Raw genomic sequence first — 55,301 nt, 5'->3', positions numbered from 1 at the left:
GTCGTCAGGGAGCGCACCGCCGCCGGCGACCGACGGGTCCGCTTCTGGCGGCTGGACGACACGGGGCTGGACCTGGCGGGCTGTCACTGGCACTACTCGGTCCGCGACCACCGCCTGCTCGCGGACCGGCTGGCCTCCTTCCTCGCCGACCTGCCGATCCGCTGGTGACCACGTCGTAGCCCGTCGCGTCCGCAGCGCGTAACGTGACGAAGCATGAAGATCTCCACCCTGGACGGCCCGTCATGAGAATCCTCGTCAGCGCCGACATGGAGGGCGCCACCGGCGTCACCTGGCCGGACGACGTCATGCCCGGCGCGTCCCAGTGGGAGCGCTGCCGGGCGCTGTTCACCTCCGACGTCAACGCCGCCGTGCTCGGCTTCCTCGACGGCGGCGCCGACGAGGTGCTCATCAACGAGGCGCACTCGACCATGCGCAATCTGCTGCTGGAACAGCTGGACGAGCGGGCGCAGATGCTCACCGGGCGGCACAAGGCGCTGTCCATGGTGGAGGGCGTGCAGTACGGCGACGTGGACGGCGTCGCGTTCGTCGGCTACCACGCGGGCGCCGGCATGGAGGGCGTCCTGGCCCACACCTACCTGGCCAACTCCATCACCGGCGTGTGGCTGAACGACGTGCGGGCGAGCGAGGGCCTGCTCAACGCCCGCGTCGCCGCCGAGTTCGGGGTGCCGGTCGTGCTGGTCACCGGGGACGACGTGGCCTGCGAGGACGCGCTCGGGTACGCGCCGGAGGCGCTGAAGGTCGCCGTGAAGGACCACGTCTCCCGGTACGCCGCCGTGTGCCGCACACCCGCGCGCACCGCCGCCGACATCCGGGCGGCCGCCAAGGAGGCCGCGGCCCTGGCCGTGCGTCACGAGCCGGCGGCCGACGGGCCGTTCACCGTCGCCGTCGAGTTCGACGCGGAGCACCTGGCGATGGCCGCCACCGTCGTGCCGGGGGTGGACCGGATCGGGGAGCGGAAGGTGGCCTGCACCAGCGGGACCATGTACGAGGGCATCCGCGCCTTCAAGGCGGTCACCACGATCGTCGCGGCCGCGGTGGAGGAGCAGTATGGCTGAGCAGGTGGACGCGCAGGCGCTGGACGAGGTCGTGACGTACACGTCCGACCTGATCCGCATCGACACCACCAACCGGGGCGGCGGCGACTGCCGGGAGCGGCCCGCCGCCGAGTACGCCGCCGCGCGGCTCGCCGAGGCCGGGATCGAACCGACCCTCTTGGAACGCACCGAGGGACGCACCAACGTCGTCGCCCGCGTCGAGGGCAGCGACCCCTCGGCCGGCGCGCTGCTCCTCCACGGTCACCTGGACGTCGTGCCCGCGGCGGCCGCCGACTGGACCGTGCACCCGTTCTCCGGGGAGATCCGCGACGGGGTGGTCTGGGGGCGCGGCGCCGTCGACATGAAGAACATGGACGCCATGATCCTGGCCCTGGTGCGCTCCTGGGCCCGGCGGGGCGTGCGTCCCCGGCGGGACGTCGTCATCGCGTTCACCGCGGACGAGGAGGCCAGCGCCGCGGACGGCGCCGGGTTCCTCGCCCGCGAGCACGCCGCGCTCTTCGAGGGCTGCACCGAGGCCGTCGGCGAGTCGGGCGCGTTCACCTTCCACGACGGCGGCGGACGGCAGATCTACCCGATCGCGGCCGGGGAACGCGGCACCGCCTGGCTCAAGCTCACCGCGCGCGGACGCGCGGGGCACGGCTCCAAGGTCAACCGGGACAACGCCGTCACCCGCCTCGCCGGCGCGATTGCCCGGATCGGCGCGCACGAGTGGCCGCTGCGCCTGACCCCGACCGTGCGCGCCGCGCTCACCGAACTCGCCGCGCTCTACGGCATCGAGACCGACCTCGCCGACGTCGACGCCCTGCTGGACAAGCTCGGCCCGGCGGCCCGGCTCGTCGAGCCGACCCTGCGCAACAGCGCCAACCCGACCATGCTCGACGCCGGTTACAAGGTCAACGTGATCCCCGGGCAGGCCGTGGCCTACGTCGACGGCCGGTTCCTGCCCGGCGGTGAGGACGAGTTCCGCGCCACCCTCGACCGGCTCACCGGCCCGGACGTGGAGTGGGAGTTCCACCACCGCGAGGTGGCCCTGGAGGCGCCGGTGGACGCGCCGACCTTCGCGCGGATGCGGGCCGCCGTCGAGGCGTTCGCGCCGGAGGGCCACGTCGTGCCGTTCTCCATGTCCGGCGGCACGGACGCCAAGCAGTTCTCGCGCCTCGGCATCACCGGCTACGGTTTCACCCCGCTGCGGCTGCCGGACGGGTACGACTACGCTGCCATGTTCCACGGCGTCGACGAACGGGTACCGGTCGAGGCGCTGCACTTCGGCGTCCGCGTCCTCGACCGGTTCCTGCGGACCGCCTGACCGAGTGGGGGAGACGGTGCGGACGCTGGCGTACGGGGCGTGGCCCTCGCCCATCGACGCGGCCCTGGCCGCCGCGCACGACGGGCACCCGGAGTACGTGGGCTTCGTCGGTGACGAGGTGTGGTGGACCGAGCCGCGCCCCGCCGAGGACGGCCGGCGCACCCTGGTGCGGCGCCACCCCGACGGGCGGGAGGAGCCGCTGCTGCCCGCGCCGTGGAACGTGCGCAGCCGCGTCGTCGAGTACGGCGGACACCCCTGGGCGGCCCTGCCGGACGAGGACGGCCCGCTGGTGGTGTTCGTGAACTTCGCCGACCAGCGGCTCTACCGCTGCCGGCCGGGTGGCGAACCCGGCCCGCTCACGCCCGTGTCCCCGGTGGGCGGCGGCCTGCGCTGGGCGGAGCCGCTGCTGCGGCCGGAGCACGGCGAGGTGTGGTGCGTGCTGGAGGAGTTCACCGGCGACGGGCCCACCGACGTGCGCCGCGTCCTGGCCGCCGTACCACTGGACGGATCCGCCGCCCAGGACCGGGGCGCCGTGCGCGAACTCACCGACGACCGGCACCGGTTCCTGACCGGGCCGAAGCTCTCGCCCGACGGGCGGCGGGCGGCCTGGCTCGCCTGGGACCACCCCCGCATGCCCTGGGACGGCACCGAACTGGTCCTCGCCGACGTCGGCGAGGACGGCACCCTGCGCGGCGCCCGCACCGTGGCCGGCGGGCCCGGGGAGGCCATCGCCCAGGCCGACTGGACCCACGACAACCGTCTGCTGCACGCCAGCGACCGCACCGGCTGGTGGAACCTCTACCTCGACGGGCAGCCGGTGTGCCCGCGCGAGGAGGAGTTCGCCGACGCGCTGTGGAAGCTGGGGTGGAGATGGTTCACGCCCCTGGCGAGCGGTCTGGTCGCCGTCGTGCACGGCCGGGGAGCCACCGCCCTCGGCGTCCTCGACCCCGAGACGGGCGAGGTCGTCGACGCGGCCGGGCCGTGGACCGAGTTCGCGCCGACCCTCGCCGCCCACGGCGAGCGGGTCGTCGCCGTGGGCGCCAGCCCGCGCAGCGCCTACGAGGTCGTGGAACTGGACACGCGCACCGGCCACGCCCGCGTCATCGGCGCCGAGCACGACGACGCCGTGGACCCCGCCTTCTACCCCGAGCCGCAGATCCGCACGTTCACCGGCCCGGACGGACGTGACATCCACGCCCACATCTACCCGCCGCACCACCCCGCCTGCGTCGCGCCGGGCGACGAACTGCCGCCGTACGTCGTCTGGGCGCACGGCGGGCCCACCGGCCGGGCGCCGCTCGTGCTCGACCTGGAGATCGCCTACTTCACCTCGCGCGGCATCGGCGTCGCCGAGGTCAACTACGGCGGCTCCACCGGCTACGGGCGCGCCTACCGCGAACGGCTGCGCGAGCAGTGGGGCGTGGTCGACGTCGAGGACTGCGCCGCCGTCGCCCTGGCCCTCGCCGACGAGGGCACCGCCGACCGGGACCGGCTCGCCGTGCGCGGCGGCAGCGCGGGCGGCTGGACCGCGGCCGCCTCGCTCACCACGACCGACGTGTACGCCTGCGGCACCATCAAGTACCCCATCCTCGACCTCACCGGCTGGGGCACGGGGGAGACCCACGACTTCGAGTCGCTGTACCTGGAGAGCCTGATCGGTCCGCTCGCCGAGGTGCCCGCGCGGTACGCGGAGCGCTCGCCCGCCGCCCACGCCGACCGGCTGCGGGTGCCGTTCCTGCTGCTGCAGGGTCTGGACGACGTGATCTGCCCGCCCGTCCAGTGCGAGCGGTTCCTGGCCCGGCTGGCGGGCCGGAACGTGCCGCACGCCTACCTCGCCTTCGAGGGGGAGGGGCACGGGTTCCGCAGGGCGGAGACCATGGTGCGCGCCCTGGAGGCCGAATTGTCGCTGTACGCCCAGGTGTTCCGGCTGAACCCGCTCGGCGTCCCCACCCTGGAGCTCACCAAGTGAAACCGCTCGTCCGGCCGCCCCGGCTCACCCCCGGGGCCCGCGTGGCCGTCGTCGCCCCCAGCGGCCCGGTGCCCGAGGAGCGGCTGCAGGCCGGGCTCGACGTCCTGCGCGGCTGGGACCTCGACCCCGTGGTGGCGCCGCACGCGCTGGGCCGTCACGAGAGGTTGGGGTACCTGTCCGGCACGGACGAACAGCGGGCCGCCGATCTGCAGGGCGCCTGGTGCGACCCGTCGGTCTCCGCCGTGCTGTGCGCCCGGGGCGGCTACGGCGCGCAGCGCATGGCCGACCTGCTCGACTGGGACGCGATGCGGGCGGCGGGGCCGAAGGTGTTCGCCGGGTTCAGCGACATCACCGTCCTGCACCAGGCCTTCGCCACCCGACTGGGCCTGGTGACGCTGTACGGCCCGGGGGTGGCCGGTGTCGACTTCCTCAAGCACGCCCGCGCGCAGGAGCGGCTGCGGGCCACCCTCTTCGAGCCGGAGTCCGTGCGCACCCTCACGGCCGTGCCCCCGGGCGGACCCGCGCTGGTGCCGGGGCGGGCCCGGGGCGTCACGCTGGGCGGCTGCCTGAGCCTGCTCGCCAGCGACCTCGGCACGGCGCACGCCCACGCCGGCGCCCGGGGCGGACTGCTGCTCGTGGAGGACGTCGGCGAGAGCCCGTACCGCCTCGACCGGTACCTGACCCAACTGCTGCGCTGCGGCTGGCTGGACGGGGTCGCCGGGATCCTGCTCGGCTCCTGGGCCGCCTGCGGTCCGTACGAGGAGGTGCGCGCGGTCCTCGCCGACCGGCTGGGCGGCCTCGGGGTGCCGGTCGTGGAGGAGTTCGGGTTCGGGCACGGCGACGGCGCGCAGACCATGCCGTTCGGGGTCGCGGCCGAACTCGACGCCGACGCGGGCACGTTGACGCTCGACGCGCCGGCCCTGAGCTGAGCGGGGCGTCCGCTGAAACGCCGTCAAGAACCCTCGTTTCGGTGATTGACGGCTGCTGACACGTGTCACACCATGACTACCGACCAGTACCTACTGGTCGGTATCCAGGTCCACCGGGTCGTCCGGGCCTCTCCCGCCCGCCGCCCTCACCGTGGAGGTCCGTGTGTCCCGACGCGCGCCCAGATTCCGCGCACCCCTCGCCTTCGCACTGGCCGCCGCCCTGGCCGCCCCGCTCGCCCTCACCCCACCCGCGACGGCGGCCGGCTCCTACACCGTCACCCCGCTGGAGTTCACCGTCCGGGCGGGCGGGCGTGCCTGCACGGTCGACGCCGACCTGTACCGTCCGGCGGGCGTGGACCGGGACCACCCGGCGCCCGCCGTGCTCGGCACGAACGGCTTCGGCGGCAGCAAGGCGGACGGCTCGACGGACACCATCGGCAAGGCCTTCGCCCGGCGCGGCTACGTCTCGCTCGTCTACTCCGGGCTCGGCTTCGGCCGCAGCGGCTGTCTCATCTCCCTCGACGACCCGGACATCGACGGCGCGGCGGCCTCACAACTCGTCGACTTCCTCGGCGGAAAACGCGCCGCCGACGACGGCACCACCGCCGACTTCGTCACGCGCGACGCCCCCGGCGACCCCCGCGTGGGCATGATCGGCGGCTCCTACGGCGGGGCCGTGCAACTGGCGACGGCCGCCGTCGACCACCGCCTCGACGCGCTCGTGCCGATGATCACCTGGCACGACCTGGCGTATTCCCTCGACCCCAACAACGCCGTCGGCGCCGGCGGCGTCCCCGGCGCCTTCAAGTGGCAGTGGACCAACGGCTTCTACCTCATCGGCGAGGGCCAGCCGCTGCTCCGGCCCAGCCTCGACCCGTCCCGGATCAACTCCCTGGCCTGCCTGCACTTCGTCACCGAGGCCTGCCGGACCGTCCACACCCTCAACTCCGGCCGCTACCCGGCCGGCCGCACCGCCGAACTGCTCGCCTTCGCGCGGCGCGTGTCGCCGGTGTCGTACCTGCACCGCGTCAAGGCGCCCACCCTGCTGGTGCAGGGGCAGGCCGACACCCTGTTCAACCTCAACGAGGCGACGGCGACGTACCGCACGCTCAAGGCGCGGGGCACTCCGGTGAAGATGATCTGGCAGTCCTGGGGGCACAGCGGCGGCATCACCGGCCCCGGGGCCGCCGCCGAACTCGACCTGTCGAAGGGCAACCTGGACACCAGCTACGTCGGCCGGCGCGTCCTCGCCTGGTTCGACCGCCACCTGCGCAAGCAGACGAGCACCGACACCGGGCCGGCCTTCGCCTACTACCGCGACTGGATCACCGACCCGGACCGCGTCTACGCCACCGCCGACCGGCTGCCCGCCCTCGACCGCACCCTGTACCTCTCCGGCGACGGCCGGCTCGTCGACCACCGCGCGCAGGTGACCCCGGGGCGCCGGACCTACACCAACTGGGCCGTTCCCACGAGCCATTCGGAGAGCTCCCTGGCCGGGCTCCTCGGGGTGCCCGACTCACCGCCCCGCGACGCCAAGGGCACCCACCTCGCCTGGACCAGCGCCCCGCTGAAGCGGCCCCTCGACGTCGTCGGCGCGCCCCGGGCCACGCTCAGGGTCCTCTCCCCGAAGGCCGGGCGCACCCAGCACTCCGGCGACGCGGCCGACAAGCTGGTGCTGTTCGCCAAGGTCTACGACGTCGCACCCGACGGCACCCGCACCCTGGTGCGGCGCCTGGTCGCGCCCGTCCGGGTGCCGGACGTGACCAAGCCCTTCACGGTCACCCTGCCCGGCATCGTGCACCGCTACGAGACCGGGCACCGGCTGCGGTTCGTGATCGCGGCGAGCGACGACGCGTACTTCGGCAACCGGGGGATCAAACCGGTCACCGTCGTCAGCGGGCCGGGCCACCCCGGTGTGCTCCGGCTGCCCGTGGCCGGCTCCCGAGCGACGCGGTGAGGTTACCGTGGCGGGGTGCCCCACAACGCATCCCGCTATCTCACCGAAGGCCCCCGGGTGGGCCTGCGGCACTTCACCCACGAGGACGGCGCCGAGTTCACCGCCCGCGCCCGGGAGAGCAAGGACCTGCACCACCCCTGGCTCTTCCCGCCCCTCACCGTCCGGGCGTACACCGCGTACGCGGGCCGGCTGATCGAGGACCCCACGCGGGCCGGCTTCCTGGTCTGCGAGAAGCACGACGGGTCCATCGCCGGGTTCATCAACATCAACAACATCGTCGAGGGCGGCTTCCAGTCCGGGGCCCTCGGCTACGGCGCCTTCGCGCACGCCGCCGGACGCGGGCTGATGCGCGAAGCGCTGCACCTCGTCGTCCGGTACGCGTTCGGCCCGCTGCGGCTGCACCGGCTGGAGATCAACGTGCAGCCGCGCAACGCCGCGTCGATCGCGCTGGCCCGCGCCTGCGGATTCCGCCTGGAGGGCTTCTCGCCGGACATGCTCTTCGTCGACGGGGCCTGGCGCGACCACGAACGCTGGGCGATCACCGCCGAGATGGTCGAACGGCCGGGGCGCCGCTGAGCCGGGCCCCGGCCGGGGCTCACGCCTGGCGGTCCACGTACTCGTAGACCGAGCCGTCCGGATGCAGGGCGATGAGGTTGCGGCCCGCCGGTGAGGCGATGGGGCCCGCGACGACGTGGGCCCCCAGCTCGGTCAGCACCTTGTGGGTCTCCTCGACATCCGTCACGGCGATCGTCGCCGCCACCTTGCGCAGCAGCTCCAGCTCGGCCGGCGGACCACTCATCAGCAGGAAGCAGCCGACCGCCGCCACCTGGACGCCGCCCCGCTCGAAGCGCTGGGCTCTGCCGCCCGCCAGCCGCTCGTAGAAGGGGATCGCCGTCTCGAGGTCGTCGACGCAGACGCGCAGTGTGGCACCCAGAATCTCCATGCGCACGAGCCTAGTTACCGGCCGGGGGGCGAGGGTACCGGCCCGGCATGAAGTCGTTGGTCACCTGGAGCAACGACGGCGCCCCCGACGGGCCGGCCAACCTGTGGGAACCGGTGGACCCGCGGGGGACGGACTTCGGCGCGCACGGGCGGTTCGACGACGAGGCCGAGGGCGGCGGCCCGCAGCCGTGGCTGTCCCGCAACCGCGGGTGGCTGGGCGCGGCGCTCACCGCCGGGGCCGGGGCCCTGGCGGCCCGCAGGCTGACGGGATCGGGCCGCCGCTGACCGCGCTGGTGGCGGGCCTGGTCCGCGGTGAGCGGCGCTCGCGGCGGGATCGGGCTGCGGCTAGCCGCGCTTGCGGCGGGGGCGGGCTGCCGCTGACCGTGCTGGTGGCGAGACTGGTCCGCGGTCAGCCGCGTTTGCGGAGGGAGCGGGCTGCCGCTGACCGTGCTGGGGGCGGGCCTGGTCCGTGGTGAGCGGCGGTCGCGGCGGGATCGGGCTGCGGTCAGCCGCGTTTGCGGCGGGGGCGGGCTGCCGCTAGTCGCGCTCGGCGGTCGGCTGGGGCGCCTCGCTCGCGTCCAGGAAGCGCAGCAGCACCTCCGCCTCCGCCCGGAGCCGTGCGGCCCGGTCGGCGTGCGCCGGGATGGTCAGCAGGGCCGCCGCCTGCAGCCTCTCGTCGGCCTCGGCACGCACCAGGTGCGCGACCTCGTGCTCGCCCAGTTCGCGCCGGGCCGCCTCGGTGGCGCCGACCCCGGCCGGCGAGGCCTCCAGGGCCCCCGCACGCGGAGAGTCCTCGCCCAGCGGGACCGCCTCCGCGTTGTCCAGCGTGGCCAGCGTCGAGCGCAGGGCGCTCACCGCGGCCTTGTCACGGGACCGGATCGCCTCCGGCAGGGCGGCACGCAGACGCAGACGAAGAGACATGCCGGCGACTGTAGGCGACCCGGTCCCGCGGCACCTCCCGATTTCGGGCACCCGCGCAACGGCGCTCACGTGCTCACGGCAGCTGCGGCAGCACCTTCGTGCGGTAGAAGTCGAAGAAGCCGCGCATGTCCGGGCCGATCTGGTTGACGTAGACCCGGTCGAAGCCCGCGTCGGCGAACCGCTTCAGCTCCGCCACGTGCTCGTCCACGTCGTCGCCGCACACCCGGTTCTCGCGCACCATGTCCTCGGTGACCAGCTGCTGCGCCTGCTCGAAGTGCTTCGGCGACGGCAGTACCTGGGCCAGCTCGCCCGGCAGCTGCTCGTTCGCCCAGAGACGGTGCACCGTGCGCACGGCCTCCTCCTTGTCGGTGCCGTAGCAGACCTTGGTGCCGCCGCTGACCAGCTTGCCGCCGCCCCCGCCCTTGCGGTACTGCTCCACCATCGTCTCGTCGGGCATCATCGTGATGTAGCCGTCGCCGACGCGGGAGGCGAGCGCCGTCGCCGCCGGGCCGAAGCCGGAGATGTCGATCGGGATCGGCTCGTCCGGGACCGTGTACAGGCGGGCGTTCTCGACCGTGTAGTGCGGCCCGTGGTGGTTGACCTCCTCGCCCGTGAACAGGCGGCGCATCACCTGGATGGCCTCCTCCAGCATGTCCAGCCGGACGTGGGCCGGCGGCCAGTGGTCGCCCAGGATGTGCTCGTTGAGGGCCTCGCCGGAGCCGACGCCGAGCCGGAAGCGGTTGTTCGTCATCACCGCGCTGGTCGCCGCGGCCTGCGCCACCACCGCCGGGTGCGTGCGCACGGTCGGGCAGGTCACCGCCGTCTCGATCGGCAGGGACACCGCCTCGGACAGCGCGCCGATCACCGACCACACGAACGGGCTCTGGCCCTGTTCGTCGTTCCACGGGTGGTAGTGGTCGGAGATCCACAGCGCCTGGAAACCGGCCTGCTCGGCCATCCGCGCCTGCTCGATCAGTTCCGCTGGTCCGTACTGCTCGCAGGAGAGGAAGTATCCGTACTCGGGCATGGGGGAGTGCCTCCGCGACGTCGGTGATGCGTATCCCGCACCGGGTACCCGGGCGGGCGGCCGGAAACCGGTGGCGTCGGGCGGGCGGACGTTTGGGTGCCCTGGCCAGGGGGACGCGGAAGGCTCCCGAGGTACGCGAACAGCGCCGGAGGCGAGTCAACCGTGAGTCGACCCCGCATCGTGATCGTCGGTGCCGGTTTCGCCGGATACCGCACGGCCCGCACCCTGTCCCGCCTCACCCGGGGCCGGGCCCACATCACCCTGCTGAACCCGACCGACTACTTCCTCTATCTGCCCCTGCTGCCCCAGGTCGCCGCCGGCGTCCTGGAGCCGCGCCGGGTCACGGTCTCCCTCTCCGACACGCTGCCGAACGTACGGCTGGTCCTGGGCGAGGCCGACCGGATCGACCTGGACGAGCGCACCCTGCACTACACCGGACCCGAGGGCGAGGAGGGCGCCCTCGCCTACGACCGGCTGGTGCTCGCCGCGGGCAGCGTCAACAAGCTGCTGCCGATCCCCGGCGTCGCCGAGCACGCGCACGGTTTCCGCGGGCTGCCCGAGGCGCTGTACCTGCGCGACCACGTGACCCGGCAGGTGGAGCTCGCGGCCGCCGCCGACGACCCGAGGACGTGCGCCGCGCGCTGCACCTTCGTCGTGGTCGGGGCGGGCTACACCGGCACCGAGGTGGCGGCGCACGGGCAGATGTTCACCGACGCGCAGGTCCGCAGGCACCCGTTGCGGCGGGGCATGCGGCCGCGCTGGATGCTGCTGGACGTGGCGCCGCGGGTGCTGCCCGAGATGGACGAGAAGCTGTCCGCCACCGCCGACCGGGTGCTGCGGCAGCGGGGCGTGGACGTGCGGATGGGCACCTCCGTGAAAGAGGCCACGCACGACGGGGTCCTGCTGACCGACGGCGAGTTCGTCGAGACGCGGACCCTGGTGTGGTGCGTGGGCGTGCGGCCCGACCCGCTGGTCGAGTCCCTCGGGCTGCCGATGGAGAAGGGGCGGCTGCTCGTCGACCCGCACTTGCAGGTGCCCGGGCGGCCGGAGGTGTTCTCCTGCGGTGACGTGGCCGCCGTGCCGGATCTGGAGAAGCCGGGCGGTTACACGCCGATGACCGCGCAGCACGCCTGGCGGCAGGGCAAGATCGCGGCCGAGAACGTCGCCGCGTCGCTCGGCCTCGGCGGGGCGCGCAAGCCGTACCGCCACCGCGACCTGGGGTTCGTGGTCGACCTGGGTGGTGCGAAGGCCGCCGCCAATCCGCTGGGCGTGACCCTGTCCGGTGTGCCGGCGGGTGCGGTGACGCGGGGCTACCATCTGGCCGCCATGCCCGGCAACCGGGTCCGGGTCGCCGCCGACTGGCTGCTGGACGCCGTACTGCCGCGCCAGGCCGTGCAGCTGGGGCTCGTACGGTCCTGGTCCGTGCCGCTGGACACGTCGTCGCCGGAGGTGGCCCGGATGCCGGGCGGCCCCGGGCAGCGGCAGGAGGCGAGCGCGCGGTCGGGGCCGGGGGCGGCGACCGAGGCCGACACGCAGGACGGGGGCACCGGCGCGGGCCCCCACGGGGTTCCGGCCGGCGACGAACCCGCGGAGGGCCGGCCCGGATCCGGCCCGGCCGGTCCGCAGTCCGGGTCCGGGTCCGGGTCCGGCGCCGTGCCGCGCCGCGCCGAGTCCGAGACGGCGAAGGGCAGCCCGGAGGACGGAGCGACCGGGCACAGCGCCGGGTCCGGGTCCGCGGTCCTGCGCCGTACCGAGTCGGAGACGGCGAAGGGCCGCCCCAGTGAAGGCGCGACCGCCGACGGGCCCGGCGGTGACCCGGTGGCAACACGGCTGGGCGACGAGCCGGGCCAGGGGCAGCCGGGTGGGGAGCCCGCGAAGGACCAGCCGGGCGGGGAGCCCGCGAAGAACCAGCCGGGCGGTGAGCCTGCGAAGAACCAGCCGGGCGGTGAGCCCGCCAGGAATCAGCCCGGTGGGGAGCCCGCGAAGAACCAGCCCGGTGAGGAGGCCGCCGCGCCGCAGCCCGGGGCGTCGGCGCAGGCCGGATCCTCGCCGCAGCCCCCGGCCGAGCAGCCGCCGCCGGATCCCGGCGGCTCCCCCGGCCCCGTCAAGCGAACCGACGCCCCGGACGACTCCGCGAAAGGAGACTCATGAACACCGGTGAACTCACCGACCTCGGACAGCAGCTGCGCGTCGACAGTGTCCGCGCCGCCGCCGCGGCCGGCTCCGGGCACCCGACGTCGTCGATGTCCGCAGCGGACCTGATGGCCGTCCTGCTCGCCCATCACTTCCGCTACGACTTCGACCGTCCGGCCCACCCGGGCAACGACCGCTTCGTGCTGTCCAAGGGACACGCCTCGCCACTGATGTACGCAGCGTTCAAGGCGGCCGGCGCCATCGACGACGAGGAACTGCTCACCTTCCGCAAGCTGGGCAGCCGCCTCGAGGGCCACCCCACCCCGCAGCGCCTGCCGTGGGTCGAGACGGCCACCGGCTCGCTCGGGCAGGGCCTGCCCGTCGGCGTCGGCATCGCGCTGGCCGGCAAGCGCCTGGACCGCACCGACTACCGCACCTGGGTGCTGTGCGGCGACAGCGAACTCGCCGAGGGCTCCGTGTGGGAGGCCGCCGAGCACGCCGGGCACGAGCACCTGGACAACCTCACCGTGATCGTCGACGTCAACCGGCTCGGCCAGCGCGGCCCGACCCGGCACGGTCACGACCTGGACGCCTACGCCCGCCGCTTCCAGGCCTTCGACTGGCACACCATCGAGGTCGACGGTCACGACGTCGACGCCATCGACCGCGCCTACGGCGAGGCCGCCTCCACCAAGGGCCAGCCCACCGCGATCCTCGCCCGCACCCTCAAGGGCAAGGGCGTCGAGGCCGTCCAGGACCGCGAGGGCCTGCACGGCAAGCCGCTGCCCGAGGCCGAGGAGGCGATCGCCGAACTCGGCGGCCCGCGCGACCTGCGCGTCCGCGTGCAGGAGCCGGCCGCCACACGCATGCTGCACTCCGTCCACACCGGGGACATCGTGCTCCCGCGGTGGGACGAGGGCGAGGAGGTCGCCACCCGCAACGCCTTCGGCGAGGCGCTCGCCGCGCTCGGCACCGGCCGCGGCGACATCGTCGCCCTGGACGGCGAGGTCGGCGACTCCACCCGCGCCGAGGCCTTCGCCAAGGAGCACCCCGACCGCTACTTCGAGTGCTACATCGCCGAGCAGCAGATGGTCGCCTCGGCGGTCGGGCTCGCCTCCCGCGGCTGGGTGCCGTACGCCGCCACCTTCGCGGCCTTCCTGACCCGGGCCTACGACTTCATCCGGATGGCCTCCGTCAGCGGCTCCGGCGTCAACCTCGTCGGCTCGCACGCGGGGGTCGCCATCGGCCAGGACGGGCCCAGCCAGATGGGTCTGGAGGACCTGGCGATGATGCGGGCGGTGCACGGCTCGACCGTGCTGTACCCGTGCGACGCCAACCAGACCGCGCGGCTCGTCGGCGCCATGGCCGGCCTGGAGGGCATCCGCTACCTGCGCACCTCCCGTGGCGCGAGCCCGGTGATCTACGGCCCGGACGAGGAGTTCCCGGTCGGCGGCAGCAAGGTGCTGCGCTCCTCCGGCGAGGACCGGCTGACGCTGGTCGCCGCCGGCGTCACCGTCCACGAGGCGCTGGCCGCCGCCGACGCGCTGGAGGAACAGGGCATCCGGGCGCGGGTGATCGACCTGTACTCGGTCAAGCCCGTCGACCGCGCCACGCTGCGCCGGGCCGCGGAGGAGACGGGCTGCCTGGTGACCGTGGAGGACCATCACCCGGAGGGCGGCATCGGTGACGCGGTCCTCGACGCGTTCACCGACGGCCGGCCCGTGCCGCGCCTGGTGCGGCTCGCCGTGCGGACCATGCCCGGTTCGGCGTCCCCGGACGAGCAACTGCACGCCGCCGGCATCGACGCGGAGTCCATCGCGGCGGCCGGACGGCTGCTGGTGGAGGAGGCGGTCGTGCCGTGAGCGGCAAGGACGGCACGCGCAGGGTGCGGGCGGGACGCCGCACGGTGGAGGTGCACCGGCCGGACAAGGTGCTCTTCCCCGGCGGTGGCGACGCCAAGGAGTACACCAAGGGCGACCTGGTGGACTACCACCGGGCGGTCGCACCCTTCATGCTGCCCCACCTGCGCGGCCGGCCCCTGATGCTGGAACGGCACCCGGACGGCATCGACGGGCCCCGGTTCATGCAGAAGAACACGCCGGAGCACTACCCGGAGTGGATCAGGCGCGTCGACCTGGCCAAGGAGGGCGGCACCGTCCGCCACGCCGTGTGCGACGACACCGCCACCCTGCTGTACCTGGCCGACCAGGCGAGCATCACCCTGCACCGCTGGCTGTCCCGCGCCGACCGCCCGGACCACCCGGACCGGATGGTGTTCGACCTCGATCCGGCGGGCGACGACTTCGAGGCCGTGCGGGAGGCCGCCGGGCTGCTCGGGGAGCTGCTCGACGAACTGGGGCTGCCGTCAGCGCCGATGACCACCGGCTCGCGCGGACTGCACGTGATCGTGCCGCTGAACGGCCGGCACGACTTCGACGACGTGCGCGCCTTCGCCCGGGACGTCGCCGACACCCTCGCCGGCGCCCACCCCGACCGGCTCACCACCGCCGCCCGCAAGAAGGAGCGCGGCGAGCGGCTCTACCTCGACATCCAGCGCAACGCCTACGCGCAGACCGCCGTCGCGCCCTTCACGGTCCGGCCCCTGCCGGGCGCCCCGGTGGCCACCCCGATCACCTGGGAGGAGCTGGACGACCCGGAGCTGAACGCCCGCCGGTGGACCGTGGCCGACGCGGTCGAGCAGGCGCGCACCGATCCCTGGTCGGGCCTGCTGGACCGGGGCCGGGCGCTGGGTCCGGCCCGGCGGCGGCTGAACGCCCTGCGCGGCTGAACCGGCCCGCCGGCGGAAGCGGACGGGTGGCAGATGCATGCGTCCGTAGAGGTTTGGCGAACACGCTTGCGGCCACACGGAGGGGGAGGTGGCCATGTCGAACACAAAAAACACGCAGGACTCGCAGAGTTCACAGGAATCACAGGACTCACAGAATTCGCGTACGTCGAACGGCAACGAGTCGGCCCGGAAGCGGCCGAGCCCGATGGAGGTGCTGCGCCAGGCGCGCGGCCAGCTCGCCGAGCTCACGGGCATGGAGGCGGAGTCGGTGTCGTCCTTCGAGCAGACGGAGGACGGCTGGGCGCTGGAGGTCGAGGTGCTCGAACTCGAGCGCGTGCCCGACACGATGAGCCTGATGGCGAGCTACCAGGTGGAGCTCGACAGCGACGGGCAGCTCACGGGTTACCGGCGGGTCCGCCGCTATGAACGCGGTCGTTCCGACGCGCGCAGGTCCGGCGGCCGCTAGGCCGCCCCACCGGACCACCCGTACCCCTACACGAGGAGGAACATCCGGCATGACTGTCGTACCGGCACAGCAGACCGGCGGCGGAGGCGGCAGCAGCGGTCTCTATGACGTGCTCGAACTTGTTCTGGACAGGGGGCTCGTGATCGACGCGTTCGTCCGTGTCTCCCTGGTGGGTATCGAGATCCTCAAGATCGACGTGCGCGTCGTCGTCGCCAGCGTCGACACCTATCTGCGCTTCGCCGAGGCGTGCAACCGGCTCGACCTGGAGGCCGGGCCGCGCAAGGACCCCGGCCTGCCCGACCTGGTCGGGGAGATGACCGAGTCCGGTGCACGAGGCAAGTCCAAGGGGGCGCTGTCCGGCGCCGCCGAGACCATCTCCGACGCCTTCAAGCAGGCGCGGAGCGAAAGTGAGACCGAATCGCGACCGCGTGCCCGCAAGACGTCGGCCCGCCGGAAGGAGGAGCAGGAGTGAGCACCTACGTCTATGGGATCGCGGCGAGCTCGCACCCCGCGCTTCCGGAGGGCATGGGCGGCGTCGGCGACCCGCCCCGCCCGGTGCGCATCCTGCGCGAGGGTGACCTGGCGGCCATCGTCAGCGAGGCGCCCGAGGGGCTGCGGCCCAAGCGCAAGGACCTGCTCGCCCACCAGAACGTGCTCAGCGAGGCCGGTGCGGCCGGCTGCGTGCTGCCCATGCGGTTCGGCAGTGTCGCCCCGGACGACAACTCCATCACCGCGGTGCTGGCCGAGCGCGCCGAGCACTACAAGGAGCGGCTGCAGGCCCTGGACAACCGGGTCGAGTACAACATCAAGGCCAACCACATCGAAGAGGCCGTCCTGCACCAGGTGATGGCCGAGAGCCCCGACATCCGCAGCCTCGCGGAGGCCAACCGGCAGGCGGGCGGCGGCAGTTACGACGACAAGATCCGGCTCGGCGAGATGGTCGCGGCCGCGGTCAAGGCCAAGGAGGCCGAGGACGGCGCCGCTCTGCAGCGCGCCCTGGAAGGGGCCGCCGACGACGTCAGTGTCGGCCCCGAGTCCACCGGCTGGCTGGCCAACGTGTCGTACCTGGTGAACCGCGACTCGGCCGAGTCGTTCCTGGCCGCGGTCGAGCAGGCGCGCAAGGACATGCCGCACCTGGAGGTGCGGGTCAACGGCCCACTGCCCGCGTACAGCTTCGTCGAGCCCGGCCCGGCCGAGCCCGCGGGGACCGCGGCGGGCGGAACGGACACCGGAGCGGGGTGACGACGTGGGCCTGATCTCGGAGGTGCTGCTGCTGCCGTTCGCACCGGTACGCGGCAGCGCCTGGGCCATCAAGCAGGTGCTCCAGGAGGCCGAGCGCATCTACTACGACCCCGCGACGATCCGGGCCGAACTGGCCCGTCTGGAGGAGCAGCTGGAGGCCGGGGAGATCACGGAGGAGGAGTTCGACCGGCAGGAGGACGAACTCCTCGACCGGTTGGAGACCGCTTCGCGCGGGAGCGCGGGAACAGGCAACGGGACGACACGATGAACCGAATGGGACTGGGTCTCGCCATAGGGGCCGGATATCTCCTGGGCCGGACCAAGAAACTGAAGATGGCGGTGGCCGTCGGAGGTCTGGTCGCCGGGAAGAAGCTGAACCTGAGTCCGCGCATGGTCGCCGACCTGCTCCAGGAGCAGCTGAAGAACAACCCGCAGTTCAAGGAGATCGGCGACCAGCTGCGCGAGGACCTGCGCGGCGTCGGCAAGGCCGCCTCCGGCGCCATGGTCGAGCGCCAGATCGACGCGCTCGCCGACCGGCTGCACGGCCGCACCGCCCAGGTGCGCGACCAGCTGACGGGCGCGGTGCCCGGCCGGCGCAAGGACGAGGACGCCGAGGACGCCGAGGACTCCGACGACGCCGAGTACGCCGAGGACGAGGACGAGGAGCCCGAGGACTCCGGTTCCGGGCAGGACGGGGAGCCGGAGGCGGAGCAGGCCCCGGCCAGGAAGGCTCCGGCGAAGAAGGCCGCGAAGAAGGCCCCCGCCAAGAAGGCCCCCGCGAAGAAGGCGGCGGCACGGAAGACCTCGGCCGCGAAGAAGGCGGCCGCGGGGAACCGGGGCGGCGGCAGCCGCTCCCGGCAGCCGAAGGGAGGCGGTGAGGAATGACCGACACCCTCGGATCGGCGAAGTCCGCCGCGAACGGAGCGTCGAAGAACCCGCTCACCGATGTGGCCCACGGCGAGGCGATGGACCGGCTGAAGGCCGAGCTGCAGGAGTACCTCGCGGCCCAGGCGACCCGCATGCTCACCGGCGTCGGCCGCAAGCTCGGCGAGACCACCGGCAAGCTGAACGACATCGCCGAGGGCAACAGCCCCGGCTTCGCCAAGCTCGCCCTGGACGGCGGGCGCAAGCTCGCCGAGGGCAAGGGGCCGGTGCGCGCCGCGCTGGAGACCGGCGGCTCGCACCTCAAGGACAAGGTCACCGGCGCCTTCAAGAACCTGGGCGGCGGCAAGAAGGGCAAGGGCCGCTCCGGCAACAAGCCCACCGTCATCATCGAGCACATCGACGTGGGCGTGCCCCTGCGCACCGCCTACGACCAGTGGACGCAGTACCAGGACTTCAGCACCTTCGCCAAGGGCGTCAAGAGCGCGAGCCGCGACGACGACACCCACTCCGACTGGCAGGCGAAGATCTGGTGGTCCAACCGCAGCTGGAAGGCGAAGACCACCGAGCAGGTCCCCGACGACCGCATCGCCTGGACCTCGGAAGGCGCCAAGGGCACCACGAAGGGCGTCGTCTCCTTCCACCGGCTCGCCGACAACCTGACCCGGGTGCTGCTGGTCATCGAGTACTACCCGTCCGGCCTCTTCGAGAAGACCGGCAACATCTGGCGCGCCCAGGGGCGCCGGGCCCGGCTCGACCTGAAGAACTTCGCCCGCTTCATCACCATCAAGGGCGAGGCGGAGGACGGCTGGCGGGGCGAGATCCGTGACGGCGAGGTCGTCACCAGCCACGAGGACGCCCTCGCGGAGGAGGAGTCGGAGTCGGAGGAGGGCTCGCAGGACGAGGAGCCCCGCGACGAGGACACCGCGGACGACGAGCCGGAGGGCGAGGAGCCCGAGGACGAGGAGCCGCAGGGCGAGTACGAGGACGACGAGGAGGAGGACGGCGGGGAGCCCGAGGGCGAGTACGAGGACGAGGACGAAGCCGAGGACGAGGCCGGTTACGACGAGGCCGAGGACGAGGAAGCGCCCGAGGACGAGCCCGAGGCGGAGTACGACGAGGACGAGGAGGAAGAGGACGAGTACGAGGACCAGGACGTCGAGGCGGGGAGCCGGCGATGACGACGCCCAGCAGGATGCCCGAACCCTACGGCCAGGGGAGCGGCGCCAACCTCGCCGACATCCTGGAACGGGTGCTCGACAAGGGCATCGTGATCGCGGGCGACATTCGCATCAACCTGCTCGACATCGAACTCCTCACGATCAAGCTGCGACTGATCGTGGCCTCCGTCGACAAGGCGAAGGAGATGGGCATCGACTGGTGGGAGACCGACCCGGCTCTCAGCTCGCGGGCCCGCCGCGACGAACTGGCCCGTGAGAACGCCGAGTTGCGCGAGAGGCTGGCCCGGCTGGAGGAACTGGAGCCCGGCCGCGCGGAGAAGAAGGAGGCACCGTGACCGGACTGCGGTACGTCTACGCCGTCTGCCGCCCCTTCAGCACCCCGCTCCAGGCCCAGCTGACGGGGGTCGCGGGCGACCCGCCCAGAGCGCTGGCTCACCACGGCCTGGTGGCCGTGGTGAGCCACGTACCGGAAGGGGACTTCGCGGAGGAACCGCTCCGCGCCCATCTGGAGGACCTCGAGTGGCTGACCGCGACCGCGCGCGCCCACCAGGGCGTGATCGACGCGCTCACCACCGTCACGACCCCGCTGCCGCTGCGGCTCGGCACCGTCTTCCTGGACGACAGCGGCGTCCGGAGCATGATGGAGGCCCGCGAGGAGGACTTCCGGCGCACCCTGGACCGGCTGGAGGGCCGGGTCGAGTGGGGCGTCAAGGTGTACGCCGAGTCCGAACCGCAGGGAAACGCCGAGCCCGCCCGGAAGCCCGCCTCCGGCCGGGACTACCTGCGCCAGCGGCGTATGCAGACCAGGTCGCACGAGGAGATGTGGCAGCGGGCCGAGGCGTTCTCGACCCGGCTGCACGAGCGGCTCTCCGCATTCGCGGAGGACTCCCGGCTGCACCCGCCGCAGAATCCGGCGCTGTCCAAGGCGTCCGGACGGAACGTGCTGAACGCCGCCTACCTCGTGCCGCGCGCGCGTTCCGAGGAATTCGTGGAAATGGTCGACCGCACGAAGGACGAGGTGCCCGGGATGCGCGTCGAACTCACCGGCCCCTGGGCCGCCTATTCGTTCGCCGGGGAGGGCGCATGACCGACGGGGAGAAGCCGTGACCGTAGTGGAACGCCGTGAGGTGGCCCTCGTGGACCTGCTCGACCGGCTGCTGGCCGGCGGCGTCGTCATCACGGGGGACATCACACTGCGGATCGCCGACGTCGACCTCGTCCGGATCGACCTCAACGCGCTGATCAGCTCGGTGAACGCGCAGGTGCCCTCACCGTTCGAGGAGTTGCTGTGACCTCCCCCGAGCCCCGGCCGGACCCCGCGGTGCCCGATCGCCCCCGCCGCAGGGTCGAGCTCGAACCCGACACCGTCGAGCGTGACCTCATCAAACTCGTGCTGACGGTGGTCGAGCTGCTGCGCCAGCTGATGGAGCGCCAGGCACTGCGCAGGTTCGACGTGGGGGACCTGAGCGAGGACCAGGAAGAGCGGATCGGGCTCACGCTCATGCTGCTGGAGGAGCGGATGGCGGAGCTGCGCGACCGCTACGGACTGCGGCCCGAAGACCTCAATCTGGACCTCGGACCGCTCGGACCGCTGCTTCCCCGGGACTGACTCGGTCCCGGGGGAGCGGGGGCGGGGGCCCCCGTTCACCCTCGGGCGTCCTTCCGGCAGAGCACCTCCCCGTGCGGCACGCTGAACCAGCCGTCCTCCCGGGCACCCCACTCCCGCCATGCCGCGGCCACCCTCCGCAGCTCCTGCTCGCTCGCGTGACCGCCCGCCACGGCCCGGTCCACGTACGCCGACGCCAGCGTGCGGTCGGCCCACAGACCGCTCCACCAGGCACGTTCCTGCGAGGTGGCGAAAGTCCAGGTAGCGGAGCCGGCCGTGACGTCCGTGAACCCGGCCCGCAGCGCCCAGGCCCGCAGCCGGCGTCCCGCGTCCGGCTCACCGCCGTTGGCGCGGGCGACCCGGCCGTACAGGTCCAGCCAGGCGTCCAGCCCCTCGGACGCCGGATACCAGGCCATCGCCGCGTAGTCGGCGTCCCGCACGGCGACGAACCCCCCGGGCCTGGTGACCCGCCGCATCTCCCGCAGCGCGCGCACCGGGTCGCCGACGTGCTGGAGCACCTGGTGCGCGTGGACCACGCAGAAGGTGTCGTCCGGGTAGTCCAGGGCGTGCACGTCGGCGACGGCGAAGTCGATGTTGGCCAGCCCCCGTTTTGCCGCCGTGGCGCGCGCCCGCTCCAGGACCTCCGGTGCCCGGTCGACCCCGGTGACGTGCCCGTCGGGCACGAGTCCGGCCAGGTCGGCGGTGATGGTGCCCGGCCCGCAGCCGACGTCCAGGACCCTCATGTGCGGCTTGAGCGAAGGCAGCAGGTACGCGGCCGAGTTGGCGGCGGTCCGCCAGGTGTGCGAGCGCAGCACCGACTCGTGGTGCCCGTGCGTGTAGACGGCGGTCTCCCGTGGTTCCGGCATGGCGGACACCACCCCTTCCGTTCCGGTCGGCATGGGATCACCGTACGCAGCGCAGCCGAATGATGAGACAGGCGTCCCGTGATGTGGACTGACGGTGTGTCAGTCACCGGCGATGGGCCGGTACACCGTCAGCGCCTCGGGCAGCTTCTCCAGCGTCACGCGCCCCTCCACCTCGGTCACCTCGCCGTCGTAGGCGAGGAGCGTGCCGGGCGCCACGTGGTCCAGGCGAAGCCGCTCCACCTGTACGGCCGCGTGGGCGGGGGAGCGGGTCAGGGGTCCGGCGAGCGCGGCGGCGAGCAGCCGCAGGGCCGGGCGGCGGCCCCCGTGCACCACCCGCACGTCGAGCTGCCCGTCGGCCAGGTCCAACCGCCGCCCGGGCGCCAGTCCCATCCGGTGGTAGGTGCCGTTCCCGGCGAACAGCAGCCACAGGGGACGCGTCCGCCCCTGGAACTCGGCCTCCAGCGGATGCCGGTCGGCCCGCAGCACGCGCAGGACCGCGAGCACCCCGGCCGGCCAGCCGCCGATCCGGTGCGACCAGCGCTCCCTCTCCCGCACGAGCTCCGGGTACACGCCGACGCTGCACGTGTTGAGGAAGACCCCGTGCCGGTCCCCGCAGGAGTACCGCCCCACGTCCACGCGCACGGCGTCCCCCTGGCGCAGCGCGCGGGCGAGGTCGCGTACGTCCTCCACGCCCAGGTCGTGGGCGAAGTGGTTGAGGGTGCCGCCGGGCAGGACCGCGAGGGGGACGCCGAAGCGGAGCGCGGCCCGGGCCGCGGTGTTCACGGTGCCGTCGCCGCCGCACACCCCGAGGACCCGGGCACGGGCGGCCGCCTTCTCCAACTCGGCCGCCACGTCTTCGGGTCGGCACTCGACCACCTCGGCACGCGGCAGGGCGTCCCGCAGGGCCCGCGCCCGCTCGGCTGTTCCCGAGGCGGTGTTCGCCACGAGCACGAGCCCCTCGCCCTCCGGCAGCGCCGGGACCTGCGCGCGGGGACGGGCCGGCGGTACCGTCTGCCCGCGCGTCGGCACCAGGCTCCGCAGGGCGAACGCCACGCCCACGCCCAGGGCCGCGCCCGCCAGGACCTCGCTCGGGAAGTGGGCACCGCCGCGGACGCGTGCGAGGGCGACCGAGCCCGCCACCGGGGCGGTGACCGCGCCCCAGGCCGGAGACTCCAGGGCGACACCGGCCGCGAAGGCGGCGGCCCGTGCCGCGCGGCCGGAGGGGAGCGAGGTGGTGACCGGCCTCAGCCTGCGCAGCAGCGGGAACGGGGCGAGGGCCGGCCGGGGACGGCGGACCCGGCGCGGGCCGAGGCCCTTCACGGCGACGGAGGCCAGGACCGTCGAGGCCAGGCCCCGGGCCGCCGCACGACGGGCGCGGGGAGTACGGCTCGCCGCCAGCGCGGCCGCCGCCGCCCACCACACCGCACCGTGGTCCGCGCCGCCGCCCGTGCCCGGTGGCAGGGGGCGCGCACCCCGCCCGCGCCGGGCCGCGACGGCCCGGTAGAGGCGGGCGTCCAGGGCGAGGGCGAGCTCGCGCAGGGAACGCTGCCCGGGCTTCGTGGTGGTGAGGTCCAGGTCGGAGGTCGTCATGGCAAGCGGGTACCCGGCGGGAGCCGGCGCACCGCCGCCCGGGGTTAGGCTCGAGGCCGGTCATCGCTACAACGGAGGGGGAACCGGGGCATGAGCGGGCGAGTGGCGGCGGTCAGCAGCAACGGGCAGTACTCGTTCACCAAGCCGAACCGGGACAGCATCACGCTGCTCGCCGGTCTGGGGGTGGAGGGGGACGTGCACGCCGGTGTGACGGTCAGGCACCGCTCGCGCATCGCGCAGGACCCCACGCAGCCCAACCTGCGCCAGGTGCACCTCGTCCACGAGGAGCTCTTCGCCGAGGTCCGCGACGCGGGGTTCGAGGTGGCGCCCGGAGGGCTCGGCGAGAACGTCACGACGCGGGGCCTCGACCTGCTCGGCCTGCCGACCGGCACACTGCTGCACCTCGGCGACTGCGCGGTGGTGGAGGTGACGGGACTGCGCAATCCCTGCATGCAGATCGACCGGTTCCAGGAAGGGCTGTTGAAGCGGGTCGTCGGCCGGGACGAAGCGGGGAACGTCGTGCGCAAGGCCGGGATCATGAGCGTGGTGCGGGAGGGCGGCGTGGTACGCCCGGGCGACGTGATCAAGGTGGAACTCCCGGCCGAGCCGCACCGGCCGCTGCGGAAGGTCTGACCGCTCGTGAGGTGCCCGGCGCGGGTGCCGGGGGCCGCCCGGCCGGAAATGCGTTTGCCCCGCCCCGCCCCGGCCGCACAGAATCGCCGCCATGGGTCACCTCGAAGCCGCGCACCTGGAGTACTACCTGCCCGACGGAAGGGCACTGCTGGGTGACGTGTCGTTCCGGGTGGGGGAGGGCGCCGTCGTCGCGCTCGTGGGGCCCAACGGCGCCGGGAAGACGACCCTGCTGCGCCTGCTCGCCGGCGAGATCAAACCGCACGGCGGGTCCGTCACCGTCGGCGGCGGGCTCGGCGTCATGCGGCAGTTCGTCGGATCCGTACGCGACGAGACGACCGTGCGCGACCTGCTCGTCTCCGTGGCCACCCCCCGCATCCGCGAGGCGGCCCGGGCCGTCGACGCCGCCGAGCACGCCCTCATGACCGTCGACGACGAGGCCGCCCAGCTGACGTACGCCCAGGCCCTCGCCGACTGGGCCGAGGCCCGCGGCTACGAGGCCGAGACGCTGTGGGACATCTGCACCACGGCCGCGCTCGGCATCCCGTACGACAAGGCACAGTGGCGTCAGGTCCGCACCCTCTCCGGCGGCGAGCAGAAACGCCTCGTCCTGGAGGCCCTGCTGCGCGGCACCGACGAGGTCCTCCTCCTCGACGAGCCCGACAACTACCTCGACGTCCCCGGCAAACGCTGGCTGGAAGAACGCCTCGCCGAGACCCGCAAGACGGTCCTGTTCGTCTCCCACGACCGCGAGCTCCTGGCCCGCGCGGCCCAGCGCATCGTCTCCCTGGAACCCAGTCCCACCGGCGCCGACGCCTGGGTGCACGGCGGCGGCTTCGCCACCTTCCACGACGCCCGGCGCGAGCGCTTCGCCCGGTTCGAGGAGCTGCGCAGGCGCTGGGACGAGAAGCACGCCCAGCTGAAGAAGCTGGTGCTGAATCTCCGTCAGGCCGCCTCGGTGAGCCACGAGATGGCCTCCCGCTACCACGCCGCCCAGACCCGCCTGCGCAAGTTCGAGGAGGCCGGCCCGCCCCCCGAGCCGCCGCGCGAGCAGGACATCAGGATGCGGATCAAGGGCGGCCGCACCGGCGTCCGGGCCGTCACCTGCGAGCAGCTGGAGCTCACGGGCCTGATGAAGCCCTTCGACCTGGAGGTCTTCTACGGCGAGCGCGTCGCCGTCCTCGGCTCCAACGGCTCCGGCAAGTCGCACTTCCTGCGCCTGCTCGCCGGCGAGGACGTGGCCCACACGGGCCACTGGAAACTGGGCGCCCGGGTCGTGCCCGGCCACTTCGCGCAGACGCACGCGCACCCGGAGCTTGAGGGCCGCACGCTGCTGGACGTCCTGTGGAAGGAGCACGCACAGGACCGCGGCGCGGCCATGTCCCGGCTGCGCCGCTACGAACTGACCCACCAGGCCGAGCAGACGTTCGACCGGCTGTCCGGTGGACAGCAGGCCCGCTTCCAGATCCTGCTGCTGGAGCTGCAGGGCGTGACCGCGCTGCTGCTCGACGAGCCGACCGATAACCTGGACCTGGAGTCGGCCGAGGCGCTCCAGGAGGGCCTGGAGGCGTTCGAGGGGACGGTCCTCGCGGTCACCCACGACCGCTGGTTCGCCCGCTCCTTCGACCGCTACCTGGTCTTCGGCGCCGACGGCCGGGTCCGGGAGACCCCGGACCCGGTCTGGGACGAACGCCGGGTGGAACGGGCCCGCTAGCGCGGGCTCCTACCGCGTTCGGCTCCGCGTATCCCGGCTCCGTGGGAAGACGCCCTGGCGCCGGGGCCCGCCTCCGCGCCGGGCCCGTTCGTCCCGAGAGGCCTCGGCGCCCGCGAGGGGCTTGCCCGCGCGAAGCCCTGGCCCGTGCGGGGCCTGGCGCGCGGGCGTCCGGCCCCGTGTGTTCACTTCCAGCGCAGCAGCGCCCCCAGGCCGCCCGCCGGTACGTCCTGCTCGGACACCGACAGCGCGTTCGCGTCCGTGGCCACCGCCGAACGGATCAACGCGTCGTCCGCCCGGGCCGGCCACGAGTGCTGCTCGCCGAGGATCTTCAGGTCGGTCCGCCGCACGGCGACCTGGTCGGGGTCCTCGCCGATCCACACCTCGCGGTGCGCGTCGGGCCCGTCCAGCCTGACCAGCAGCTCGTCGATGCGGTGCTCGCGCGCCGCCTCGATCAGCGCCGGAACCCCCTCGACGGCCCCGGCCCGGCCCTCGTCGTCCGGGGTGCGGGCGGCGCGGAACCGTTCCAGCTCCGCCTCTGCCTGCCGCGCCACGTGCTCGGCGCGGGCCCGCTCCACGTCGCCGTCGAGGAGCCGGCTGCCCGTGCCGTGCGGCGCCTCGACCACGAGGTCGTGCAACCGCTTCGGCAGCCGCTCGTGCACGGACCGCCGCTCCCGGTCGTCCCCGACCAGGATCAGCAGGTCGGCCCGCGTCTCCTCCTGGCACACGGCGAGTGCGTCGGCGATCTCGGCGGCGTTGTGCTCCCAGGTGTTCTCCACCCGGAGCTGGAAGTGCCGCTCGGACCAGTCGGCGGAGCTCGTCCGGTGCACCGGCCACTGCCGCCCGGTGACGCCGCCGGCGTCCTCCCGGCCCAGCGCGTTGCGCAACTCGAAGTCCGCGCCCTTGCGGTCGACGTACGCGACGACGCACACGGGATCCTCGCCCGCCAGGTCCAGCAGCGGTGCGACACGGGGCAACGGCGCCCATTCGGCCCAGTCGCCGCCCCGCGGGGGACGGACCAGCGGCGGGTCGAGGACCACCTCGCCGGCACGGGCGAACAGGGCCCGGCCGTGTGGGTCGGAAGAGTGCCGCAGATCCTCGATCGCGCTCTGCACGGCCCGGCAGGTCGCCTCGTCCGCGCCCTGCTCGGCGAGCTGCCGCGCCATCGCCTGCGCCGTCAGCTGCCGCTCGTGCGGGGTGTCCTCCGTTTGCCGGGAGGTGTCGACGTACACGGAGGCCCAGGGGCCGGGGTGTTCGTACAGTGGGTGCAGGAAAGCGAGATCCATGGCTCCCTCCGGATGCCGCTCGGGGGTAGTGCTCAGTTGCTCCCGGGGCGGGTACCCGGACCGCATGAACGAACACGACGAGCGGGGCGACACGATGACCGGAGTGGACCCTGGCCGGCTGGACGACCAGCAGCTCATGAAGGAGCTGGAGACCATCCACCGCACGCGCCACGACACGCTGCTGTACGGCTCGAACGACGCGCTGCGGGCCCACAACGAGCGCATGGCGCAGCTGGAGGGCGAGTACCTGCGCCGCAATCCGAACCGCCCGGTGGCCGCGGGCCGCACGCGCGAAGGGGCCCGGGAGCGCGGGAGCGGGGAGTCGGCGACTCCCACGACACCCGGCACCTGAGCCCCTCACCGCTGCGGAACGCGCGAGCGCGACAGCACCGCCACGAAGCCCCCTCGCCTCGAAAGGAACCTTCCGAGGCGAGGGGGGGCGCGTCGTCCCGCCGGTGGCCGGCGCCGGCCGCCGTCAGGCGGCCTCGCGGGCGAAGACGTCGAGGAACGTCTCGCAGAACGCCTTCAGGTCGTCCGGCTTGCGGCTGGTGACCAGCTTGTTGGCCCCGTGGTCGCAGACCTTCACCTGCTCGTCGACCCAGGTGCCGCCCGCGTTGCGGATGTCGGTCTGCAGGCTCGGCCACGACGTCAGCACCCTGCCGCGCACGACGTCGGCCTCGACCAGCGTCCACGGCGCGTGGCAGATCGCCGCGACGGGGCGGCCCTGCTCGAAGAAGTCCCGGACGAACGCGACGGCCCCGCCGTCCATCCGCAGGAAGTCCGGGTTGGCCACACCGCCCGGCAGCACCAGCGCGCCGAACGAACCGGGCGAGGTCTCGCCCACGACCTCGTCGACCGGGAAGGTGTCCGCCTTGTCGAGGTGGTGGAACGCCTGGATCTCCCCCTCCTTCGTCGACACCAGCACGGGCTCGTGGCCGGCGTCCTTCGCCGCCTGCCACGGATCGGTCAGCTCGACCTGCTCGACGCCCTCGGGTGCGACCAGAAACGCGATACGCATGGTGTTCGACGTCCTTTCCTGTTGCTGTGTCCGTTGCTCCGGCTCGGTCCCCGTGTCCGGGCTAGTCGCCGCCGCGGGTGTCCGGCTCGGCGCGGCTGATGTCCGCGAGCGCCGACGCGGGGTCCTCGGCCTCGGCCACGTCGCCGAGGCTGACGACGCCGACCGGCAGTCCGTTCTCCACCACCGGGAGCCGGCGCACGGCGTGCTCGCGCATCAGCGCCACCGCCGTCTCCACCCGCTCGTCCGGCGTCACCGTGACCGGGCCCTTCGTGCACACGGCCCGCGCGCTCACGGTCATCGGGTCGGCGCCATCGGCGACGGCCCGCACCGCGATGTCACGGTCGGTGAGCACACCGATCACGTCCTGCCCGTCGGCCACCACCACGTCGCCGATGTTCTGCGTGCGCATCAGTTGCGCCGCCTCGACGAGCGAGGCGTCCGGGCGCACGGCGACCACACCCGGAGTCATCACGTCCTTCACCAACTCGGCCTTCACCGATGTCTCCGTCCCTCACCGGGCCGGCGCGGGCACCGCGACGCACCCGGCGGCGCGGCCCGCAGTGCCCCCGCACGGCCCTTACGCGTACTCCTCCGGACCGGTCTCCCGGACCCGGACCAGGGCCTGGGCCAGCTCCTGGACGTTGCCGTAGCGCTCCTGGCGCGGCAGCCGCTCCATGGCCTCGACGAGCGCGTCGGGCGCCCGGCGGCCGCGCAACTCGCGGGCCAGCTCGCGCGGACCCGCGGGGAACGCCCTGCGGCCCAGGATCCGGGCCAGGTCCAGCCGCACGGACTCCAGGGACGTCGGCCCGCGGCCCGGCGTGACCGGCCCGTACGCGACGTCGGGGTCGTCCTCGGCGGCCGGCTCCGGGTCGTGCCACTCCTCGGTGCGCGTGGGGTGCCCGGACCTGAGCAGACCCTGCAGTTCGTGCTTCATCTCGTCGTCCCGGTGGACGCTCAGCCGGTCGCTGCCTCGCTGCATGTCTCCCTCCAGACCTTCGGGGGTCCGCACCGCGTACCCGAACACCGGGAGCCGACACGGATCGGGCGCACCGGATCGCCGGGGTGCTGTGGTTTGCGCCACCGGCTGCGGGAGACCCGCACCCCACCCCCCACACTTCTCTGGGGAAGGACCCGCCATGGCGTTGCTCGCTGTGCTCATTCCGCTGCTGATGCTCGGGGTGGTGCTGGTGCTGGGCCGATACGAGGAACTGCTGCTGCCGCAGGGGGACACCGTCCGGCGCGAACCGGCCGGCGCTCCCCCCGCCACCACGGCCGCTACCTCTCCCGCCCCGGCAGGAACTCCTGCACCTTCGCCTTGAGGCCCTGCCTGACCACCGATCCCCGGTCCGCGTCGCCCTTCAGGATCGACGCGGCGGTCGCCTCCATCTGCTCCCAGGTGGCGTGCGGCGGGATCGGTGGCACAGCGGGATCGGTGAGGAACTCGACCACCGCGGGGCCGTCCGCCTCCAGCGCGGCACGCCAGGCCGCCTCGACGTCCTCGGGCTTCTCCACCCGGATGCCGGTCAGTCCCAGGGACCGCGCGAACGCCGCGTAGTCCACGTCCGGCAGCTCCTGCGAGGGCAGGAACGACGGCGCGCCCCCCATGGCCCGCAGCTCCCAGGTGACCTGGTTCAGATCACGGTTGTTCCACACCGCGACCACCAGCCGCGGGTCCTCCCACAGGTGGCGGTACTTCGCCGCGGTGATCAGCTCGGCCATGCCGTTCATCTGCATCGCACCGTCCCCGACCAGGGCGATCGCCGGCCGGTCCGGGTGCGCGAACTTGGCGCCGATCACGTACGGCACCGCGCAGCCCATCGTGGCCAGGGTGCCGGAGAGCGAGCCGCGCATGCCCGCCCGCATGGTCACGTGCCGCGCGTACCAGTTCGCCGTCGAGCCCGAGTCCGAGGTGACGATCGCGTTGTCCGGCAGCAGCGGGTCCAGGGCGTGGGCCACGTACTCCGGATTGACCGGATCGGCCTCCAGCGCGGCCCGCCGCTCCAGGACCTCGCGCCAGTGCCTCACGTTGTCGCACACCGTGTCGTACCACTCGCGGCCGCGGCCCCCCTCGATCAGCGGGATCAGCCGTTCCAGGGTGGCCTTCGCGTCGCCGACCAGGTTCACCTCGTAGGGGTAGCGCATGCCGATCATGTGCGGGTCGATGTCGATCTGCACGCCCCGCGCCTTGCCGAACTCCGGCAGGAACTGGGAGTACGGGAACGACGAGCCGATCGTCAGCAGGGTGTCGCAGTCCCGCATCAGCTCGTAGGACGGGCGGGTGCCCAGCAGGCCGATCGAGCCGGTGACGTACGGGAGTTCGTCGCTGAGGACGTCCTTGCCGAGCAGCGCCTTGGCGACGCCCGCGCCGAGCAGTTCGGCGATCCGCTCCACCTCGGCCCGCGCACCGGACGCGCCCTGCCCGACCAGGATGGCCACCTTGTCACCGGAGTTGAGGATCTCGGCCGCCCGCCGTACCGCGTCGTCGGACGGGACCGCCGTCCACGAACGCCGGTCCAGGCTGGAGGGGACCATCTTGAACTCGTGCGTCGGGGGCTCGTAGTCGAGCTCCTGCACGTCGCCGGGGAGGATGACCGCGGTCGGGCAGCGGCGCGCGTAGGCGGTGCGGATCGCCCGGTCCAGCACGTTGGGCAGCTGCTCGGGCACCGTCACTGTCTCCACGAAGTCGGAGGCGACGTCCTTGAACAGCGTGTGCAGATCGACCTCCTGCTGGTAGGAGCCGCCCATCGCGCTGCGGTGCGTCTGCCCGACGATCGCCAGCACCGGCACGTGGTCCAGCTTGGCGTCGTACAGGCCGTTCAGCAGGTGGATCGCCCCCGGCCCCGACGTAGCGGCGCACACCCCGAGACGACCGCTGAACTTGGCGTAGCCGACCGCCTGGAGCGCCGACATCTCCTCGTGCCGCGCCTGCACGAACCGCGGCTCGTTCTCGGCCCGCCCCCACGCGGCGAGCAGGCCGTTGATGCCGTCCCCCGGATAACCGAAGACCTGCTCCACCCCCCACTCGCGCAGCCTGCGCAGGACGTGGTCGGCGACCTTGGTGCTCATGTACGACCTCCTGGACGCGTGGAACGGAGCGGACCGTACGAGTCACCCGGTGCGACGGCGGAAAACGCCGAGCTCCGGCCCGTGTTCGGGCACGGGGGCCGGGCGGGCGCACCCCAGGGCTTCTGACAGGAGGCACGGTGATCGTGCCCGCCCGGCCCAGAGCACGCCCCAGGGGACGGTGACCAGCCCGGCGCGCTCCGTGACGGGATCGGCGAGGCCCGGCTGCCCAGGGCGGACCGGCCCGCCGGACGCGGCCGCAGCCGCGGCGGGAGCTTCGGGGACCCGCGCCAGGCCGCGGCCGTCGGCCTGGCCGAGGCCGTCGACCGGCACCCCCCGGGCGCGGTGCGCGAGCAGGTCGTGCGGGATGTCGTCCGGGAGCCGTGTTCACCCGGTCGGCGGGTGCCGTCCCGCTAATGGCGGTCGGCCGCGCGCGGTGGCCCGCCGGGGTCGCTGTGATGGCGGCAGGGCCTTCCCGCCGTCGCCCGAAGGAGCTCGCTCCATGCGCCGCACCCTCCACGCACTGTCCGTCGCCGCCCTGACCGCCTCGGCCCTGGCGGGCTTCGCACCGGCCGTGTCCGCCGAACCGGCCGCCGAGGTCGCTCCCGCCACGGTCCGGCCCGGAGGGACGCTCACCATCTCGGTCAGCTGCGATCCGACCGGGGGACCGCCGCCCGAGAGCATCGACGCGACCTCGCAGGCGTTCGAGGAGGGCACGGTGGCGCTGCGGAAGGTCACCGGCAACGACGACGAGCTGTCCGGCCCCGCCTACCGCGGCACGGCCCTCATCGCCTCCGTCGAGAACTTCGAGGGGGATCCGGACGCCCTCGGCGAGGACTCCGCGTGGACCGTCGACGGCACCTGCCCGGCGGCTCCCGGCGGGGAGGGCAAGCCGTGGAGCGCGACCTTCACGGTGGCCCACGGCGCGGAACCCCACCCGCCGTCCCACCAGCCCACCCACAAGCCCCCGCACCACCCCTGCCCCGAGCCGTCGCACCACCGCGAACCGCATCCCACCGCGTGCGCCGAAGCTCCCGTCCAGCGCGGCGTGCGGGCCGGTGACGGCGGGGCCTTCACCGACTCCGTCCCGGCCCTGGTGGCCGGCGGGCTGCTGATCGCGGGCGCGTGCGGCGCGGCGGTGCACCGGCTGCGCAACCGGGAGAGCGACCCCCACCACTGACCGCGCGGCACCCCACCGGTCCCGCGCACACAACCGCCCCGGGCGCACACCACCGCCTCGCGAGCCCCCCGCTTCCCCGGCCCGGCCCGCTCATGCTGTGACCGTCGCAACCCGGGCGGGGCCCTTGGGACGGCCGCACGGTGGGTACTCAGTGCCCGAGGGCACGGGCCGCACCGTACGGACCACCGGGCAGCGGACGGCGCAGGCGCCGAGGGCGACACGACACGGCGGCACGAGTCACTGCGGAGGTACGGATGCGGCGGACGGACCCGGAAGGCCACGGCCCGGTCCGGTTCGGGCCGCCGCTCCCCGAGGACGGCCTGCCCGTCCTGCCGGAGCTGTCGGCGGTGCTCGCGGCGGCCGCCTCCCGCGGCGGCCACGAGCCGGTCGGCGGCGGCCCCGCCCTCAAAGAGGCCGCCTGCGGCTACTGGGACCGGCGCGGACTGCGCTGCGACCCCGACCGCGTTGCCGCCGCCCCCGGCGCTCCCGCGCTGCTCCTCGCCCTGACCGCGGCGATCGGCGGCGACGTCCTCGTGCCGAGGCCCTGCGCCGCCTGGTGGGCGCCGTACGCACGCCTGCTGGGACGCCCCGCCTTCCACGTGCCCACCCCGCCCGAGAGCGGCGGCGTGCCTGACCCCTACGCGCTGCTGGAGACGGTGCGCCGGGTCCGCGCCGAGGGCGGCGACCCGCGTCTGCTGGTGCTGTCCGTCGCGGACGACCCCACGGCCACCGTCGCCCCTCCCGAACTGCTGCACGAGACCGTCGAGGCCGCCCAGGGAGAGGGCCTGCACCTGGTCAGCGACGAGACCTGGCGCGACACCCTGCACGATCCGCACGACACCGTGCTGCTCAGCCCCGCCGAGATGCTGCCCGACCGGGTCACCGTGGTCTCCGACCTGGCCGGCGCCCTGCTGCCGCCCGGCTGGCCGGCCGCCGTGGCGCGCTTCCCGGCCGGCGACGACGCCGACGGCCTCCACGCGCGCGTGCGCGACGTGCTCACGGCCCTCGACGGGCGGGTCGCCGCCCCGGTCGCCGCTGCCGCCGGGTACGCACTCGGAGAACCGGACCCCGTCGCCCGGCGCGTGGCCGCCGCCGTGCGCCTGCACGCACGCCTGGCCGCCGCCCTGCACTCCACCGTGGTCTCCGCCGGCGCCCTCGCCCGCCCCCCGCGCTCCGGCCGCCACCTGTACGCGGACCTCGGCCCGCTGCGCCCCGCCCTGGCCGTGCACGGCGTCGGTGACGCACAGGACCTGGAGGACTTCCTCACCGCCCGGCTCGGCTTGCCCGCGCCGGGCGGCCACCGCTTCGGCGACGGCCTGGAAGCCCCGCGCGTGCGGCTCTCCACCGGCGCACTGGTGTCCGGCTCCGACAGCGAACGCGCGGAATGCCTCACCTCCCCCACGCCGTTGGAACTGCCGCAGGTGCAACGCGCGTTGATCCGACTGAGGTCGGTCTTCGACGATCTCCGCGACGACGCTCAGCGAGGGGAGCCCCAGCGATGACGCAGCAGTCCGAGTCGACCGCCACCACGACCACCGGCCCGGTCACCCCGCAAGCCGACGCCCCGGCCCTGCCGTCACCCCTGGCCGCCCCGTACCCGCCGCTGGCCGAGCCCCGGCCGCTGGGCGAGCGCCGGGTGTGGCCGCGCACCTTCCACGACCGGCTCACCGCCCCGCTGCCCGGCCTGAAGGCCATGGCCCGCTTCGCCCGCGAAGGCGCCGTGAGACCCGGCCCCGAAGGGCTGGCCGACATTCCCCGCCTGCCCTACGCCCCCGCCCCGCTGCCCCGCGTCGACACCCGCACGGTCGCCGTCACCTGGGCGGGGCACGCGAGTTGGGTCCTGCGGATCGGCGGGCTCACGGTCCTCACCGACCCGGTCTGGTCCCGCCGCATCCTCGGCACCCCGGCGCGCATCACGCCCGTCGGCGTCCCCTGGGAGGACCTGCCGCGCGTCGACGCCGTCGTCATCAGCCACAACCACTACGACCACCTGGACGCCCCGACCCTGCGCCGGCTCCCGCGCGACACCCCGGTCTTCGTCCCGGCGGGGCTCGCCCGCTGGTTCCACCGCCGCCGCTTCACCCGCGTCACCGAACTGGACTGGTGGGAGGCGGCCGAACTGAACGGCGTCCGCTTCGACTTCGTCCCGTCCCACCACTGGTCCAAGCGCACCCTCACCGACACCTGCCACAGCCTCTGGGGCGGCTGGGTCCTCACCGACCGGGACGGCCGGCGCGTCTACTTCGCCGGCGACACCGGCTACGGCCACTGGTTCTCCCGCATCGGCCGGCGCTACCCGGGCATCGACCTGGCGCTCCTGCCCATCGGCGCCTACGATCCGCGCTGGTGGCTCAGCGACGTCCACTGCGACCCGGAGGAAGCGGTCCGGGCGGCCCAGGACCTGGGAGCGGCGAGGATGGCCCCCATGCACTGGGCCACGTTCGTCCTGTCGGCCGAGCCGGTCCTGGAACCCCTCACCCGCGTCCGGGCGGCCTGGGAGAAGACGGGCCTGCCCCGCGAGAACCTCTGGGACATGCCGGTGGGCGCTTCCAGGGTGCTGTAGCGACACGCTCCCCGGCAGGGGCGCCGGGAACGTGCGGGGCGCGGGCGACTGCGCGAGCAACCGCACAACCCGCTCTCCGCGCACCGCAGACGCTCCCGCGGACGCCCGGGGGCCGCAGAGCCCTACCGCACCCGCCGCACCACACTCGGCACGACACTGAGCAGCAGCGTCAGCCCGATCGCCGCCACGACACCCTCCCACGGCTCGTCGAACAGCGACCCGCCGAGAATGCCGATCAACTGGTACGTCACGGCCCAGGCCAGGCAGGCCGGGAAGTTCCCCCGGGAGAACCGCCGCAGCGGCCACTTCGCCAGCAGACACGCCAGCATCACCGGAATCCGCCCGGCCGGCACCAGCCGGGAGAGCACCAGCACGGCGACCCCGTGCCCGGCCAGCTTCTCCTGGGCCTGGGCCAGCCGGTCCTCCGGCGCCCGCGCGCGGAGCGCCTCCAGCCAGCGCGACCCGTTCTTCGACTTCAGCCCCCGCCGCCCCAGCCAGTACAGCGCCGCGTCCCCGAGGAACGCCGCCAGCGACGCCGTCACGAACACCATCGCCAGCGAGAACGGCGCCGTCTGGTGGAACGCCACCACCGCGGCCGAACTCACCAGCGCCCCCGTCGGGATCACCGGCACCAGCGCCCCGAGAAGCACCAGCACGAAGAGCGTCGGGTACCCGATCGCCTGCTGCGTCGACTCCGGCACCACGGCCGCCGGTGTGACGGCCGACGCCGCGAGCAGGGGCAGCCCGGCCAGAGCCACGGGCGCGGACCATGTCACCGCGCCGCCTCCAGCCGCACACTCTCGCCGTGCTCGAGCCGGTGCACCACCGCCCCGGGGGCGTGCCGGGCCGCCAGCCGTACGAACTCGTCCCCCGGCGCGTGGAACTCGTGGGGGCGCACGGAGTCCATCCCGATCGGCCAGTACGTGCCGTAGTGCACCGGCACCGCGCTGCCCGCCCCGAGGAGCGCCAGCGCCTGGGCCGCCCGGCCCGCGTCCAGGTGCCCCTCGCCCAGGTGCGGGCCCCAGCCGCCCACCGGCAGCAGGGCCACCTCGACCGGCCCGACCTCCTTCGCCATCTCGTCGAACAGCCCGGTGTCCCCGGCGAAGTACGTGCGGGCCTCGCCGGCTATGACGTAGCCGAGGGCGGGGGAGCGGTGCGGTCCGAACGGCAGCCGCCGCCCGTCGTGCCGCGCCGGCACGGCCCGTACGACGACGTCGCCGACCGCCGTCTCGTCGCCGGGCACCACCTCGGTGACCCGCAGGTGCGTGAGCCGGCGCAGCGCGGGCACCGCCCGGCGCGCGCCCCGGGGCACGAGGAGGCGCGTGCCCGGCGCCAGCCGCGTCAGCGACGGCACGTGCAGGTGGTCGGCGTGCAGGTGCGACACCAGTGCGACGTCCGCGCGGTGGGCTTCGACGGGCGGCAGGGCCCCGCGCCGGCGGCGCAGGTGCGCGAGCCGGCGTGCGAACAACGGGTCGGTGAGCACGCGCACGTTCGAGTCCTCGACGGTGCAAGTGGCGTGACCCCACCAGGTGATCTCCACCGGCACTTCTTTGCCTCCTTCGCGCGACTCCCCGAAGCCTACGTGCAGGAGTAGGGTCGGCGGCGAAACCGGAGGTGAGGGGGGACGCCATGGTGCCGGTGCGGGTCACGGCGATCGCGAGTCTGACGCCGCTGGAGGAGCTGGACCGGGACCCGTTCCTGGTCGACTCCCGCAGCCAGCACGCGATGTGCGCCCGCTGGGCCGCCGAGCGGGGCTACACCGTCAGCCGCGAGCTGCTGGTCCGGGGACTGCGGCCCGACCACGGCGCTCTGTGGGACGGCGTCCGGCCCGGCCTCGACCTGTTCGTGGCACCGAGCCGGCGGGTCCTGGAGAGCGCGCTCGCCTCCGTCGAGGAGTTCACCGCGGAGTGCGCGCGGCGCGGCGTCCGGGTCGAGACGGTGGGCCGCGCGGAACCGGCGTACGACGCGGCGATGAAGGCGTGCGTGCACCGCCGGCTGTCGATGCCGACGGCCGGGTACGACGGCCGCTGAAGCCCCGGGCGGAGGGTGCGGGCCGGGGACGTGGGAGCCCTCCCGGGCGTTGTGACAGGGTGAGGGAGGGCCCGCGGACGCGGCGGGCCGGGACGTGAGGTGGCTGGGCGTGCGGGGCGTGTGGTGGCGGCGGGCCGCCAGTCAGGTCGGGCGGAGCGTCGCCGTGTGGGCGGTCTCCACCGTCACCATGCTGGTGCTGGCCGGGATCCTGCCGGACTTCCGGCTCCGTTCGGCGGACGGCGACAGCGCGACCGACATCGCCGTCACGGCCGCGTTCGGCGCCGGTGCCTTCGGCGTGCTGTCGGCCGTGGTCTGGCCGCTGCTCGTGCGGCTGCTCCTCCTCGTACCGGCGCTCGTGCTGGGCCTGCTGGTGTTCTTCCTGAACGGGGCGCTGCTGCTGCTCGCCCTGCGCCTCAACCCCGCCGAGCGCGGCGCCGCCGCCCCGGAGACCGCGGTCGTGGTCGCCGCGGTGATGTCGGCGGTGGCGTCCGCGACCGGCGCCGCCCTCGCCGTCCGCGACGACGACGCCTACCGCCGCCGGCTGTACCGCCTCTCCGACCGCCGCCGCCGGTCCGGACCTCCCTGCCCGCCGAGCCCCGGCACCGTCTTCCTGCAACTGGACGGCGTGGGCCACGACACGCTGCTCGACGCGGTCGGCGGGGGCCTGATGCCCACCGTCGCGCGCTGGCTCGACCCGGGCCCCGGCGGCCGCCCCAGCCACCGGCTCACCCCCTGGCGCACCGACTGGTCCAGCCAGACCGGCGCCAGCCAGCTCGGCATCCTGCACGGCAGCAACCACGACGTCCCCGCCTTCCGCTGGTACGAGAAGGACACCCGCGAGGTCGTCGTCTGCAACCGCCCCACCAGCGCCGCCGAACTCCAGCGCCGCGCCGTCGGCTACGCCGGGCACGGCGGCCTGCTCACCGTGGACGGCGCCAGCCGGGGCAACCTCTTCGGCGGCGGCGCCGACCAGCAGGCGCTGGTGCTGTCCATCGCCACCCGCCGCCGCAGCCGCGAGAACCGCTCACGCGACGGCTACTTCGCCTACTTCTCCGACCCGGCCAACGCCGTGCGCACGGCCCTGTCCTTCGTCGCCGAGGTCGGCCGGGAGATCGGCCAGTCCACCCGCACCCGCCTCCACAAGCAGCGGCCGCGCGTCTCCCGCGGTGGCCTCTACCCGCTGGTGCGCGCCTTCGCCACGGTGGTCGAGCGGGACGTCGTCGTCGCCGCCGTCACCGGCGACATGCTCGCCGGACGCACCGCCGTCTACGCCGACCTGGTGGCCTACGACGAGGTCGCCCACCACTCGGGCCCGTCGAGCCGTGACGCCCGCAAGGTGCTCCAGCGCCTCGACCGCTGCCTCGCCCTGATCGAGAACGTCGCCGAGCACGCCCCGCGCCCGTACCGGATCGTCGTGCTGTCCGACCACGGTCAGAGCCCCGGCGAGACGTTCCGCTCGCGCTACGGCCTCACCCTCGGCGACCTGGTCCGGGCCGGCTGCGGACTGCCCGTGCCGCGCCGGGCCGAGCGCACCCGCAGCGGGGCCGAGGCCCGCGCCGCCGTCCGGGCCGCGCTGCGCATCCCGGCCGAGAAGCCCGGCGAGCGGCACCGGACCGGGCGCCGCGAGGAACCGATCGTGCTGGCCTCCGGCAACCTCGGCCTGGTCTGCTTCCCGGACGTCCCCCACCGGATGAGCAAGGAGGAGATCGACGCCCGCCATCCCGCACTGCTGCCGACCCTCGCCAACCACCCCGGCATCGGTTTCCTGCTGGTGCGCAGCGAGGAACACGGCGGTGTCGTCCTCGGCGCGTACGGCGCCGAGATCCCGCTGGCCGACCTGGACGACAACCCCGGCCCGCTGGCCGCCTTCGGCCCGGGCGCCGCCGACGCGGTACGCCGTACGCACTCCTTCCCGCACGCCGCCGACATCATGGTCAACTCCTTCCACGACCCGGCCGACGGCGAAGTCCTCGCCTTCGAGGAGCAGATCGGCTCCCACGGCGGACTCGGCGGCGCCCAGGGCCGGCCCTTCCTGCTGTCGCCGCTCGCGCTGTCCGCGCCCGTCGAGGACGGGGCCGAACTCGTCGGCGCCGAGCAGGTGCACCGGGTGCTGCGCCGCTGGCTGCGCGAGTCGAACGGACCGCAGGTGCCGCTGGAGGCCGGAGAGCAGGAGCACGTCGCCTGAAAATTCGGCTGCGCCGGACGGGCCGCACGCCGACACTGTTCGCACCGGACGCCGCACACCTGCGCGTCCATGCCGAACACCCCCGAGGAGTAGCTGCTTTGCAGGCAGCCGTCACCGTCACGCCCGCCCGCCTCCCCGACCTGCTGCTCGGCCTCGCCACGGTCCGGCCGGTCTTCGTCTGGGGCGCACCCGGCATCGGGAAGTCCTCCCTCGTGCGGAACTTCGCCGGCTCGCTCGGCCTGGAGTGCGTCAGCCTGCTGGGCACGCAGCTCGCCCCCGAGGACCTCATGGGCGTCCCGCAGATCCGCGACGGCCGCTCGGTGTTCTGCCCGCCGGAGGCCATCGCCCGGGACGAGCCGTACTGCCTGTTCCTGGACGAGCTCAACGCGGCCACGCCGGACGTGCAGAAGGCGTTCTACTCGCTGATCCTGGACCGCCGCATCGGCGCCTACGAGCTGCCCGAGGGCTCGATCGTCATCGGCGCCGGCAACCGCGCCACCGACAACGCGCTCGCCCGGCCCATCGCCTCCGCGCTGGTCAACCGGCTCACCCACGTGCACCTGGAGGCCTCCGCCAAGGACTGGCTGGCCTGGGCCGGCGAGAGCGGCATCCACCCGTGGATCGTGGACCACCTCACCGACCGGCCCGACCACCTGTGGTCCAGGCCGCCGAAGACCGAGGAGCCGTTCTCCACGCCCCGCTCCTGGCACATGCTCTCCGACGCCCTGCGCTCCTTCGGCCGCGACCTCGACGAGGAGACGCTGCGGGTCCTCGCGCACGGCACGCTCACGCCCGCCCACGCACAGGCCTTCTGCGGCTACGTCAAGATCGTGCGCAGCCGGTACGGCATCGAGGCCATCATCAAGGGCGACGCCCGCTGGCCCGACCGCCCCGAGGACCGCGACCTGCTGTACTACCTCGCCGACTCCTTCCGCGGCCGCCTGGTCAAGGAACTGCCCGTCAGCAAGGAGCACATGTCCGCGAACGGCCGGCAGACCGCCTACCGCGCCAAGTCGCTGCTGGTGCAGCTCGCCGAGATCTCCGTCGAGGTCGCCCAGACCGTCATCGCCCCCGACGCCGACGGCAACCCCGTCCTGCCCTCCTGGTTCCTCGTCGAGGCGGCGCGGGACATGCCCCGGCTGGTGGAGGCGCGCCGGTGAGCCGCGGCCCCGGCAAGGACCAGCGCAGGAAGAAGCGGGACCTCGCGGCCGAGGCGTTCGCCGAGGGCATGCGGCTGATGCGGGCCAACCCGGCCCTCGCGGCCGTGGAGTTCGACGTCTGCCGGCAGGAGGAGTGCCGCCTCGCGCCCCGCGACGGGCTCGTGGCCGTCGACTCCGACGGCGATCTGCACGTCCACCCGGACCGCCTCGCCGAGCCCGCCGCCTGGGCCTGGGCGCTCGCCCACGCCGTCCTCCACCTCGGTTTCGGGCACGTCCCGGCGGCCAAGGGCGAGCGCGTCCAGCCCGACCGCTTCGACCTGGCCGCCCGCTGCGTCGTCGTCAACCGCTTCCTGCTCGGCTCCACCGTCGGCGAGACCCCCGAGCACCTGCCCGCCGCCTACCCGGACGGCGACGAGGAACAGCTCGCCGCCCGCTGGCGGCGCGACGGGCTGCCCCCGGTGTACGAACGCTGCGGGACGGCGGGCGACGAGCCCGACCAGGTGCTGGTGCCGTGGACCGGCTGGTCCGGGCCGCCCGACTGGCAACTGGCCTTCGCCACCGCCCTGACCCGGACCGTGTCCGCCGCGATGGACATGGCGGGCGGCCGCCGCGACAGCCTGGTCGGCGAGGTGCCCGCGCAGCGCCCCTGGCAGCGGGCGCTGAGCTGGTTCATCTCCTCCTACCCGCTGCTCGGCGGCATCGCGGCCGGCATCAGGCTGGTCGCCGACGCCGAACTAGCCCGCGCCCACGGCATCGCCGTCGCCGCGGTCGACGCCGAGGCGGGCGAGATCCACCTCAACCCCCTGCGCCATCTCGAGGACGAGGAGTGGCGGTTCGTCCTCGCGCACGAGATGCTGCACGCCGCCCTGCGCCACGGCGACCGCTGCGGCACCCGCGACCCCTACCTCTTCAACGTCGCCTGCGACTACGTGATCAACGGCTGGCTGACCGAGATGGAGGTCGGCACCATGCCCGAGGGGCTGCTGTACGACCCGCAGCTCGCCGGCCTGTCCGCCGAGGAGGTCTACGACCGCATCGCCGGCGACCTGCGCCGCAAGCGCCGCCTGGCCACGCTGCGCGGCAGGGGCGTGGGCGACATCCTCGGCGGCCCGCTCGGCTCGCCCCGCGACCACGTCGACCTGGACGCGTTCTACCGCCGCGGCCTCGCCCAGGGCCTGGACCTGCACCAGCGGCAGGAGCGCGGCTTCCTGCCCGGCGGGCTGGTCGAGGAGATCCGGGCGCTGAGCCACCCGCCGCTGCCCTGGGACGCGCGACTGGCCCGCTGGTTCGACGAGTTCGTGCCCCGCCCCGAACCCGTCCGTTCCTACGCCCGCCCCTCCCGGCGCCAGGCGTCGACGCCCGACATCCCGCGCGCCGGGCGGTACTTCCCGCCCGAGGAGGTCGCCCGCTGCACCTTCGGCGTGGTCCTGGACACCTCCGGCTCGATGGACCGCGTGCTGCTCGGCAAGGCGCTGGGCGCGATCGCCTCCTACGCCGAGGCCCGGGACGTACCGGCCGCCCGGGTCGTGTTCTGCGACGCCGCCCCGCACGACGCGGGCTACCTGCCGGTCACCGAGATCGCCGGGCGGGTGCGGGTGCACGGCCGCGGCGGCACCGTCCTGCAGCCCGGCGTCGACCTGCTGCACCGCGCGGACGACTTCCCGCCCGGCGCGCCCGTCCTGGTCATCACGGACGGCTGGTGCGACACCCTGCGCGTGCGGCGCGAGCACGCCTACCTGATCCCGGCCGGAGCGCGGCTGCCGTTCAGCGCCAGAGGACCGGTCTTCCGCGTGCGTTGAGGCGGAGTGTGATCGGATGGGGGCCGGGAACCCCGATCGACCGGGTTCCGGATACTCATCGAAAGGATGCGTCATGGCAACCACGCGCTCCGCCCACACGGTGTGGGAAGGCAGCCTCTTCAAGGGCAACGGTGCCGTCACCTTCGACTCCTCGGGCATCCTCACCGAGCAGCCGGTCTCCTGGGCGGCCCGCACCGAGGAGCCGGGTGGGAAGACCAGCCCGGAGGAGCTGATCGCCGCGGCCCACTCCAGCTGCTTCTCGATGGCCTTCTCCAACATCCTCGACAAGGCCGGCACCCCGCCCACCAAGCTGGTGACCTCGGCGGACGTCACCTTCCAGCCGGGCGAGGGCATCACCGGCATCCACCTCACCGTCGAGGGCACCGTCCCCGGCATGGACGAGGAGGCGTTCCTCGCCGCCGCGGAGGAGGCCAAGGTCGGCTGCCCGGTCAGCCAGGCCCTGAAGGCCACGCCCATCACCCTGACGGCCAAGCTGGCCTGACCCGCGCGCCGGCGTCACGCGGGCCCGCCCGGCGGGGCACGGCCCGCGTGGCGCCACGCGGCCCACGCGACTGCCCGGCCACGCCCGGGCGCGGCCCGCGGCGCCGCTTCGCCCTCCGGGGCACGGGTAGGAACCAGTCGCTTCGCCACCGACGGGCCGGAAGGAACGCGATGCCGCCGGGAACGTCCACCAGCGCGACGGCGCTCGACTCCGCCACCCCGGAGCGGACCCGTGTCCTGCCGCTGTTCGGTCTCGCCGGACGGCCGCACCCGCCGGACACCGCGCCCGGCGTCCTCGTCGACCGCTGCGACCACGGCCTCACGCGCCCATGACGCCCCGCCCCGCCGTCTCCGCCCATCGGGGCGGCTCCGAGCGCGCCGGCGCCGCCACCTGGGAGGCGTACGAGGACGCGCTGGAGTCCGGCGCGGAGTACGTCGAGTTCGACGTCCGCCGCACGGGCGACTCAGTCCTCGTCGTGTACCACGACCCCCGGGTCGGCCCGGCCGGGCCGCCGCTGTCCGCGCTCACCCACGCCGAGCTGAGCGAGCGGGCCGGCTACGACGTCCCCGCGGTGGAGGAGGTGATGGCGCTGGTCGCCGGCAAGCTGGTGGCGCACCTGGACCTGAAGGAGGTGGGCTACGAGCGGGAGGTGATCGACCGGGCGGTCGCCCTGCTGGGTGCGGACGGGCTGGTCGTGACGTCGCTGGAGGACCGTTCCGTGGCCGAGGTGACCCGCTCCCGCCCCGGTGTGCGCACCGCGCTGTCCCTGGGCCGGGACCGGCGGGAGCTGGCCCTGGCCCGGCTGCCCGCAACCCGCCTGAGCGAACTGTTCCCGGCCCGCCGGATCCGGGCCTGCGGGGCCCACGGGGTCGCCGTGCACCAGCGGCTGGCCAGGGCGAACGTGCTGCGCGAGGCGAGTCGGCGCGGCCTGTTCACCATGGTGTGGACGGTCAACGACGACACCCTCATGCGCGCGTTCCTCGCCCACCCGCGCGTCGACGTGCTCGTCACCGACCGGCCCCGGCGCGCCGTCGCGCTGCGCGGGCCGCTCACCCCTACGCGGCATTGACAACGGCCCACTCAGGTTTTGTGCTGGTAAGTGTGCGGGGTGCCCTGGCGGAAGGGGACGGCGATGGGACGTGCGGTCGGGATCGATCTCGGAACGACGAACTCGGTGGTCGCCGTGCTGGAGGGCGGTGAGCCCACGGTCATCGCGAACGCGGAGGGGGCCAGGACCACGCCCTCGGTCGTGGCGTTCGCCAAGAACGGCGAGGTGCTGGTCGGCGAGGTCGCCAAGCGGCAGGCGGTGACGAACGTGGAGCGCACCGCCCGCTCGGTCAAGCGGTACATGGGCGACGCCCACTGGCGCTTCCCCGAGCAGGGCGACATCGACGGCACGCGCTACCGGGCGCAGGAGCTGTCCGCGCGGGTGCTGCAGAAGCTGAAGCGGGACGCCGAGTCCTACCTCGGCGAGGACGTCACGGACGCGGTGATCACGGTCCCCGCGTACTTCGACGACTCCCAGCGCCAGGCGACCAAGGAGGCGGGCGAGATCGCGGGCCTGAAGGTCCTGCGCATCATCAACGAGCCCACGGCGGCGGCCCTCGCCTACGGCCTGGACAAGGAGAACGACCAGACGGTCCTCGTCTTCGACCTCGGCGGCGGCACCTTCGACGTGTCGCTGCTGGAGATGGGCGAGGGCGTCATCGAGGTGAAGGCGACCAACGGCGACACCCGCCTCGGCGGCGACGACTGGGACCAGCGGATCGTCGAGTACCTGATCAAGCGCTTCCAGGGGCAGTACGGCGTCGACCTGGCCAGGGACAAGATGGCCGTGCAGCGGCTGCGCGAGGGCGCCGAGAAGGCCAAGATCGAGCTGTCCAGCTCCACCGAGACGACGATCAACCTGCCCTACATCACCGCCTCCGCCGAGGGGCCGCTGCACCTCGACGAGAAGCTCACCCGGGCCCAGTTCCAGGAGCTCACCGCGGACCTCCTCGACCGCTGCAGGACGCCGTTCCACCAGGCGGTCGAGGACGCCGGGGTGAAGCTCGCGGCGATCGACCACGTGATCCTGGTCGGCGGCTCCACGCGGATGCCCGCCGTGACGGACCTCGTGAAGGAACTGACCGGCAAGGACCCGCACAAGGGCGTCAACCCCGACGAGGTCGTGGCCCTCGGGGCCGCGCTCCAGGCGGGCGTCCTGCGCGGCGACGTCAAGGACGTGCTGCTGCTCGACGTCACGCCGCTGTCCCTGGGCATCGAGACCAAGGGCGGCATCATGACCAAGCTGATCGAGCGCAACACGACGATCCCCACCCGCCGTTCGGAGATCTTCACCACGGCCGCCGACAACCAGCCCTCGGTCGGCATCCAGGTCTACCAGGGCGAACGCGAGATCGCCGCGTACAACAAGAAGCTCGGCGTCTTCGACCTCACCGGACTGCCCCCGGCCCCGCGCGGCGTCCCGCAGATCGAGGTCGCCTTCGACATCGACGCCAACGGCATCATGCACGTCTCCGCCAAGGACATGGCCACCGGCCGCGAACAGAAGATGACCGTCACCGGCGGCTCGGCCCTGCCCAAGGACGACATCGACCGCATGATGCGCGAGGCCGAGCAGTACGCCGAGGAGGACCGCAAACGCCGCGAGGCCGCCGAGACCCGCAACCAGGCCGAGCAACTCGTGTACCAGACGGAGAAGTTCCTGCGCGACAACGCGGACAGCGCGGACAGGATCCCGGCCGGCACCAAGTCCGAGGTCGAGGCGGCCGTCGCCGACCTCAAGTCCGCTCTCGACCAGCAGGCCGACACCGCCACCCTGCGCGCCGGCGTCGAGAAACTCGCCTCGGTCAGCCAGAAGATGGGCCAAGCCATGTACGCCCAGACCCAGGCCGGCGCCGAGCAGTCCTCCACGGACGACACCACCCGCACCGCACCGCAGGACGAGGAGGGCGTGGTCGACGCGGAGATCGTGGACGACGACCGGGACCAGCGGGGTGAGAAGGGCGGCGCCGCCTAGCCCTGCGCGGCGGCGGGCGGCAGGGTCGCGCAGACCGCGTCCAGGACCGTCGCGTACGGCGTGCCGAAGTCGGTCAGGCGGGTGCGCAGCAGGTCCAGGCCGTCGCGGTGGTCCGCCAGGAGGCCGGTGTCGCCGGTGCGGGCCGCGCACTCCAGGACCGCCGGCAGGAAGTCCGGCGGTTCCTCGCCGGTGGTCTTCAGGCCGTGTGCGCGGTACAGCTCCTCGGAAGGCGTCGGGGCCGCCTCGCGCCACGCGCTGAGGTACAGGCTGTGGTCCGGCTCCGCCTCGAAGACCTCGACGTAGTGCGCCGCCAGTTCACGCGGCGGGGTGAGCGCCGCGTGGTCGGCGAACTCCCGCAGCTGGGGGGCGGCTTCCCGCAGCAGCGGCAGCCGGGTGCGGAAGTCGTCGTCGGGGAACATCAGGCACAGCGCGGCCGCCTGGTACAGCACCTCGAATCCGGGCATCGGACCTCCTTCGCGTGCGCCCCGCGATGCCGACGCTAGGGGCGCGCGGGAGGGCACACCCGTCGGCGGGGTCCGTACGGGTCAGAAGCCGTCCCGGTACGCGCGCAGCAGTTCCTCCGTGCGCTGGGCGGACGCGGCCCGGGCCGTCATGTGGTCCAGCACCTCCAGATGCGCCGAGACCTCCTTGCGGGAGTCGAGGTACAGCGCCCCGGTGAGGTACTCGGTGAACACCATGTCGGGCAGTTCCGGCTCGGCGAAGCGGAACAGCGAGAACGGCGCGTACGTCCCCGGGTGCGGGCCGTCCTTGAACTCGGCGACCTGGAGCGTGACGCGGTCCCGTGCCGCGTACTGCAGCAGCTTGTCCAGCTGGTCGCGCATCACCCGGCCGTCGACGCTCACCGGGCGGCGCAGCACCGTCTCGTCCATGATCACCCACAGGTGCGGCGGGTCGGGGCGCTCCAGCAGTCGCTGCCGCTCCATCCGCAGCGACACGTGCCGCTCGACCGCCTCCGGACCGGCGTTCGCGATGGTGCCGGACTCCAGCACGGCCCGCGCGTACCCCTCGGTCTGCAGCAGACCCGGCACGAAGTGCGGCTCGTACGACCGGATGATCCGGGCGGCGCCCTCCAGGCTCACGTACAGGCTGAACCACTCGGGCAGCACGTCGTGGAAGCGCTGCCACCAGCCGGGCCGGTTCGCCTCCTCGGCGAGTTCGACGAACGCGGTCACCTCGTCCTCGGCCACCCCGTACGCGGTCAGCAGGATCTGCACGTAAGGGATCTTCAGGGCCACGTCGGCGGTCTCCATCCGCCGGACGGTCGCCGGGGCCACGCGCAGCACCCGCGCGGCCTCGTCGCGGCTGAGGCCCGCCGCCTCGCGCAGTTCCTGCAGCCGCTTGCCCAGCACCACCTGGCCCACGGTGGGTGCGGCCCGCCGTTCACTCACGCCACGCCTCCCCAACGTGCCCTGGTCCGCGATCAGTGTGGCACGCCCGGCCGCCCCCCTCACAGACCTGGCGGCCGGGAGATCGCGGACCAGGGGTGCGCGGGCGCATTACCCCGCGGGTAATCGACCCGGGCGGCGCCCGCGCGGGATCGTGAACACACCGGGTCCCGGGCCGGCGCACTCCGGCCCGGGACCCGGCCCCGGCCGGGGCGCCCGCCCCGGCCGGACGGCCCGCCCGCGCCGGCCCGGGACGCGGCACGCACCAGCGCGCCCGCCACCCCGCGAGGGCCGGGAACCGCGACCGACGGAGGATGACGCCCCATGTCCGTGACCCAGCTCGCCGCGCTCGCCCGCACCACCGAGCCGCAGTCCGCGCTGCGCCGCTTCCTGGCCCTGGACGCCTTCGTGACCGGCGCCAACGCGCTCGCCTACCTCGTCCTGTCCGGCCCGCTGGGGCGGTTCCTCGGGGCCGACGCGGCACTGCTGCTCGCCCTGGGCGCCTTCCTCGCCGTCTACGCGACCGGCGTGGGTCTGCTGGCCGCCCGGCACCGGCCGCCCGCGCTCGGCGTGCGGGTGGTGGTCGAGGCCAACCTGGCCTGGAGCGTGCTGAGCCTCGCGGCTCTGGCGCTGTGGCTCTCGCCGAGCACGGCGGGCGCGGTGTGGACGGTGTTCCAGGCGCTGACCGTGGCCGGCTTCGCCGCGCTCCAGCACACCGCCCTGAAAGCCCGTCAGGACACCGTTTCCTGAAGGTACTTGGCCGTGGCCGGGTCGGCCGGGAGCAGCGTCTCGATGGCCAGCTCGGCGACGGTCACGTCCATCGGCGTGTTGAACGTGGAGATCGAGGAGATGAACGACAGCGTCCGCCCCTCGTGCTCGATGCGCAGCGGCAGCGCGAAGTGCGGCACCGGACCGGAGGGCTCGCCGGCCGGGTCCGCGTCCGGCACCGGATACGCCGCCACCTCCTCGTACAGCGCCCGCAGCGGCTCGGAGCGGTGCAACGCGATCTGCCGTTCCATCTGCTCCAGCAGATGCCCGCGCCAGGCCCGCAGGTTCCGGATCCGGGGCGCGAGGCCCTCCGGGTGCAGCGCCAGCCGCATCGCGTTCAGCGGCGGCTCCAGCAGGGCCGGCGAGACGCCGTCGACCAGCGCCGTGATCCCCCGGTTGGCCGCCACCACGTCGTACAGCGCGTCCACCACCAGCGCCGGGTACGGCTCATAGCCGCCGATCAGCCGCTCGATGCCCTCGCGCAGTGCGCCGAGCGCCGGGTCGTCCAGCGGGGTCTCCGGATAGCGCGGGGCGTAACCAGCCGCCAGCAGCAGCGCGTTGCGCTCCCGGACGGGCACGTCCAGGTGCTCGGCCAGCCGCAGCACCATCTCCTCGCTGGGCCGGGAGCGGCCCGTCTCGACGAAGCTGATGTGGCGGGCCGAGGAGTCCGCGCGCAGGGCCAGCTCCAGCTGGCTGACCCGCCGCTGCTCCCGCCAGGCCCGCAGCAGGGGGCCCACGCCCTGCTCCACGGAGGACGGGTGAGTGGTCATGCCGGGACCGTAGCCGAGAACCGGCCGTACCGGACAGGGCGCGGCCCGCTGACCAGGGTCTCGGGCGTGCCGCTGTGGCAGGCTGGGAGACGAGGACGCAACCCCGCAGCGAGGGAAGGAACACAGCCCATGCCCGTCGAACCGCTGTCGCACAAGGAGATCGAGGACCGGCTGGCGGAGCTGCCGGGCTGGTCGCTCGACGGGGACCGCCTCACCCGCTCCTACCGGCTCGGCTCGCACTTCGCCGCGACGGCGATGGTCGTGCACATCGCCCAGGTCCAGGAGGAACTGGACCACCACTCCGACCTCACGCTCGGCTACCACACCGTCTCGCTGTCCGTGCACACCCACAGCGCGGGTGGCACCGTCACCGAGAAGGACTTCGAACTCGCCCGCAGGGTCGAGGACCTGGCGCCGGGACACGGGGCACACTGACCGCGTGCTCGACTACGACAAGGAAGCGGAGCGGTACGACGCCTCCCGCGGCGGCGAGCCCCGGGCGGCCGCCGCCGCGGACGCGGTGCTCGGTCTCGTACCGGAAACGGCGCGCAGCCTGCTGGACGTCGCGTGCGGCACCGGCATCGTGACCCGGAGGCTCGCGGCCGCGCGCGCCGGACTGCGGGTGACCGGCGTGGACCTCGCCCCCGCCATGGCCCGCCGGGCCGCGGCCCGGCTGCCCGGCGCCGTCGTCCGCGCCGACAGCCGCCGGCTGCCCTTCCGGGACGGCCAGTTCGACGCCGTCTGCACGGTGTGGCTGCTGCACCTGACCGCCGGCCCCGCCGACGCGCGGGCCGTCGTCGGCGAGTGCGCCCGGGTGCTGCGCCCCGGCGGGGTGTACGTCACGACGGTCGACAAGGCCGCCTCCCACAACGTGGGCAGTGACATCGATGTCGTCCTGTCCTCGCGGCCGCCCAGCCCGGTCCGGGACGCGGCGGCGGACGTCGCGGCCCACGCCGCCGCCCACGGCCTGGTCCCGGCCGGGCAGGGCCGTTTCACCGGGCACGGCCAGGGCCGCAGTCCCCGCCGCACCATCGCCGACCTGCGCCGCGGCTGGTTCGTCACGCTGCCGCCCGGCGATCCCCTCGCCGAGGAGTACGCCGGGCGGCTGGCGCGGCTGCCCGACCAGGACCGGCCGCGCCCCGAACCGGTCTTCAGCCTGCGGGCGTTCCGGAAGGCCGGGTGAAGTCCATGACCCAGTCGGCCGGCCAGGTCGCCCCGCCGTCGCGGGAGAACGCCTGCTCCCAGCGGACCGACGCCGCCGAGACGCCCGACCAGACGAACCGCACCCGCACGTCCTGACCGTCGTGCCTGTCGTCGCCGTGGAACTCGCCGCACCCTTCCTGGAACCGGCCGAAGAGCCGCAGGGTCGCGCCCTTGGCCGACAGGTGCGGCGGGTCGATCTCGTCGAGGTTGGCGGCCCCGCCGTGGAGGAAGTCGAAGTCGTGCGGGCCGCTCATGTGCGGTCTCCTGTGGTCCCCTCGGGCAGCGAGTCGGCCAAGTAGGCCTGGAGGTCGGGCACGTCGGGGGCGAGCAGATGCCGCACCCAGGCGTTCCGCTCGTGCTGGATCGGCGGCAGCTCCCAGACACAGCCGATCCAGGGCAGTCCGGGGGTGATGAAGTGCGCCGGGTCGCGGTCCGGGCAGCCCAGCACCGGCTGGCCCGCCGCCGCCCCCTTGAAGTGCAGGACGTTGTCCCACACCCAGCTGTAGGCGTTCAAATAGGCGCCGTCGTCGCCGCCCCGGTGGAGCACGACGAAGGTCGCCGGCGGCGTGCCGTCCGGCTCCGGCAGCAGCTCCGGCAGGATCGCGTAGGCCGCCTTCTCCACCTCGGGCTCGATGCCGGTGGGGTCCGCGGTGACGTGGTAGCGCTTGACGTGCCGCCCGGCGACCCGGAGGGGCGGGGGCACGGTCAGCAGTTTCTCGCTGAAAGGCATGCCGGGACGCTACGGCGACTTCACTGACACCCTGGGTCAGTGAAGTCCAGTCGTCTCGTCTCCATCCTCCTGCTGCTGCAGACCCGCGGGCGGATGACCGCCGCCCAGCTCGCCGAGGAGCTGGAGGTGTCGGTGCGCACGGTCTACCGCGACGTCGAGGCGCTGAGCGCGGCCGGTGTCCCGCTGTACGGGGAGGCGGGCCACGCCGGCGGCTACCGCCTCCTCGACGGCTACCGCACCCGGCTCACCGGTCTCACCGCCGGTGAGGCCGAGGCCCTCTTCCTCGCCGGCGCGCCCGGTGCCGCCGCGCAGCTCGGACTCGGCTCCGTGCTGGCCGCCGCCCGGCTCAAGGTCCGTGCCGCCCTGCCGCCGGAGCTGCGCTCCCACGCCGACCGGATCAGCGGCCGCTTCCACCTCGACGCGCCGGGCTGGTACGCCGGGGCCGACGAGACGCCGTACCTCGGGGCCGTGGCCGAGGCGGTGTGGGAGGGCCGCGCGGTGCACGTGCTGTACCGGCGCTGGCGCGAGCCGACCGACGTGGAACGCCGCCTGGAGCCGTACGGGCTGGTCCTCAAGGCGGGCCGCTGGTACGTGGTCGCGGGGCCCGGACCGCGTACCTACCGCGTCGACCAGATCCTGCGGCTGTCCGCCACCAACGAGGACTTCCCCCGCCCCGACGACTTCGATCTGCCCGGTTACTGGGCCGCCCACCAGCGCGACTTCCACCGCCGCCTGAAGGCGGGCCGGGCCGTGGTGCGCCTGGCCCCGGGCGTCACGCTGCCCGGGGCGGCCGGGGACGAGGCCGGGCCGGAAGCGGACGGCTGGCGCCGGGTCACCGTCCCCATCGAGTCCGTCGACCACGCCCACGCCGAGTTCCTGCGCCTGGGCACCGGCGTCGAGGTGCTCGGACCACCGGAACTGCGCAGGAGGATCGCCCGCACGGCGGCGGACCTGGCGCGGCGGTACGGCGACCCGGACGCGCCGCGCCGCGGCGACTGACCCCACCTGGGTGTGAGGGCGCGAGCCGGACCCGGCACGCGCCCTCGACGGTCCGGTCAGGTCACCGCGCAGTTCTGGTCGCCCAGTCTGAACGCGGTCGGTTCGGTGTTGGCGCCCGACCAGCTCGCCGTGAAGCCGAAACTCACCGACGAGCCCTTCGCCACCGTGGCGTTCCAGCCGACGTTCCTCGCCGTGACCGCCGTCCCCGACTGGGCCGCCTCCGCGTTCCAGGCCTGGGTCAGTTTCTGGCCGTCCGGGAAGGACCAGGTGAGGGACCAGCCGGTCCAGGGGCCGGTGCCCGTGTTGGTGAGCTGCACCTCGCCCTGGAAACCGCCCGACCACTGGCTCGTGACCTTGTACGTCACCGCGCAGGCCCCGGTGGGCCCCGGGCCGGGGTCCGTCGTGCCGCCGTCGGAGGCATCGCCGTAGATGACGCCACGGCCGTTCGTGGAGACGTAGACCCGGCCGTAGACGCGCGGGTCGCCGGTGATCGCCGCGCCCGTCCAGCCCCACTGGTGGGCGTCGTCGTTGACGCGGGTCCAGCTCGCGCCCTTGTCCGTGGAGCGGAAGATACCGCGCACGCCGCCGATCTTCGCGCTGGTGTAGAGCGTCTGGTAGGAGGCGCCCGGCGCCGCCTTGCCGAAGCCGACGGTGTCGGCCTGCTCGACGCCGGAGAGCCTGGTGAAGCTCACCCCGCCGTCGGTGGAGTGCCACAGGCCGTACGCGCCGTCCGGCGCGCCGCCCGCCAGCCACACGTCGCCCTTCCCGCCCGGCAGCGCCTTGAAGCGGACGTCACCGCTGCCCGGCAGGCCGGTGGCCGGGGACTCCTTGAAGGTCGCCCCGCCGTCCGTGCTGATGTAGAACTTCCCGGACTTGAAGCCGTAGAAGGTCCTGGAGTCGACCCGGTCCGACTCGACGATCGCCCCGGCGGGGATGCCGCCCGACGCCTGCCACGACGTGCCGAAGCCGGTCGTGTGGTGCACGCCGGCGCCGTCGGGGCTCCACACGAACCGGCTGCCGTCCGCCGCCGAGGCGACCGTGCCGCCGCCGCTCACGCCCGACGGGTCGGTCCCCGCGAACCAGTTGGCGCCGTTGTCCGTGGAGAACGCGATGTGCGGGCCCGAGTCGAGGTTGCCCACGCGGACGACGGTGTCCGGCTTGGTCTCGGCGAAGTCCAGGCTCGTGGTCGTCGTGAAGTTCGGCTGGGTGAACATCATCGGCGGGACCTTCGTCAGATCCGTGTGCCGGAAGCCGCCGATGTCACCGAGCGCGCTCAGCAGCGGGGCTCCGGACGGCGGAGAGGCGAGGTCGTTGACCGCCGTCTCCTCCAGGCCCCGCACCATCGGCTTGACGGTGAACCTGCCGCCGCTGTCCCAGTTCCCGAGGTTCTCCGTGCCGTAGATCGTCGCGCCCGTGCCGTACATCATGCGGTTCGAGTCGAACGGGTCGATCTCCAGCGCCTCGGTCATCCAGCCCAGCTTCGGCGTCTGCTCGGGCGGCTGCGGGTTCGCACCCCAGGTCAGCCAGGGGGAGGAGGAGACGTCCATGGTGTAGCGGTTCTCGCGGTTCGGGTACGACGTGTAGTCCCACGCCTTGGTCCAGGTCGCGCCGCTGTTCGTGGAGCGGAAGATCTGCGTGTCCGGCCACCAGGCGCTGTACGCGGTCGCCATCACCGTGCCCGGTTTCTGCCGGTCCACGGTCAGCCCGCTGAAACCGTAGGAGGTGTCGGCCTCGGCCACCGGGCTGATGTCCGTCCAGGTGCCCGTCCCGGTCGCGTAGCGCCACAACCGGCCCTTGCCGCCGTCGTACGGGCCGCCCTTGTCGCTGTAGGCGAGGTACAGGTAGCCGTTCTTCGCGTCCAGCACGCCCTTGTGGGCGAGGTACCCGGTCGGCTGGCCCGCGAGCCGCTGCCAGGTCGCGCCCGCGTCGGTCGAGCGGTACACGGCGTTGTCCTTGTCGGCGACCCCGACGTAGACCGTCTTCGTGGCGTTCCCGGCGGTGCCCGTGGACTCGTCGAAGGTGACCCAGACGATGCCCTGGTTGTCGGAGGCGTACCCGGAGGTGTCGCTCGGATCCTGCGCGTAGTTGCCGACGTTGGGGAAGTTCGCGACCTGCGACCAGGTCACCCCCGAGTCCGTCGACCGCCACAGGCCCTTGCCGCTGGGCGCGCCCAGGTACAGCACGCTGTTGCGGTTCGGGTCGACGGCCAGCCGCTCGCCCATGCCCCGTCCCGGCATGTTGCCGCCGAGCTTGAACGGCAGGTTCGTCTTCTGCCAGCTCGCCCCCCGGTTCGAGGAGCGCATGACCGCGCCGTTCTTCGGGTCCCAGCTGTTGGTGTACGTCCCGACCGCCGCGTACACCCGGTTGGGGTCGACGGAGTCGGAGGCGATGCTGACGACGCCCGTGTGTCCCCAGTCGTCCCAGCCGACCGAGTCCAGCAGCGGTGTCCACGTCTTCGAGGACTCCTGCCAGCGGTAGGCGCCGCCGATGTCGGTGCGGGCGTAGGCCAGGTTCTTCTCGGAGCGGTTGAAGACGATCCCGGGGACGAATCCGCCCCCGTCGATCCGGGCGTTCTTCCAGGTGTAGGTGTCGGCGGCGAGCTTCGGCGCCGGCGGGTCGGCGGCCAGGGCGGAGGGCGCGCCCGACAGCAGCCCGGCCGCGAGCGCGAGCACGGCCGTGAGGACACGGGTTCTTCGCACGGCGGGGTTCCTTCCGGTGAGGGGAACGTGCGAGAGCCGGGCGGCTCCAGTGCGGGTGGAGCCGCCCGGCTGTGGTGGCCCCGCGTCAGGTGCGGGGCCGCGTACGCGGAGCTTCGGACGCACCCGCTCGGGGGCCTGGGGGAACTGCGCGACCCGCCACAACGGACCCGCAGCCGACCACGGCCCCACCCGCGGAGCGCCCGGCGGGGGCTATTCGAGAAGCTCCGCGTACGAGCCCATGGCCAGCGCGATGTCCGCCTGGGCCCAGAACCGGTGGTACGTGAACGACGGCACCGCGCCGCCCGCGAGGTAGCTCTCGATCTTCGACCACGCGGGGTCGTCCTCGTAGAAGGAGCGGATCGAGTCGAACGTGGACGACGAGTTGATCGGGTCACCGTTGGGCATCGTGCCCGTCCAGCCGCTCGGGATGTGCACCGGGTCGTCGAACCGGTTGTAGTCGGCCCGGCTCTCCGGGACGGCGATCCCGAGTGCGTCCTGGTGGTTGTCCCACATCCCGTCCAGCAGCTTCTTCGCGGCCGCCGCGGCCTCGGTGTCGCCCGAGCGGTCGGCGTAGTACGTCAGCGTCTTGGCGTACGCGGCCGCCACCCCGACGTCGTTGGTGTAGTCCACCACGCTGACGCGCAGCCCGCCGTTGGAGCCGGGGCTCGACGCGTTCCAGGTGTCGGGCTGGCCCGACCACTGCAGCGTCGACGGGATGCGGAAGGTGCCGTCCGGGTTGAACGTGGTCTTGGACAGCGCCCAGTCGACCCACTTGTCGAGGACCCTCTTGGCCCGTGCGTTCCCCGTCTGCTGGTACAGCTCGGCGACCCGCTCCATGGACCACGCCTGGAAGCCGAACCACTGGTTGGACGGCGGGTCGTGGTACACCGGCTTCTCGTCGTAGTACATGCCGTAGAACGTCGACTTCCCGGCGGGCGGGGTCGCGTACCGGCCCGCCCAGCTGTTGGTCGCGCCGCCCGCGATGGCGCCCTCGTTCGACTGCAGCCACTGGTAGAACTCCAGCTGCCGCTCCAGGGACTTGGCCCAGTCCGCCGCGCCCGTCGCCGACTTCGGCTTCAGCGGCGCGTAGTTGGCGAGCGCGTGGGCGGCCAGCGGGTTCTGGTAGCCGCCGTGGGCGTGGCTGGAGCCGATGCGCCAGGACCAGCCGGCGCTGGTGTCGGTGGCGCCGCCCCAGGCGTAGTACCAGGACATCAGGTAGTGCGAGGCGTCCTTGCCGGTGCCCGCGGGGCAGGTGGTGGGACCGACGCAGTTGCCGACCTTCTTGAAGTACTTGTCGAACATGGAGTAGCGCAGGTAGTCGCCCATCTTGGCCGCCTTGGCGACCGTCGCGGAGACGTCCGAGCCCTTGCCCTGCTGCTTGGCCCACAGGTCCGCCCAGTAGGCGGCCTGCACGGCCCGGGCGTCGGCGTCCGGCGCGTTGGTGAACTTCCACTGCTTGGCGTAGGAGGCGTCACCGGTGAACAGGTCCAGATAGCCGTTCTTGCCGCCGTACTTGAAGGCGTCGCAGGTCGGCTGCGGCACCGTCTCCCACACCGACTCCTGCGCGCCGCGCTGGAAGGTGTTGATGTACGACGGGCCGGTGTCCGACGGGCCGGCCTCGCACTTGCCGGGCGCGTTGCCGAAGCCGTAGACGTTGTCGACGTCCTGCAGCCAGTGCATGCCGTAGACGTC

The 55,301-nt window shown here is 73.7% G+C and carries 59 protein-coding genes (2 of these 59 cut by a window edge); 40 read left to right on the top strand and 19 right to left on the bottom strand.

The window, feature by feature from the left end:
- The 7 genes from AC07DA_RS07900 to AC07DA_RS07870 all read left to right on the top strand — a co-directional run.
- A protein-coding gene (locus AC07DA_RS07900) for an SGNH/GDSL hydrolase family protein (RefSeq protein ID WP_479125606.1) crosses the window boundary here: on the top strand, positions 1 to 168 show its end. 930 nt of this gene lie to the left of the window's left edge; 168 of the gene's 1,098 nt are visible here — the last part of the coding sequence; its start codon lies beyond the left edge, outside the window; its stop codon occupies positions 166 to 168.
- A gap of 74 nt (positions 169 to 242) precedes the next feature.
- Positions 243 to 1,076 (top strand): M55 family metallopeptidase, encoded by an 834-nt coding sequence (locus AC07DA_RS07895; protein ID WP_479125605.1) that lies wholly within the window; start codon positions 243 to 245, stop codon positions 1,074 to 1,076.
- Complete coding sequence (locus tag AC07DA_RS07890) at positions 1,069 to 2,382, top strand: M20/M25/M40 family metallo-hydrolase (protein ID WP_479125603.1); 1,314 nt, start codon at positions 1,069 to 1,071, stop codon at positions 2,380 to 2,382. The genes AC07DA_RS07895 and AC07DA_RS07890 overlap by 8 nt, the downstream gene beginning before the upstream one ends.
- 4 nt (positions 2,383 to 2,386) lie before the next feature.
- Positions 2,387 to 4,351 (top strand): S9 family peptidase, encoded by a 1,965-nt coding sequence (locus AC07DA_RS07885; protein WP_479125601.1) that lies wholly within the window; start codon positions 2,387 to 2,389, stop codon positions 4,349 to 4,351.
- Entirely contained in the window at positions 4,348 to 5,280 is a 933-nt protein-coding gene (locus AC07DA_RS07880) for a S66 peptidase family protein (protein WP_479125599.1), read from the top strand. The genes AC07DA_RS07885 and AC07DA_RS07880 overlap by 4 nt, the downstream gene beginning before the upstream one ends.
- A 163-nt stretch (positions 5,281 to 5,443) precedes the next feature.
- A complete protein-coding gene (locus AC07DA_RS07875) occupies positions 5,444 to 7,240 on the top strand; it encodes a CocE/NonD family hydrolase (protein WP_479125597.1) in 1,797 nt (598 codons plus the stop codon).
- A gap of 15 nt (positions 7,241 to 7,255) precedes the next feature.
- Positions 7,256 to 7,816, top strand: a complete 561-nt coding sequence (locus AC07DA_RS07870; protein ID WP_479125595.1) for a GNAT family N-acetyltransferase — start codon at positions 7,256 to 7,258, stop codon at positions 7,814 to 7,816.
- A gap of 19 nt (positions 7,817 to 7,835) precedes the next feature.
- Here AC07DA_RS07870 and AC07DA_RS07865 read toward each other — a convergent pair whose 3' ends face one another.
- The gene (locus AC07DA_RS07865; RefSeq protein ID WP_479125594.1) at positions 7,836 to 8,183 is read right to left on the bottom strand and encodes a VOC family protein; all 348 of its coding nucleotides are present in this window, start codon (positions 8,181 to 8,183) and stop codon (positions 7,836 to 7,838) included.
- Between the two features lie 47 nt (positions 8,184 to 8,230).
- Between AC07DA_RS07865 and AC07DA_RS07860 the strand changes: the two genes are divergently transcribed.
- On the top strand, positions 8,231 to 8,467 hold the full coding sequence (locus tag AC07DA_RS07860; RefSeq protein WP_479125592.1) for a hypothetical protein: 237 nt from the start codon (positions 8,231 to 8,233) through the stop codon (positions 8,465 to 8,467).
- Between the two features lie 252 nt (positions 8,468 to 8,719).
- Here the strand turns inward: AC07DA_RS07860 and AC07DA_RS07855 are convergent, their stop codons facing one another.
- Together AC07DA_RS07855 and AC07DA_RS07850 are read right to left on the bottom strand one after the other, a co-directional pair.
- Entirely contained in the window at positions 8,720 to 9,061 is a 342-nt protein-coding gene (locus AC07DA_RS07855) for a hypothetical protein (protein WP_479126095.1), read from the bottom strand.
- Positions 9,062 to 9,176: 115 nt separating this feature from the next.
- Positions 9,177 to 10,130 carry an LLM class F420-dependent oxidoreductase gene (locus AC07DA_RS07850; protein ID WP_479125590.1) on the bottom strand — a complete coding sequence of 318 codons (954 nt, stop codon included), beginning with the start codon at positions 10,128 to 10,130 and terminating at the stop codon, positions 9,177 to 9,179.
- A 162-nt stretch (positions 10,131 to 10,292) separates the two neighbouring features.
- Here AC07DA_RS07850 and AC07DA_RS07845 point away from each other — a divergent pair, with 162 nt between their 5' ends.
- The 13 genes from AC07DA_RS07845 to AC07DA_RS07785 all read left to right on the top strand — a co-directional run bounded on the left by AC07DA_RS07845 (position 10,293) and on the right by AC07DA_RS07785 (position 20,431).
- On the top strand, positions 10,293 to 12,281 hold the full coding sequence (locus tag AC07DA_RS07845) for an NAD(P)/FAD-dependent oxidoreductase (RefSeq protein WP_479125588.1): 1,989 nt from the start codon (positions 10,293 to 10,295) through the stop codon (positions 12,279 to 12,281).
- Positions 12,278 to 14,125 (top strand): transketolase, encoded by a 1,848-nt coding sequence (locus AC07DA_RS07840; RefSeq protein WP_479125587.1) that lies wholly within the window; start codon positions 12,278 to 12,280, stop codon positions 14,123 to 14,125. The genes AC07DA_RS07845 and AC07DA_RS07840 overlap by 4 nt, the downstream gene beginning before the upstream one ends.
- Positions 14,122 to 15,051, top strand: a complete 930-nt coding sequence (gene ligD / locus AC07DA_RS07835) for a non-homologous end-joining DNA ligase (protein WP_479125585.1) — start codon at positions 14,122 to 14,124, stop codon at positions 15,049 to 15,051. Before AC07DA_RS07840 ends, ligD begins: the two co-directional genes overlap by 4 nt.
- Positions 15,052 to 15,145: 94 nt before the next feature.
- Complete coding sequence (locus AC07DA_RS07830; protein ID WP_479125583.1) at positions 15,146 to 15,517, top strand: gas vesicle protein GvpO; 372 nt, start codon at positions 15,146 to 15,148, stop codon at positions 15,515 to 15,517.
- 49 nt (positions 15,518 to 15,566) lie between these two features.
- On the top strand, positions 15,567 to 15,989 hold the full coding sequence (locus AC07DA_RS07825; protein ID WP_383321829.1) for a gas vesicle structural protein GvpA: 423 nt from the start codon (positions 15,567 to 15,569) through the stop codon (positions 15,987 to 15,989).
- A complete protein-coding gene (locus AC07DA_RS07820) occupies positions 15,986 to 16,759 on the top strand; it encodes a GvpL/GvpF family gas vesicle protein (RefSeq protein ID WP_479125581.1) in 774 nt (257 codons plus the stop codon). Before AC07DA_RS07825 ends, AC07DA_RS07820 begins: the two co-directional genes overlap by 4 nt.
- A gap of 4 nt (positions 16,760 to 16,763) precedes the next feature.
- Positions 16,764 to 17,027: a gas vesicle protein GvpG gene (locus AC07DA_RS07815; RefSeq protein ID WP_479125580.1), complete on the top strand. Its 264-nt coding sequence runs from the start codon at positions 16,764 to 16,766 to the stop codon at positions 17,025 to 17,027.
- Positions 17,024 to 17,644: a DNA primase gene (locus AC07DA_RS07810; RefSeq protein ID WP_479125578.1), complete on the top strand. Its 621-nt coding sequence runs from the start codon at positions 17,024 to 17,026 to the stop codon at positions 17,642 to 17,644. The genes AC07DA_RS07815 and AC07DA_RS07810 overlap by 4 nt, the downstream gene beginning before the upstream one ends.
- Complete coding sequence (locus tag AC07DA_RS07805; RefSeq protein WP_479125576.1) at positions 17,641 to 18,822, top strand: SRPBCC family protein; 1,182 nt, start codon at positions 17,641 to 17,643, stop codon at positions 18,820 to 18,822. The genes AC07DA_RS07810 and AC07DA_RS07805 overlap by 4 nt, the downstream gene beginning before the upstream one ends.
- Positions 18,819 to 19,157, top strand: coding sequence for a gas vesicle protein (locus AC07DA_RS07800; RefSeq protein ID WP_309094210.1), 339 nt, complete (start codon positions 18,819 to 18,821; stop codon positions 19,155 to 19,157). The genes AC07DA_RS07805 and AC07DA_RS07800 overlap by 4 nt, the downstream gene beginning before the upstream one ends.
- The gene (locus tag AC07DA_RS07795; RefSeq protein WP_479125574.1) at positions 19,154 to 19,909 is read left to right on the top strand and encodes a GvpL/GvpF family gas vesicle protein; all 756 of its coding nucleotides are present in this window, start codon (positions 19,154 to 19,156) and stop codon (positions 19,907 to 19,909) included. The genes AC07DA_RS07800 and AC07DA_RS07795 overlap by 4 nt, the downstream gene beginning before the upstream one ends.
- A gap of 16 nt (positions 19,910 to 19,925) precedes the next feature.
- Complete coding sequence (locus AC07DA_RS07790) at positions 19,926 to 20,114, top strand: gas vesicle protein (protein ID WP_003994122.1); 189 nt, start codon at positions 19,926 to 19,928, stop codon at positions 20,112 to 20,114.
- On the top strand, positions 20,111 to 20,431 hold the full coding sequence (locus AC07DA_RS07785) for a gas vesicle protein K (RefSeq protein WP_479125572.1): 321 nt from the start codon (positions 20,111 to 20,113) through the stop codon (positions 20,429 to 20,431). The genes AC07DA_RS07790 and AC07DA_RS07785 overlap by 4 nt, the downstream gene beginning before the upstream one ends.
- 35 nt (positions 20,432 to 20,466) lie before the next feature.
- On the opposite strand, the gene AC07DA_RS07780 is transcribed toward AC07DA_RS07785, so the two are convergent.
- On the bottom strand, positions 20,467 to 21,294 hold the full coding sequence (locus tag AC07DA_RS07780; RefSeq protein WP_479126093.1) for a class I SAM-dependent methyltransferase: 828 nt from the start codon (positions 21,292 to 21,294) through the stop codon (positions 20,467 to 20,469).
- A 99-nt stretch (positions 21,295 to 21,393) separates the two neighbouring features.
- A complete protein-coding gene (locus tag AC07DA_RS07775; protein ID WP_479125571.1) occupies positions 21,394 to 22,884 on the bottom strand; it encodes a bifunctional phosphatase PAP2/diacylglycerol kinase family protein in 1,491 nt (496 codons plus the stop codon).
- Between the two features lie 90 nt (positions 22,885 to 22,974).
- Between AC07DA_RS07775 and AC07DA_RS07770 the strand changes: the two genes are divergently transcribed.
- Both AC07DA_RS07770 and AC07DA_RS07765 read left to right on the top strand, forming a co-directional pair.
- On the top strand, positions 22,975 to 23,517 hold the full coding sequence (locus AC07DA_RS07770; RefSeq protein ID WP_479125569.1) for an MOSC domain-containing protein: 543 nt from the start codon (positions 22,975 to 22,977) through the stop codon (positions 23,515 to 23,517).
- A 91-nt stretch (positions 23,518 to 23,608) separates the two neighbouring features.
- On the top strand, positions 23,609 to 25,228 hold the full coding sequence (locus AC07DA_RS07765; protein WP_479125567.1) for an ABC-F family ATP-binding cassette domain-containing protein: 1,620 nt from the start codon (positions 23,609 to 23,611) through the stop codon (positions 25,226 to 25,228).
- Between the two features lie 182 nt (positions 25,229 to 25,410).
- Here AC07DA_RS07765 and AC07DA_RS07760 read toward each other — a convergent pair whose 3' ends face one another.
- Positions 25,411 to 26,511 (bottom strand): baeRF2 domain-containing protein, encoded by a 1,101-nt coding sequence (locus AC07DA_RS07760; RefSeq protein WP_479125565.1) that lies wholly within the window; start codon positions 26,509 to 26,511, stop codon positions 25,411 to 25,413.
- Positions 26,512 to 26,575: 64 nt separating this feature from the next.
- On the opposite strand from AC07DA_RS07760, the gene AC07DA_RS07755 reads away from it, so the two are divergent.
- Positions 26,576 to 26,863, top strand: a complete 288-nt coding sequence (locus AC07DA_RS07755; RefSeq protein WP_365744990.1) for a DUF6158 family protein — start codon at positions 26,576 to 26,578, stop codon at positions 26,861 to 26,863.
- A 123-nt stretch (positions 26,864 to 26,986) separates the two neighbouring features.
- Here AC07DA_RS07755 and AC07DA_RS07750 read toward each other — a convergent pair whose 3' ends face one another.
- The 3 genes from AC07DA_RS07750 to AC07DA_RS07740 form a co-directional block, all read right to left on the bottom strand.
- Positions 26,987 to 27,529 carry a type 1 glutamine amidotransferase domain-containing protein gene (locus AC07DA_RS07750; protein WP_479125563.1) on the bottom strand — a complete coding sequence of 181 codons (543 nt, stop codon included), beginning with the start codon at positions 27,527 to 27,529 and terminating at the stop codon, positions 26,987 to 26,989.
- A 61-nt stretch (positions 27,530 to 27,590) separates the two neighbouring features.
- The gene (locus AC07DA_RS07745) at positions 27,591 to 28,025 is read right to left on the bottom strand and encodes a CBS domain-containing protein (RefSeq protein ID WP_479125562.1); all 435 of its coding nucleotides are present in this window, start codon (positions 28,023 to 28,025) and stop codon (positions 27,591 to 27,593) included.
- Between the two features lie 81 nt (positions 28,026 to 28,106).
- A complete protein-coding gene (locus AC07DA_RS07740) occupies positions 28,107 to 28,508 on the bottom strand; it encodes a DUF2795 domain-containing protein (protein ID WP_479125560.1) in 402 nt (133 codons plus the stop codon).
- 157 nt (positions 28,509 to 28,665) lie between these two features.
- Here AC07DA_RS07740 and AC07DA_RS07735 point away from each other — a divergent pair, with 157 nt between their 5' ends.
- Entirely contained in the window at positions 28,666 to 28,848 is a 183-nt protein-coding gene (locus AC07DA_RS07735; RefSeq protein WP_479125558.1) for a hypothetical protein, read from the top strand.
- On the opposite strand, the gene AC07DA_RS07730 is transcribed toward AC07DA_RS07735, so the two are convergent.
- A complete protein-coding gene (locus tag AC07DA_RS07730; protein WP_479125556.1) occupies positions 28,805 to 30,595 on the bottom strand; it encodes a thiamine pyrophosphate-requiring protein in 1,791 nt (596 codons plus the stop codon). The two genes, AC07DA_RS07735 and AC07DA_RS07730, sit on opposite strands and share 44 nt — an antisense overlap.
- Before the next feature lie 499 nt (positions 30,596 to 31,094).
- Between AC07DA_RS07730 and AC07DA_RS07725 the strand changes: the two genes are divergently transcribed.
- From AC07DA_RS07725 to AC07DA_RS07715, 3 genes are all read left to right on the top strand, one after another.
- A complete protein-coding gene (locus AC07DA_RS07725) occupies positions 31,095 to 31,772 on the top strand; it encodes a hypothetical protein (RefSeq protein ID WP_479125554.1) in 678 nt (225 codons plus the stop codon).
- 254 nt (positions 31,773 to 32,026) lie between these two features.
- A complete protein-coding gene (locus AC07DA_RS07720; RefSeq protein ID WP_479125553.1) occupies positions 32,027 to 33,274 on the top strand; it encodes an aminotransferase class I/II-fold pyridoxal phosphate-dependent enzyme in 1,248 nt (415 codons plus the stop codon).
- Entirely contained in the window at positions 33,271 to 34,335 is a 1,065-nt protein-coding gene (locus AC07DA_RS07715; RefSeq protein WP_479125551.1) for an MBL fold metallo-hydrolase, read from the top strand. The genes AC07DA_RS07720 and AC07DA_RS07715 overlap by 4 nt, the downstream gene beginning before the upstream one ends.
- Before the next feature lie 122 nt (positions 34,336 to 34,457).
- Here the strand turns inward: AC07DA_RS07715 and AC07DA_RS07710 are convergent, their stop codons facing one another.
- Positions 34,458 to 35,072, bottom strand: coding sequence for a DedA family protein (locus AC07DA_RS07710; RefSeq protein WP_479126090.1), 615 nt, complete (start codon positions 35,070 to 35,072; stop codon positions 34,458 to 34,460).
- Between the two features lie 35 nt (positions 35,073 to 35,107).
- Positions 35,108 to 35,881, bottom strand: coding sequence for an MBL fold metallo-hydrolase (locus AC07DA_RS07705; RefSeq protein WP_479125549.1), 774 nt, complete (start codon positions 35,879 to 35,881; stop codon positions 35,108 to 35,110).
- Between the two features lie 83 nt (positions 35,882 to 35,964).
- Here AC07DA_RS07705 and AC07DA_RS07700 point away from each other — a divergent pair, with 83 nt between their 5' ends.
- The 8 genes from AC07DA_RS07700 (at position 35,965) to dnaK (ending at position 45,034) form a co-directional block, all read left to right on the top strand.
- Positions 35,965 to 36,366, top strand: a complete 402-nt coding sequence (locus AC07DA_RS07700; RefSeq protein ID WP_479125547.1) for a hypothetical protein — start codon at positions 35,965 to 35,967, stop codon at positions 36,364 to 36,366.
- Between the two features lie 109 nt (positions 36,367 to 36,475).
- On the top strand, positions 36,476 to 38,551 hold the full coding sequence (locus tag AC07DA_RS07695) for a phage holin family protein (protein ID WP_479125545.1): 2,076 nt from the start codon (positions 36,476 to 36,478) through the stop codon (positions 38,549 to 38,551).
- Positions 38,552 to 38,649: 98 nt separating this feature from the next.
- Entirely contained in the window at positions 38,650 to 39,711 is a 1,062-nt protein-coding gene (locus tag AC07DA_RS07690) for an ATP-binding protein (RefSeq protein ID WP_479125543.1), read from the top strand.
- A 68-nt stretch (positions 39,712 to 39,779) separates the two neighbouring features.
- Positions 39,780 to 41,510: a vWA domain-containing protein gene (locus AC07DA_RS07685; RefSeq protein ID WP_479126088.1), complete on the top strand. Its 1,731-nt coding sequence runs from the start codon at positions 39,780 to 39,782 to the stop codon at positions 41,508 to 41,510.
- Positions 41,511 to 41,583: 73 nt separating this feature from the next.
- On the top strand, positions 41,584 to 42,012 hold the full coding sequence (locus AC07DA_RS07680) for an OsmC family peroxiredoxin (protein WP_479125541.1): 429 nt from the start codon (positions 41,584 to 41,586) through the stop codon (positions 42,010 to 42,012).
- A 170-nt stretch (positions 42,013 to 42,182) separates the two neighbouring features.
- The gene (locus tag AC07DA_RS07675) at positions 42,183 to 42,344 is read left to right on the top strand and encodes a hypothetical protein (RefSeq protein ID WP_479125540.1); all 162 of its coding nucleotides are present in this window, start codon (positions 42,183 to 42,185) and stop codon (positions 42,342 to 42,344) included.
- Positions 42,341 to 43,081 (top strand): glycerophosphodiester phosphodiesterase family protein, encoded by a 741-nt coding sequence (locus AC07DA_RS07670; RefSeq protein WP_479125539.1) that lies wholly within the window; start codon positions 42,341 to 42,343, stop codon positions 43,079 to 43,081. The genes AC07DA_RS07675 and AC07DA_RS07670 overlap by 4 nt, the downstream gene beginning before the upstream one ends.
- Before the next feature lie 63 nt (positions 43,082 to 43,144).
- Entirely contained in the window at positions 43,145 to 45,034 is a 1,890-nt protein-coding gene (gene dnaK / locus AC07DA_RS07665; protein ID WP_479125537.1) for a molecular chaperone DnaK, read from the top strand.
- Here the strand turns inward: dnaK and AC07DA_RS07660 are convergent.
- Both AC07DA_RS07660 and AC07DA_RS07655 read right to left on the bottom strand, forming a co-directional pair.
- Positions 45,031 to 45,498, bottom strand: coding sequence for a nitrate reductase molybdenum cofactor assembly chaperone (locus tag AC07DA_RS07660; protein ID WP_479125535.1), 468 nt, complete (start codon positions 45,496 to 45,498; stop codon positions 45,031 to 45,033). The genes dnaK and AC07DA_RS07660 overlap by 4 nt on opposite strands.
- An 81-nt stretch (positions 45,499 to 45,579) precedes the next feature.
- Positions 45,580 to 46,443: a helix-turn-helix domain-containing protein gene (locus AC07DA_RS07655; protein ID WP_479125533.1), complete on the bottom strand. Its 864-nt coding sequence runs from the start codon at positions 46,441 to 46,443 to the stop codon at positions 45,580 to 45,582.
- Positions 46,444 to 46,764: 321 nt separating this feature from the next.
- Between AC07DA_RS07655 and AC07DA_RS07650 the strand changes: the two genes are divergently transcribed.
- Complete coding sequence (locus AC07DA_RS07650; protein ID WP_479125531.1) at positions 46,765 to 47,190, top strand: hypothetical protein; 426 nt, start codon at positions 46,765 to 46,767, stop codon at positions 47,188 to 47,190.
- Here AC07DA_RS07650 and AC07DA_RS07645 read toward each other — a convergent pair.
- Positions 47,172 to 47,978, bottom strand: coding sequence for a helix-turn-helix domain-containing protein (locus tag AC07DA_RS07645; RefSeq protein ID WP_479125529.1), 807 nt, complete (start codon positions 47,976 to 47,978; stop codon positions 47,172 to 47,174). The genes AC07DA_RS07650 and AC07DA_RS07645 overlap by 19 nt on opposite strands.
- A gap of 129 nt (positions 47,979 to 48,107) precedes the next feature.
- On the opposite strand from AC07DA_RS07645, the gene AC07DA_RS07640 reads away from it, so the two are divergent.
- Both AC07DA_RS07640 and AC07DA_RS07635 read left to right on the top strand, forming a co-directional pair.
- Entirely contained in the window at positions 48,108 to 48,413 is a 306-nt protein-coding gene (locus AC07DA_RS07640) for a 4a-hydroxytetrahydrobiopterin dehydratase (protein WP_479125527.1), read from the top strand.
- Between the two features lie 4 nt (positions 48,414 to 48,417).
- Positions 48,418 to 49,161, top strand: coding sequence for a class I SAM-dependent methyltransferase (locus AC07DA_RS07635; RefSeq protein WP_479125525.1), 744 nt, complete (start codon positions 48,418 to 48,420; stop codon positions 49,159 to 49,161).
- Here the strand turns inward: AC07DA_RS07635 and AC07DA_RS07630 are convergent.
- Entirely contained in the window at positions 49,130 to 49,435 is a 306-nt protein-coding gene (locus AC07DA_RS07630) for a hypothetical protein (protein ID WP_479125523.1), read from the bottom strand. The two genes, AC07DA_RS07635 and AC07DA_RS07630, sit on opposite strands and share 32 nt — an antisense overlap.
- Positions 49,432 to 49,911: a hypothetical protein gene (locus AC07DA_RS07625; RefSeq protein ID WP_479125521.1), complete on the bottom strand. Its 480-nt coding sequence runs from the start codon at positions 49,909 to 49,911 to the stop codon at positions 49,432 to 49,434. Before AC07DA_RS07625 ends, AC07DA_RS07630 begins: the two co-directional genes overlap by 4 nt.
- Before the next feature lie 39 nt (positions 49,912 to 49,950).
- Between AC07DA_RS07625 and AC07DA_RS07620 the strand changes: the two genes are divergently transcribed.
- On the top strand, positions 49,951 to 50,910 hold the full coding sequence (locus AC07DA_RS07620) for a helix-turn-helix transcriptional regulator (RefSeq protein WP_479125520.1): 960 nt from the start codon (positions 49,951 to 49,953) through the stop codon (positions 50,908 to 50,910).
- A 56-nt stretch (positions 50,911 to 50,966) separates the two neighbouring features.
- On the opposite strand, the gene AC07DA_RS07615 is transcribed toward AC07DA_RS07620, so the two are convergent.
- Positions 50,967 to 53,609, bottom strand: coding sequence for a cellulose binding domain-containing protein (locus tag AC07DA_RS07615; protein WP_479125518.1), 2,643 nt, complete (start codon positions 53,607 to 53,609; stop codon positions 50,967 to 50,969).
- A 210-nt stretch (positions 53,610 to 53,819) separates the two neighbouring features.
- On the bottom strand, positions 53,820 to 55,301 hold the 3' portion of the coding sequence (locus AC07DA_RS07610; RefSeq protein WP_479125516.1) for a glycoside hydrolase family 48 protein. It continues 1,437 nt past the right edge of the window; 1,482 of the gene's 2,919 nt are visible here — the last part of the coding sequence; the start codon falls outside the window, past its right edge; the stop codon is at positions 53,820 to 53,822.

The organism is Streptomyces sp. NPDC044921 (assembly GCF_056432865.1).
This window is presented reverse-complemented; position numbering and strand designations above follow the sequence as displayed.

Coding starts and splice junctions, on each gene's coding strand:
- AC07DA_RS07895 (WP_479125605.1), top strand. CDS start 243: ATGAGAATCCTCGTCAGCGCCGACATGGAGGGCGCCACCGGCGTCACC.
- AC07DA_RS07890 (WP_479125603.1), top strand. CDS start 1,069: ATGGCTGAGCAGGTGGACGCGCAGGCGCTGGACGAGGTCGTGACGTAC.
- AC07DA_RS07865 (WP_479125594.1), bottom strand. CDS start 8,183: ATGGAGATTCTGGGTGCCACACTGCGCGTCTGCGTCGACGACCTCGAG.
- AC07DA_RS07860 (WP_479125592.1), top strand. CDS start 8,231: ATGAAGTCGTTGGTCACCTGGAGCAACGACGGCGCCCCCGACGGGCCG.
- AC07DA_RS07850 (WP_479125590.1), bottom strand. CDS start 10,130: ATGCCCGAGTACGGATACTTCCTCTCCTGCGAGCAGTACGGACCAGCG.
- AC07DA_RS07840 (WP_479125587.1), top strand. CDS start 12,278: ATGAACACCGGTGAACTCACCGACCTCGGACAGCAGCTGCGCGTCGAC.
- AC07DA_RS07830 (WP_479125583.1), top strand. CDS start 15,146: ATGTCGAACACAAAAAACACGCAGGACTCGCAGAGTTCACAGGAATCA.
- AC07DA_RS07825 (WP_383321829.1), top strand. CDS start 15,567: ATGACTGTCGTACCGGCACAGCAGACCGGCGGCGGAGGCGGCAGCAGC.
- AC07DA_RS07810 (WP_479125578.1), top strand. CDS start 17,024: ATGAACCGAATGGGACTGGGTCTCGCCATAGGGGCCGGATATCTCCTG.
- AC07DA_RS07805 (WP_479125576.1), top strand. CDS start 17,641: ATGACCGACACCCTCGGATCGGCGAAGTCCGCCGCGAACGGAGCGTCG.
- AC07DA_RS07800 (WP_309094210.1), top strand. CDS start 18,819: ATGACGACGCCCAGCAGGATGCCCGAACCCTACGGCCAGGGGAGCGGC.
- AC07DA_RS07780 (WP_479126093.1), bottom strand. CDS start 21,294: ATGCCGGAACCACGGGAGACCGCCGTCTACACGCACGGGCACCACGAG.
- AC07DA_RS07775 (WP_479125571.1), bottom strand. CDS start 22,884: ATGACGACCTCCGACCTGGACCTCACCACCACGAAGCCCGGGCAGCGT.
- AC07DA_RS07770 (WP_479125569.1), top strand. CDS start 22,975: ATGAGCGGGCGAGTGGCGGCGGTCAGCAGCAACGGGCAGTACTCGTTC.
- AC07DA_RS07765 (WP_479125567.1), top strand. CDS start 23,609: ATGGGTCACCTCGAAGCCGCGCACCTGGAGTACTACCTGCCCGACGGA.
- AC07DA_RS07760 (WP_479125565.1), bottom strand. CDS start 26,511: ATGGATCTCGCTTTCCTGCACCCACTGTACGAACACCCCGGCCCCTGG.
- AC07DA_RS07755 (WP_365744990.1), top strand. CDS start 26,576: ATGAACGAACACGACGAGCGGGGCGACACGATGACCGGAGTGGACCCT.
- AC07DA_RS07750 (WP_479125563.1), bottom strand. CDS start 27,529: ATGCGTATCGCGTTTCTGGTCGCACCCGAGGGCGTCGAGCAGGTCGAG.
- AC07DA_RS07740 (WP_479125560.1), bottom strand. CDS start 28,508: ATGCAGCGAGGCAGCGACCGGCTGAGCGTCCACCGGGACGACGAGATG.
- AC07DA_RS07735 (WP_479125558.1), top strand. CDS start 28,666: ATGGCGTTGCTCGCTGTGCTCATTCCGCTGCTGATGCTCGGGGTGGTG.
- AC07DA_RS07730 (WP_479125556.1), bottom strand. CDS start 30,595: ATGAGCACCAAGGTCGCCGACCACGTCCTGCGCAGGCTGCGCGAGTGG.
- AC07DA_RS07725 (WP_479125554.1), top strand. CDS start 31,095: ATGCGCCGCACCCTCCACGCACTGTCCGTCGCCGCCCTGACCGCCTCG.
- AC07DA_RS07720 (WP_479125553.1), top strand. CDS start 32,027: ATGCGGCGGACGGACCCGGAAGGCCACGGCCCGGTCCGGTTCGGGCCG.
- AC07DA_RS07715 (WP_479125551.1), top strand. CDS start 33,271: ATGACGCAGCAGTCCGAGTCGACCGCCACCACGACCACCGGCCCGGTC.
- AC07DA_RS07700 (WP_479125547.1), top strand. CDS start 35,965: ATGGTGCCGGTGCGGGTCACGGCGATCGCGAGTCTGACGCCGCTGGAG.
- AC07DA_RS07685 (WP_479126088.1), top strand. CDS start 39,780: ATGCGGCTGATGCGGGCCAACCCGGCCCTCGCGGCCGTGGAGTTCGAC.
- AC07DA_RS07680 (WP_479125541.1), top strand. CDS start 41,584: ATGGCAACCACGCGCTCCGCCCACACGGTGTGGGAAGGCAGCCTCTTC.
- AC07DA_RS07675 (WP_479125540.1), top strand. CDS start 42,183: ATGCCGCCGGGAACGTCCACCAGCGCGACGGCGCTCGACTCCGCCACC.
- AC07DA_RS07670 (WP_479125539.1), top strand. CDS start 42,341: ATGACGCCCCGCCCCGCCGTCTCCGCCCATCGGGGCGGCTCCGAGCGC.
- dnaK (WP_479125537.1), top strand. CDS start 43,145: ATGGGACGTGCGGTCGGGATCGATCTCGGAACGACGAACTCGGTGGTC.
- AC07DA_RS07660 (WP_479125535.1), bottom strand. CDS start 45,498: ATGCCCGGATTCGAGGTGCTGTACCAGGCGGCCGCGCTGTGCCTGATG.
- AC07DA_RS07650 (WP_479125531.1), top strand. CDS start 46,765: ATGTCCGTGACCCAGCTCGCCGCGCTCGCCCGCACCACCGAGCCGCAG.
- AC07DA_RS07645 (WP_479125529.1), bottom strand. CDS start 47,978: ATGACCACTCACCCGTCCTCCGTGGAGCAGGGCGTGGGCCCCCTGCTG.
- AC07DA_RS07640 (WP_479125527.1), top strand. CDS start 48,108: ATGCCCGTCGAACCGCTGTCGCACAAGGAGATCGAGGACCGGCTGGCG.
- AC07DA_RS07630 (WP_479125523.1), bottom strand. CDS start 49,435: ATGAGCGGCCCGCACGACTTCGACTTCCTCCACGGCGGGGCCGCCAAC.
- AC07DA_RS07625 (WP_479125521.1), bottom strand. CDS start 49,911: ATGCCTTTCAGCGAGAAACTGCTGACCGTGCCCCCGCCCCTCCGGGTC.